Origin of the sequence: Methylosinus sp. R-45379 (assembly GCF_001644125.1) — a bacterium.
GTDB lineage: Bacteria > Pseudomonadota > Alphaproteobacteria > Rhizobiales > Beijerinckiaceae > Methylosinus.
Genome location: NZ_LUUM01000262.1, coordinates 1 through 44371 on the forward strand (window position 1 = coordinate 1; position 44371 = coordinate 44371).

Below are 44371 nucleotides of genomic sequence, written 5' to 3' on the forward strand. Positions count from 1 at the left end.
GAGTTCGGAGTCATGGCGCCGACCACTTGGCGCCTCGCCGATCTCTTCGCGAAGCACGCCTTTCTTTTGAACGGACTGGGCTGGGGCGGAATGCCTCGTCATACCGTCCAATCCGATCTCGACGCCGGCCGGCTGGTCGAGCTCGCGATCGAGGACATACCTTCCGGCGGGCTCGCCTTGCCTATGTCCGCCGTCTATCGGGCGTCTGATCCGCCGGGACCGGCGGGCCGCTGGATGATCGAACGTCTCGCGATGTGTCCGAAGCAGATGGGCGGCAAGGACGCGATCGACCCCGTGTGCCGTTGAGCAAATGCGCTCGCTCAAACGTGAAGAAGGCGCCCCGGTGGGACGGCGCAAGCGGTCCCGCAAATGGCATATGCCTCGAAAGTGGCGATGCGCCTGCGGCGAATAGTCTTCCCGCTCGCGCCGTAGCCAGCCGGTCACCGCGCCGGAAAAGCGGAGCCGGGCCGCCTCGGCTCACGAGAGCCGATGCTCAATATTTCGGCGGAGTGCATTATTTATGTAATTGAAATACATAATGCGTCGACTTCAGATGCGCCGGACGCCGGTCGAGATTCCCCGCCACCGGATCGGCGACGATTTGGAGCGAACGCAATGGGCCAAAGAGCCGGCATTTCTATCGAAGGCCCCCGCAGACGCGCTCGACGCGTGACGCCTATGCTCTTTGCGCAGAAACAGAGACAATTCGGCGCGCTCGGCATTTCCGCGCTCGGCGTGAGTCTCGCGGCGCTTTCGATCTCGGCGGTTCGAGCGCAGAACGCGCCGACCGAGCTCCCGACCGTCGATGTCGCCGCGACCGGCGCGCCGACCAGCGCCGCGACCGTCGAAGGCGGCTATCGAGTCAAAAACGCCTATGTCGGGCCGTTCGGCGACAGGGCCCTGGTCGATACACCGCTTTCGATCACCGTCGTTCCGCTCGATCTCATGAAGAACCAGCAATTGCTCAGCCTGCGCGAAGCCTTTCGGCTCATTCCCTCGGTGCAGGGCGAAAATATCCGTCCGCAGACGCGCGGGATGCAGGCGGGAGTGGTGCAGAACACGCGCGTCGACGGGCTGAATATCGCGGCGACGACCGATTATCCGCTGGAGCAATTCGAGCGCATCGAAGTGCTGAACGGCTTGTCGAGCGCGATCTATGGTCCGTCCAATCCGGCAGGCACATTCAACTACATCCTCAAGCGGCCGACAGAGGCGCCGTTGCGCGAATTCAATTTTTCCTATCTGTCGCAAAGCGCCTGGCTCGGCCACGCCGATCTCGGCGGCTTTCTCGACCCCGAACGCCGATTCGGCTACAGACTGAATCTGCTAGAGCAGAATGGCGATACGTATGTCGACGGCAGCCAGTCGAAGCGCCAACTGGCGAGTCTCGCCTTCGACATTCATGCGACGCCGAGCACCGTGCTCGAAACCAATGCGAGCTTCTACAATTTCGTGACGAAAAACCTGCCGGGCACATTCACGCTCGGCCGCAACGCCACGATTTTTCCGGCTGCGCCCGATCCTTCCCGGCAGGGCTATGGGCAGACCTTTGGGGGCGACGACAATCAGACGGCGATCTTCAGCGGCAGGCTGCGTCATGATTTCGATCAGGACTGGCGTCTGACATTGGGCCTCTTGCGCCAATCCAACGATCGCGCCTCGACTGTTCCGACCAATACGCTGACCGACAATTTTGGAAATTATACGACGACGGCCGCGACGACCACATTTTCCTTGGACACGGTACTCAGCAATCAGGCCGCCCTGAACGGGCGCTTCTTCACTGGACCTGTCTCTCATGATGTCGTCTTCGCCAATAATGGCTTCATCTGGGACCGCTATCGCCCCTATGTGCTGGGCGCCGTCACGCTCGGCAGCGCCAATCTCGCCAATCCGGCGCTGTTTGCCGCCCGTTCTTTTCCCGATTTCAAGAATCGCTTTCTTTCGGTCGAAACATTTCAGCAATCGCTCACCGTCGGCGACGTCATTGGCTTCGGCGAACATTGGGGCGCGCAATTCGCTCTTTCACAGAGCTGGATCAACGCGCGAAACCTGAACAGCGCCGGCGTGACGACCAGCGCTTATGACACGAGCGGCGTGAGTCCGACGGCGAGCCTGTTGTTCAAGCCGATGCGCAATCAGACCGCCTATCTGACCTATTCGGAAAACCTGCAGCAGGGCGACACGGCGCCGAACGGCGTCGCCAACGCCGGGGCCGTTCTCGCTCCCTTCCGCGCCAAGCAATGGGAGCTCGGCTATAAGATCGATCTCGACCGGATCGATCTGCGAGCGGCTCTGTTTCAGATCGAGCGACCCTACGCCTACACGGTCAACAATGTCTATGGCGTCAACGGCAAGCAGATCAATCGCGGCGTCGAGCTGACCGCCTCGGGAAAGGCGACCGACGACCTCACCATTTTCGCCGGTCTCTCCTTGCTCGATCCGAGGCTCTACGACACCGGCTCGGCGCTGACGAACAACAAGCAGATCCTCGGCCTGTCCCATGTCGTATTCAACATTCTCATGGATTATCAGATCCCGTTCGCGCCCGGCCTCGCCGCGAACGCCAACATCAATTTCGCCAGCGACAGGCCCGGCAATTACGCGAACACGACCTTCGTCGACGGCTACACCGTCGCCGACCTCGGTCTACGTTACAGCGCGCGTCTGCTGGATCGCGCTGTGACATGGCGCCTCAACGTCTACAATGTCGCCAATGCGCATTATTGGGCCAATGTCACGCCGACCGGCCAGAACGGCTACAACAGTACGGACTTCGGCTCGGGCACACTCGGCGCGCCACGCACGCTGCGTCTTTCCATGCAGATGGAGCTCTGATCATGTCGATCTCACGAGTCCGGCGCATCGTCGCATTGTCACTCTTTCTTTCTCCGTTCCCGCCATGCGTGGCGGAGGAGGCTCCTGGCGGGCCTCCGCTTCACATTCATGCGGCGGGCAGCCTCGGCGGCGCCCTGCGCGCGATTGTCGCGCGCTACCAACAGGAGACGGGCGAGACGATCACCATGGTTTTCGGCCCTTCGGGCCTGCTGCGCGAGGGCATAGAAAAGGGGAATGAGGCCGGTCTCTTCCTTTCCGCGGATCGGCAGCATCCCGAGCGGCTCGCTGCCGAGGGAAAGGCTGCGCCGCCGGTCATTTTCGTCCGCAACACGCTCTGCGCCACGGCGCGCGCCGATCATGCGCTGACGACCGACCGGCTTCTCGACCACATGCTTGATCCCGCGACAAAGATCGGCACGTCGACTCCCAAAGCCGATCCCGGCGGCGATTACGCCATGGCTCTGTTCGCCAGGGCCGAGAAGGCGCATAAGGGCGCAGAGCAAATCCTGCGAGCGAAAGCGAGAGCCCTCGTGGGTGGAGCCCCGCCGGAGCCATCGGCAATGCAGCCGAATGCGCGAGCCGGACAAAGCGCCCCCGCGCCGACAAAGAAGTTTCTGCTCGATGGAACGGTCGATCTCTTCATCGGCTATTGCAGCCGGCGGGAGACGCATCCCGATCCAGATCTCGTCAGCGTGCCGGCGCCGGAGGCGCTCGCCATGCGCGCCGATTACGCCCTGGCGCTATTGCGCGACAAAGCGCCCGAGCAGCAGGCCGCGGCGGCCCGTTTTGCTCTGTATCTAATGACGCCGCGCGCGCAGGCGATCTTCGCCGATTACAATTTCATCCCCATCGCCGCGCCCTCGGAGCCTTGAAATTGACGGGCTCTCGAAACTGGAAACGACAGCTTCCGGTTCAAGGACAGCTCGGCGAAGGCGGACAAACCTGCAAAGGAGAAGACCAAAACCTGACGACCGACTGACTCGCAAGCCATCTTCAACCCGGGTCATGTATGGATGACCCCGTTCACGCAAGTGGTCTTTGATCGGCGCCGGCGTACGATCGGGTGCGGTCATGTATCAGGCCTTTACTTGCGGCCGGATGCAGACCGCTGGCCGGTATGGAGAAGCGCGGACCTAGTGCAGATCAGTTCTGCGAGCTTTGAAGCTCGATGACTCGCATGCTTTTCCAGGCCCGCCCTGACCGATCGCTTTGCCCTTACCGTTCACTGACCTCCTCGCACGCCGACGTGCCCGGACCGGATCGTTGCCGATCAGGCCGGAACGGGGTCTGCTTGTCTGTAATCCTCTTTCCTGGTCAGCATGGCCCAGACCGCCTGCGCCTTCTTGTTGGCCAACGCGATCGCCACCAGTTTGCGTGGCTTGCGCGCCTGTCATTCGGCGCGCCACGTTGACCCCCAATCGGCGTGGAGGCCACAAGAATATATAGGAACAGGCAACGGCTTGGTCTTGTGCCCCCTTGCCGATTGGGGGTCAAGGCGTCGAGCCGATTCACACATCACGGCGTAGCGGCGCAGCGCTTCCAGCCGAGCATCGGCGAGGCCGTTGGCGCGCTTGCCACCGAAGAGCCAGCCCAGCACGACACGGACGAACGCCGCCCTTCCGGCCGAAGCGGGAAGGACGGCGCCGCGTCTGCAATGCGCCGATTGTGTTGAAAAACTCTGGCGTTGCCGGGCGCCGGGGCTCGTGATTCACTTCCTCTGCTGATTTGCGGAGGATGTGGCGATGATGGGGACTCAGGCAGCAACCGCCCGGTTTTTCTACGATTTCTGCCTCGATGACCATGTGCCGAAGGACCATCAGTTACGCGGAATCGACCGGCATCTCGATCTCGACGGCATTCGCACCGCGCTGAAGCCGTTTTACAGCAGCACCGGTCGTCCTTCGGTGGATCCGGAGCTGATGATCCGCATGCTTCTTGTCGGCTACTGCCTGGGCATTCGTTCGGAACGCCGCCTGTGCGAGGAAGTGCATCTCAATCTCGCCTATCGCTGGTTCTGCCGCCTCGGGCTGGACGGCAAGGTCCCGGACCATTCGACTTTCTCCAAGAACCGGCACGGTCGCTTTCGCGAGAGCGACATTTTGCGCCAGCTCTTCGAATCTATCGTCGAGCGTTGCATGACCGAAGGCCTTGTCAGCGCCGGCGGCTTCGCCGTCGATGCAAGTCTGATCGCTGCCGACGCCAACAAGCAACGCTCCGTTCCGAGCAGCGAATGGGACCCCGCCGAAATCAAAGATGACGCGTGCCGCGCGGCGCGCGAATATCTTGCGACGCTCGATGACGCCGCATTCGGCGCTGCTTCGCCCGTGACGCCGAAGTTCATCGCGCGATCGGACCCCGCGGCGCAATGGACCGGCGCGCATAAGGGCCACGCCTTCTTCGCGTACGCGACCAATTATTTGATCGATACGGATCACGGAGTAATCGTGGACGTCGAAGCGACGCGCGCCATCCGACAGGCCGAGGTCGGCGCTTCGAGAACGATGGTAGAGCGCACGGAGGAGCGCTTCGGGCTGAAGCCGGGTTATCTTGTCGCCGACACTGCATACGGTTCGGCAGACAATCTCGCCTGGCTCGTCAAACACAAGCGGATTACGCCCTACATTCCCGTTTTCGACAAGTCGACGCGAACCGGCGGCACGTTCTCGCGTTCGGACTTCGCGTTCGACGCCGAGGCCGACTGCTATATCTGTCCGGCGGGTAAAAAGCTGGTCCAGTTCCGGCGCACCTACGCGACGCCGCGAACCGGAGTTGCGGCAGACGGCACGCGCCGCTACCGCGCTAGCAAAAAGGATTGCGACGTTTGCGAACTCAAAGCGCAGTGCTGCCCCAACGCCGTGGCGCGGAAGGTTCCACGCGATCTGCACGAAGATTCCTGCGACGTTGCGCGAGCGCTCGTTGGGACACCTGAATATGAAACGGCCTGTCAGAGGCGGAAGAAGGTCGAAATGCTGTTTGCTCATCTCAAGCGCATATTGCGCCTTGGGCGCTTGCGGTTACGCGGGACCGTGCGGCGCCAAAGACGAGTTCCTGCTCGCCGCGACCGCACAGAACTTGAGAAGGCTCGCTCGACTGAGGCCGCCGACCATGCCGATGGCGGCATAAGCCGCCCACGATGGCGGCCCATGCCGCCATCCCGCCGAGGATCGCTTGCCCAAATCTTGAAAAACGCCTCGAACGGAGGTCGCCGATGCCGTGTCGCCGAGTTTTTCAACGAAATCCGCCCAGGCCCGCCGCTCCGGCCGGAACGGCGGGAGTGGGGATTTAGATGCGCACGAGATTGTGCATGGCGAGCGCGCCGAACGGCAGGGAAGCCAGCCGACCACCTACATCCAGCGAGCCGAGATCGATCGCCAGGAAACCGATCGTCTCCAGGATGCCCCGAACCTGTGTCTTGGCGTCGGCATCGTCACCCGAATAGAACAGCACGCGCTGGCCACCGGCGGCTTCCGGCTCGGGCAGGACGTTGACGTCGAGATGGTTGAACGCCTTCACCACGCGCGCGCCGGGAACCAGCTTCGCGACCAGGGCGCTCGAATGGGTATCGCCCAGATCGACGGCCTTGATGCCATAGGCGGCCAGCGGATTGGTGGGATCGCTCGCTTCAGCCGAGCCGGGTTCGAGGAACAGGACCGGGTTGGTGCCGTCGATCACGATGCGGTTGTTCCAGGCGGGCAGGCCGCCGAGCACGTCCTCCAGCGCGACCCAGGGCATCGCCAGCACGACGATGTCGGCGCTTGCCGCCTCGGCCACCGTGCTAGCCGTGATCGTCTCGCCCAGTTCTGCGACCAGCGCCGTGAGCGAATCCGGACCGCGCTTGTTGGCGATGATAGCCGGGATGCCCTTCTTGGCGAGGGCGCGGGCGACGTTGGAACCGAGTGCTCCCGATCCGATGATACCGATAGTCATGTCATGTCTCCTGAGGAAATGGGGCATGCGAAAGGGGACGGCAGCGCCCCATGGGCTGGCCGTAACCGAAAGCTGAAAGTGTAAGGGTCGCGCCAGCTTCTACTGGCAGATCAGCCCCATTTGAGCGGGACTGCGAACTTGCCGAGGCGGGCGACGTCGGCGGCGATGTCGGCGATCGTCACCCCGGCCAGCTCCGCCTCCATGGCGGTGCGGGCGCGGTCGAGCACCGGGCGGATCGCTTCCTGGATATTCCCGCCCACCGCGCAGCCGCCCAGCGGCGGCGTGCGGTGCAGCGTGAACAGCGTGGTATCCTCCACCGCTGCATAGACATCGAGCAGGCGGATCCGGGATGCCGGCTTCGCCAGCAAGGCTCCCCCGCCGGCGCCCAGTTGCGAGGTGGTAAGCTCCGCCTGATGCAACCGGGACAGCAACCCCCGGATGACGACCGCGCTGGTATTGGCCGACGCCGCCAGATCCTCGGATCGCAGCGGCGCGCCGTCGCCCACCGCCATGGCAGCAAGCGCGTGGACGGCAACGACGAAGCGGGAACTGGTTGGCACGCGACCGATCCTTTCGATGGTGTGTAACATTCACAATTACCGTTTTACTGGGCAAGACGGCGTCTTCGGCTTCGGTTCTGCGGAAATCGAAGCGCCGCCGCTCCCTGCCGAAACCCAGATCGCACGCTTGCGGCGGCCGCGGCAGCCTCTATTATTCGATCGAAACCATCGAATTTCCCGATGGTGGGAGTGTGCCGATGATCGACGCCATTTCGCTGGGCCAGTTGCGCACGTTCATCGCGGTGGTGAACGAAGGCAGCTTCTCCTCGGCGGCACGCGCGCTGCGGCGTACCCAGTCCGCGGTCAGCGAATCGATCGCCAATCTTGAAGCGCAATTGTCGGTGGCGCTGTTCGATCGCACCGGCCGCTACCCGCGGTTGACGCCGGAAGGCGCGGCGCTGATCGCCGACGCGCGCGCGGTGGCGACTGCGCTCGACAAGCTGCGCGCTCGCGCCAAGGGCATGGCGGGGGGACTGGAGCCCGAACTGATCGCTGTGATCGACGTGTTCGTGCCGATCGATGTCGTGGCGGATGTGGCCGAGCAATTCGGCGCCGAGTTTCCCTCCACGCCACTGCGGCTTTATGTTGAGGCATTGGGCTCGGCGGTGCAGCCGGTGCTCGAAGGCAGGGCGGGCTTTGCTCTGGTGGGTTCGTTGCCCGTGCTTCCGCCTGATGTCACCGCCGAACGCATCGCCGACGTCAAGCTGCTGATGGTCGCGGCGGCGACCCATCCGCTCAGCCTGCATCGCGGCGTGATCCCGCCGGAGGAACTGGCGCGGCACACGCAACTCGTCCTCACCGATCGATCCAGCCTGTCCGACGGCCAGCAATTCGGGGTGATGGCGCCATCGACATGGCGGCTGGCCGATCTCGCCGCCAAGCACGCGTTCCTGCTGCGCGGTCTCGGTTGGGGCGGGATGCCGGATCACACCGTTAGGCAGGATCTGGAGGAAGGCCGGCTGGTCGAACTGTCGATCCAGAATATTCCGCCTGGCGGCGCCTCGCTGCCCATGTCGGCGATCTATCGCGCGTCGGACCCGCCGGGGCCAGCGGGACGGTGGATGATCGAGCGCCTGAAGCGTTGCACCCAGAACGCCGAATAGTGCGGCGATGCCCCATCGGGTACTCCGATGGCGGCAATCGATTATCAGAGGCTTCTACGATGGCGTTCGCTGCGGCATTTCTTGCGCATCGCTCCCGAGGCGCAATGAAAGGAATGCAGCCATGAACGCACCCGCCGCGATCTCCACGCACCGCCGTGTCCGCTACAAGACGTCGGGCCAGGGCCACCGCCCGATCATCCGCTTGATGAGCCCCGGTGATCTCGGCCAGATGCTGAAGCCGTTCGTGTTCCTCGACCTGTTCTCGCCCGAGGCCGCATCGATCGGCGACATGCCGATCCACCCGCATTCGGGCATCGCCACCGTCACCGTGCTGACCGAAGGCGACCTGCATTTCGACGATCCCGTCGCGGGCTCTGGCTCGATCGGCTATGGCGGTGTCGAATGGATGCGCGCCGGTGGCGGCGTGTGGCACGGCAAGGAAATGTCGAAGGGCAGTTCGCCGCAGATCAAGGGCTTTCAGCTGTGGCTGGCGCTGCCGCCCGAACTGGAAAACGCGGCGGTCGACAGCCAGTATATCGAGGCGCAGGACATGCCGGTGGTCGGCCCGGCAACGGTGATCCTGGGCGAACTTGACGGCGCCGTCAGCCCGGTGCGGGCGCCGGCCGGGATCAACTATCTGCTGGTGACGCTCGCGCCCGGCGAACGCTGGACCTACACGCCCCCGGCCGATCACGACGTGGCGTGGCTGGCGATCAGCCACGGCGCGCTGGTGGGCGACGTGGTCGTCCATACCGGCGAACTGGCGCTGCTCGAGGGTGTAGGGGCGATCCCGCTCCAGGCATCGGCCGAAGGCGCCCGCTTCGTTGTGGCATCCGCTATCGAGCACCCGCACGTTCTGGTGACCGGCTATTATTCGGTCCACACCAACAAGGCGGCGCTGATCCAGGGCGAGGCGCGGATCGCGGCGCTGCGCGAGCGGCTGCCGGCACAGCGCGGCTCCGGCCCGACGCCGGTGTTCCGCGGCTGATCCGCTCGCTTTCATAGATTGCCGGTCGATGGGAGCATCCGCACGCCCGTGTGGATGCTCTTTTCGTTTGTACCCGGGGCAGTTGTTCCGGCCGGGAATAAATGAAACAATGCCGGGCCCATAGCTGATGGGTCGTCTTATCGCGGTTTCCGGGCTCTGCTTCACTCTCGGTGCAAATTAGAATCCTGCAAAGGCAGCATCCGCGCACCAAGGAGTTCGATGCTCGCGCGTCCGTACATGGAGCGCTTGAGCGTTTTCAACCGATTGATCTGCCGTTCTGTCTGTCCGTTGCTCCATGGCCCCACCACGGCATTTTGCACGGCGTCGATGTCTTGTCGCAGAGTCTTCGAAAAACGGCGCATGGCGTAAACGCTGCAAGAAGTTGCGTCCCATATCCACTCGTCCAACTTTTCCAGCGAGCCGCCACGAAATAAGCCGCGAAATCGCATCGCGAACTGGCGCATCACCGCGAAGTCCATCGACTCCGCCGTTAGCGCATCGACAATGCAGATTTGCCGCGGCGTCATTTGTCCCCGCGGCTTGACGCAAAGCGCGGCTGCGGTCAGCGGAGAAATACGGCGACCATTCATTGGATCGATTGCGGGCGCCTTCGCGCACGCGTTGAAGTCTGACGCCGCCGATTTTGACGGTGATGAAACGAAAGGCGCTTCGGCGACGACGTCGAGCGATCCGTCGGGATCTCTCCATGCCGCGAGAAAGCGCGCCAGATTGCTGTAGGAGCCCGCGTATCCCTGTTGCTTGATTTCTTCGAACAGCTGGCGGACGGACCTGCACGCTTCGGCCCAGCGCCGCGCCAGAAATGCCTCGAAACGGGCGGGCGTGCTCGCCGTGGGCGCCATGACGTTGCGCTCCGGTAAAACAAGAAAGCGCGTCCAACGCTCCACTCGCCGGCGCCCAAGCCCCAATTCCCTCGCGATCGCGGTGATTGTCTTGCCAGCCTCGAACAGAACTTTGATTTCTTCGAACCTGGCCTCGCGAGCGGCGCGCGCCGCTCGCTGTGTAGAGCGCCGATGCCTCTCGCCGTCGGAAACGGTGCGAGAGCCATTCTTGGCATTTGGCCCCGTCGAACCATTCGCGTCAACCTCGCTTGCTCTTTTCAGCGGCGGTCCAGGGTGGATCAAATGCCTTTCGACCGCCTCACGGAAATTTTGCAGGAGGTGAAAGCGATCGGCGACCTGCCGTGCTTGCGGGGCTCCTTCGTGCGCGCCCTCGGCATAGAGCCCGGCGCGATCGCGGCTTATGATCTCGATAGTGGGATGTTCCCTGAGCCACGCGGCGGTCGACGCCGCGGAGCGATCAGGAAGAACGTCGACGACCAGTCGCCGCTCGAGATCAACCATCACCGTTCCGTAGTTCGTGCCTTTCTTCCATGCCCAATCGTCGACGCCGACGACTTTGACATGGGCAGGCGCAGCGCCCGCGCGTGCGCTTCGCTTAATCTCTCTCAAAATCGTGGTGTGACCGACCCGCATGCCGAGGCGGCCCATCAGCCTTTCGGATGGCCGTCCGCCGACGCTATGCCCGAATAGGCGAACAACTCCCGCAAGGCGAGTTGTTTGTCGCGCGAACGGGGCTGCGGGCCCTGGAATGCGTTCGGCGAAGATGCGCCGGTCGCAATTTTGATTGCGGCATCGCCAGCGCGTCAAGCGAACTCGAACGTCGATTGGCGTCCCCTGCGCGGGAAGATCGCGGAGCTTTCGATGATAGGAACTATGCCGCGAATTCGATTGCACCCCGCATGCTGGGCATATTGCATGCGCGTCGGCGGTCAGAGAGACCGCCCATTCCGCCTCCAAACGCTCGACTGTCAGAATCTGCAAATTTGGCGCAGGAGCCCAGCGAGTTGATGTTTTCATTCCGAAAGATGCGACATCTCAAGCCAAACCGCAACAATCCGCTAATTTGCACCGAGAGTGAAGCAGAGCCCAGTTAAGAGCAACGTGACAGGCTGGACACCAACCCCGTTACGCCGCTCTCCTCACGCCGTCATCACCCACTTTCCGGCATAGCTCCTCGCACGGCATCGACTGGTTTCCTGATGTTTCGCGGCCACCAAGAATGCGGCCGTGTCGAGAGTCGTATCTAAATGAGGGATCCTCGTCAGGTTGTCTCGAGCGCAGTGCGGAGCTCAACTGGTTCGCGCGACGCAACTGGATTTGATGGCAGGCTTCTTAGCTTCCGCCAGAGGCAACTGCAGCCGGATATGTGTGCCTATCCACGCGCCGTCGAGGATTTCGATGGCGCCGCCGTGCAGGCGCGTAATCTCGAGAGCGAGGCTCAGGCCCAGACCTGCACCGCTCGAGCGCGGGCGTAGTCGATAGAACGGATCGAACACGCGTTCGCGCTCGTCGAGAGGGATTCCAGGTCCCTCGTCGTGGACTTCCACTCCGCCTGTTTCGTCGACCACGACAGTGATGCAGCCCGAGCCGCCGCCGTGCTCAATGGCGTTGCGCAAAAGATTGGCCACGGCGCGCTCGATCTGCTGCGGCCGGACGCAGACCGGCGCTTTGCCGTCGGACGGTTCGAACGAGAACTCATACCCGGCCTCCAGCACCAGCGGCGCGAAATCGGCGGCGAGCATCCTCGCCAGATCGACCAGATCGACCACGTCGCGCGGGCCGGTAGAATGATCGAGCACCTGACGATCGAGCAATTGCTGCGCTAGATGCGACAGCCGCTCGATATCCTTCAGCAGGCGCCGGCTTTCCGGATCCTCGCGCAGCAATTCAGCGCGTGTGCGCAATATGGCGATCGGAGTGCGCAGTTCATGTGCAGCGTCCGTGAGGAAGCGATTGCGCTTCTCATAGCCTTCGCCGAGGCGGGCGAGCGCACGGTTGAATGCCTGCACCAGCGACGCGATCTCCTGCGGCACGTCCTCGGTCCGCAGTTGCACGGCACGATTGTCGATGTCGATGGCGCCGGCTTCCTCGGCGGTGGCGACAAGCCCGGCGAGCGAACGGCGCACGACCGCCGGCGTTGTCAGCAGCGTCGTGAAACCCATGACAGTGACGATCGGTAGCAGCGCGACGAGCGTGACGATGACCAGGATCGGCCCGACGCGCAGCCAGTTGGTGCTGCCATCAGCGTTACGGGCGAGATCGATATGCAGGTCGACATTGATCTCGACGCCCGTATTTTCGTCACGTGAGGCGATAGTAGACGCCAGCACGCCTACTCGCCCCGCGGGCGAATCCAGATTGGCGTAGGACGCGGCAGGGTGCGGGCATTCCGGCTCGAAGGTCAAGGTTGCACGATCGACTTGTCTGAGCAGCTCGTCGCCGCCGCTAACATAGGCGGCAGGGACATTGCCTCGCCTGAGCTCCTGGCTCTTTTCGTCTCGCACCACGAACCAAAGGCCGGGGAAGCTTTTGCGGAAGCTCTCGAGCTCAAACGTGTCGCGCAAAATGAGCCGACCATCGCCGTCTCGGCCCAAGGCGCCCGCCACCAGCTGCGTAGCCACCTCGTTATCGACAGCAAGACGCGGCTGCGCGATGAAAAACACCAGAGTGAGCAGGCCGAGGAAGACGAGCAGCGTGGCTGCCTGCAGCAGGATGAGCCTGCGCACCAGCACCCATTGCAACGAATATGGATTGGACTTTTTCATGAGGTGGCGCGCAGGAGATAGCCGAGATTGCGGATCGCCCTGATCTCGACGCCGGCGCGGGCCTCGTCGAGCTTGCGGCGAAGCCGTGAAAGATGAGAATCCAGCGCATTGGAGCCGATCTCGTCATCCATGGCGTAGACCGATTCCTCCAGCGTCGCGCGTAGCACCGCCCTGCCTGGGCGGCGAACCAGCGCCTCCAAGGCCAGTTGCTCGCGGCGAAGCAGTTCCAGTGGTTTGTCGCCGACCAGCGCCTCGCGGTGGTGAAAATCATAGGTGAGGCGGCCTATCACGATCGTCTCGGAACGCAGGTTTGCTGGCCGGCGCTTCAAGGCGCGGAGCCGCGCCATCAGCTCCTCGACGGCGAAGGGTTTGGTCAAATAGTCATCTGCGCCGCCATCGAGGCCAGCGACACGGTCGTCCAGGCCGCCGAGCGCCGTCAGCATCAAGATCGGCGCATCGACATGGCTGGCCCTCAGCTTTGGGATCAAATCGAGCCCCTCGCCGTCGGGCAGGCGGCGGTCGAGAACGAGCGCGTCATAGAGACCGAAGGCGGCGGCCGCCTCGGCGTCGGCGATCGTCGCCACATGGTCGACGATGATATGGCGGCGACCCAGCGCCGATTTCAGCACGGAAGCCATCTCCGGCTCGTCTTCGAGCAGCAGAATGCGCATTGTATCCCTCACGTCTCGTCACGCGCAGGCGCCGCCCGTAGCGGATATCCGAGGCTGCCTTGCGGCGATTTTCCGACAGGCTCGAACGCCTCACTCACATTCGAGCCTCGGCTTGCGAAAGCTCGTCACATACCAATCCTTGCCCCCGCCGCGTGCGTAAAATGTGTAGAAACATTCCCGCTCCTGGACATAACCCGGTGTCACCGTTTCTTCGTAGCGCGCGCCGCGCCAAGTATTCTTGATCTCACCGCTGGTCGAGCCGGCCACTACATCGGTTGAAACCTTGCGCCATTGATATGCGCGCTCGTCACGGCCGAGTTCGAGCACGGTGGAGGGTGGGCCGTAATCGATGATGACATCTTCGACCGGCCTGCCGACATAATTCTTCATGATGTCGGAAGCGCAGCCGACAAGAAGGGTTGTCGAGGCGAGCGCGGCGGCCGCGTATGCAGCGCGAATGGTATCGGAAGACATGGCGGATCCCGTTTAGCGTCACTGCCCGGCTGCTGGCGGTTGGCAGCGCGTTGGCGTGTTATTCGGCGAGCAGATTGCGGCCTTGCTCAGACGAGGCGATGTCGCCTGTCGCTATGCGACAGAAGTGTGCGTCCCCAGCCCCTTTGCAGGCGGGCGCAGACAAGGCAAAAAGCGGGGATGGCGGAACAGAAAAGATTGCGCATGACGATCCTCGAGCGAACGGGAGAAAAATAATGTCTGCATTAAAAATCTATCTGACAAGAGATTTTATTATGCAATCGACGCTGTCGCTGCAATGTTCATGCAATCTAGCAAGCATAGACTTCATTTAGCGGTCAGACCGCACATGCCTGGAAGGTCAGTTACGCATACCTACTCTCATCTTCTCCACCGAGAACAGCAGATGACATGTAAACACCGCTTCACCGCCCTGGTCCTGATTTTCTGCACGACGGCCGCCGACGCCGCTGATTTGCCGCGCAGCTACTTCGTCCCTCCCCCGCCTGTTTTCGTTCCCCCGCCGCCTGTCTTTCTGTTCGAAGGCTTCTATGTCGGCGCACAGATCGGCTATGCGCGGACTGCGACCCGCCTGCGGAATGTGTTTGTCCCGACCGGAGCGACGCTCACGTCGAGGACCATTCACGGCGACAGTTTAATCGGTGGCCTACACGCAGGCTATGATTGGCACAGCGGTCCGCTTGTGTTCGGCCTCATCGGGGATATCAATTTCGCGAACGCCCGCAGCTCGGCGGAGACGGTCTTCGGCGACAGCGTCGTGGACAGGGTCGGCCTACAGGGGTCGATGCGTGGCCGCGTCGGCTATGCCTTCGATCGCATTCTCTTCTATGCAACAGGCGGATTGTTCCTCGCGGATGTCTCGAGACATTACTACTCGGGCGCCTTTGCGGCTCATCGCAACGATATTGTCGTCGGCCCTACGCTGGGCCTCGGCGTTGAATATGCGTTAGACGACCGATGGCGCGCCAAGATCGAATATCGCGTCGATGGTCTACCGACGCAACGCGAATATTTCACGCCGATTTCACCCGGCGTGAAGTTGAGGCGCGAGTCCGGCGAGGGAGAAATCAAGCTCGGCTTGAGCTATCGCTTCGGCAATTGATCTGTAAAGCACGCATGTGAAAGCATGCGCCTCGAGGGCATGTCGGGCTCCTCCATTCGGGTCATGGCGCATCGGGGCATGAAGTCGTTCCGCTTTTTCATTGAAACGGCGGACGACTCGGCTTCTGTTTCGATACGTTTCCGACACAAAAACCGCGTCCACGTCGGCTGGCGCCGCTCTACATGCACGTCGAAGTGGATGCGAAGAAACGCTCGGCGTCTGGACTCGTGTGGCATGGGCGAGCAGGGCTGTTCAACGCTCTATACTTTGTCTGATGAATTGATGTTATTTTTCGCTTTTCATGCCTGGAAGTGTCTGAATCTATGGGGAGCAACCCGAATCAGAGGTTGCCCCATGACGACGATCGATCTCGCATCCTGCCTTGCCGCCATCCCGGATCGGCGGCGCGCCGATATTTTTCGCCGCTACGGCGCTGTGTTTCGCGCGGCGCAAGGCGCCCGGCTGTCGCTCGACCAACGCCGCGCGATGGCGGCCATCGAGACGTGCCGGACGGCGGCGCTCGGTGGGCATGTCGAGCGGTGCGAGGACTGCGGCGAGGTTCGCGTCTCGTACAACAGTTGTCGCAAAGGCATTGCCCCAAATGCCAAGGGCTCGCGCGCGCGCAGTGGCTCGTCGATCGTCGCGCCGAGCTCCTGCCGGTTCCCTATTTCCACGTCGTCTTCACCGTGCCGGCGCCGATCGCTGCGATCGCTCTTCAGAACAAGGCGCTCGTCTACGATATTCTGTTCAAGGCGGCGTCCGAGACGATCCGCGTCATCGGCGCCGATCCGAGACATCTCGGCGCCGAGACCGGCATGATCGCCATCCTGCACACTTGGGGGCAGACTCTCACGCATCATCCGCATGTCCTTTGCATCGTGCCGGGCGGCGGCCTCGGGCCGGATGGAGGCTGGGTCGCTTGCCGGCCCGGCTTCTTTCTGCCCGTGCATGTTCTGTCCCGGCTTTATCGTCGCTTGTTTCTCGAGCGCCTGACAGCAGCATCCGACGCCGGCGATCTGACGTTCTTCGGCGATCTCGCGGCGCTGCGAGAGCCGGCTGCGTTCGCGCGATATCTCGCCCCGTCGTACGACATCGAATGGGTCGTCTACGCCAAGCGCCCGTTCGGCGGCGCGCGACAGGTCCTTGAGTATCTCGGCCGCTACACGCATCGTGTCGCTATCGCCAATGGACGGCTGCTGGCGTGCGACGACGGCGCCGTGCGCTTTCGGTGGAAAGATTATCGCGCCAGCAACAAGTCCAAGGCAATGACCCTCGACGCCGGCGAGTTCATGCGCCGCTTCCTCATGCACGTCCTGCCCAAGGGCTTTCGGCGCATTCGTCATTTCGGCTTTCTCGCCAACGCTCGCCGCGCACAGAAGCTCGCGAAAATCCGCGCCGCTCTCGATATTGCCGAACCGCCGCTGGGCGCCGAGCCCGCCGATTATCGCGAGCGCTACGCCACGCTCACCGGCAAGCGCATCGACATCTGCCCCTGCTGCGGCGGCCGCATGGTTGATCTCGGCCCTCTGCCGCGTCCTTCGAAGCCGCGCCACTCGACGCAAAGATGCGACACCTCATGAGGCCGATGGATCACCGCTCGTCCGTATCCGCGAACTTCGACGGACGCATTCCCGCGCCGAACGGGAGCGATCGCCGCGGCGCGCGTTTCGATGCCGCCATCCAGAGATCGCGAGCGCTCGCGTCACCGCAAATCGCGCGTAACTCCGGCGTTATCGACTGTCGTTCCTCTTTCGGCAGCTCGTTGCTCGATCCTCGCGGCGCCTCAAACCTCCGATGGCGCCGTCCAAATCCGGCCCGGCGCATCAGCCTGACGGGCGACTACCTCTGGACCGAGCCGGATATCTCAGGCGACGGCTTCCGACCCCTCAACCTCATCGACGAAGCAGCATAATCGCGGGTGTTCACGCTCTGTCCAAGTTACCGTACAAAAAATCACAAACCTTGAGCTGACCTCCTTTTCGGCGAGGTCGACGAGTTCGTTCGGTGTTCCGCAGCCTTTCAGGGCGCGCATCAGCACACCGAAATTGCGCATCGCGGCGCGGCCGACGCCGAAATTCAGCCACGCGCGAGTGGCGCAGACAGCGTCGCGCGACGCTCCGTTGTCGTACCAGCGCAAATAGTCTGAACCGCGGTTCATGCACACGCCGACACACGAACTCGTGCGGGCCCACGCCGTTCTCCTTACGCGCCGTCGCGTAGCTGATCGCCAACCGGCGGGGACGTTGATGGAAACGACGGCCTTCCATTTCGCGCCGATCGTCGAGCGCATGAGCGCGCTGATGAAGCGGTCTGGCCGCCTGTTCATGGCGAGACTTGGGCGCCGGCGCTCGATCCCGGCCGCGGCCGGACGAAGACGGGCTATCTCTGGGCCGTTCTGCGCGACGACCGCGGGCACGGCGGCGCCCGGCGAAGAGATGATTCTTACGCCCGAGGTGCAATCACCCGTTCATTCTGTCCGTGTTGGAGACGAAGTCGCGGTTCATTCGCGGCGGGACCCTTCGGCGCGGAATCGACGCCAGACCACGTGAAGCGCCGACCTTCGCAATCGTCTCAGTCGCCGATCCAACGGCGCAGCAGGCGCCGCCGGTCGCCGGCAAGCTCTCCGCGACCATGCAACATACGCCTGTTGTCGATGATCAACACGCTTCCCGGGCGTAACGCGATGGCGACGCCGTGTTCCCCGGGAAAGTCGCCGAGCGCCGCGAGCACACGGCAGGCAGCCGGCGAAAGCGACTCCTCGACAATCAGCCAGGGCGCATAATTGACGCGCCAGCCGCCATGTCGATCGCCCGAAAGAAGCGGCAGACTCCCGGCTCCATGCGCGCCCTCGATCGCCGGAAACCGCACCGCGACGCGATTTAAGGCGTTGATTTCCGCCGGCGTCGCGCCGTCGAAAACATGCGTCGTGTCCTTGAGAAGCATTTCGCCGCCAATATCCTGCTGCACGAGGCATAGCCAAACGACGTAGCGGGCGAAGGGCGAGTCGGTATGATAGGCAAGAGGTGCCTCCCGTTTGAAATAACTCGTCGCTCCCGCCTCGACTCGAATTTCGCATTCGTGGATGATCGGCCCGAGCTTGTTGCAGATGTCGTCGTAATCCGCGTCGTCCACGCGATCGGGCGCGAAGAAATAACCGTGGTCGCGGATCTTTTCCCGGATCGCGTCGAGGGACGCCAGCGAAGCGGCCGCCGGAATCATCGCCGATGCTCCGCGGCGAGCGCCTTTGGAGTCGCGCCGATGGCGCCGACGGGGAGACAGCAAATGCGCGCCAGAACATTTTCGAGGACGCGCGACGGGTCCTCGTCCTCGCTCGGCGAGCGCCAGGCGATATACCCGTCCGGTCGCGCCAATAATGCGCCGTCCGCGCCGAGCCCGACCTTATCGAGAAATGTTGCGGACGGGTCGTCGACATCGACGTCCAGGCGGAAACAGTCGAGCGGCGCGCCTCCCTCCGCCGAGCGTCGCGCGGCCTCTATCCACGCGCCGCCGCGCGGACCCGCGAACAGCACGAAGTCACGCCCAATGAGATCATGTGTGGAGACGCTCAGGCCGTTTCGGCGCAGCTCGACATGCGGCAGGCGCGTACCGGGCGAGCCCGACGGCTGCAGCGGGTGTTCCGTCGCCGCGCCGTCGTCCGTCGCATCGGAGACGATGGCGGCGGAGCGATAGCGATAGCCGAGCGCGGCGCTCAGATAGTCCGTTTCATGCGCGCGTACTCTGATCTCGTCCCGATCAGGTTGCAGGCGTTCCACATAATTGGCGAGCTGGCGGGACAGGGCGATATGGGCGACGGGAAGGCGCTCCGCTTGATAGGTGTCGAGAAGCGCCGGCCCTGCGTCGCCCTTCAGCACATAGGCGAGCTTCCAGGCGATATCGGCGGCGTCCTGAAGCGCGGTCTGACCGCCGAGCCCGCCGACGGGTGGCATGAGGTGGGCGGCGTCTCCGGCGAGAAAGACGCGACCCTGCGCCATGCGCGACGCGATTAGCGCCGATTTTCGCCAAAACAGAATATCGATCACTTTCACGTCGATGTCTCCGGCGCCCAGAGCGGCCCTGACGAGCGCCGCGCAGCGCGCCGCATCGAATTCGTCGGGCGACTCCGCCGCGGGATCGAAAGCGATGTTGAGCTGCCCACGATTGGGATCGTCGCAGCTGACGAAGACTCCCGTGAACGCCGCATTGCGCAGATAGCAAAGCACGAAACCGGCGCCGGGAAGAATCGTCGCCAGATCGGCTTCGAACAGAATAGACACGGAGTGCGAGATGACGCCGGGACCCCGCATCTCGATCCCGAGTTGCTCCCGCGTCGCGCCATTCGCGCCGTCCGCCGCGATCATATAGTCGGCGCGCACCTCGATGTCGTCCTCGGCGGCCACGTCATGGAGACGCGCGGTGACGCCGTCCCGATCCTGAACGAATTGCGTGAGCATCGTCGAAAACCGCACATCGGCGCCGAGCGCTCTCGCATGCTCGAGAAAAATGGGCTCGACCCGATCCTGCCCCGCCGTGCAGACCTGCGCCGGCGAAACATTGGGGCCGTCGAAATCGCTTTTGGCGATGAGCGTTCGGATTTTTGGTCCCGTGACCGTTGCCGCGATATAAGCGAGAACGTCGTTCGCCGCCGCGCGGGACGCGCCGAAGAGATCTTTTTCCAGGCCCGGAACGACGCGCAGCAGTTCCATGCTGCGCCGATTGACGCCATGCGCCTTGGGATGGCGGGAGGCGGCCTCGTGGCGCTCCGCCACGAGACAGGAGATTCCGCGCCACGCCAACAGCATTGCCGCCGTCAGCCCCGCGTAGCCGCCTCCGCGAATGAGAACTTGTGTGCGAATGCGTTCGACGCTCATTGCGTTTTCCTTTTCATCGCCGCGCAGTCAGCCAGCGCGACGTTGCGCGCCGCGGCCGGCGGGCTCAACATTGCAAAGCGGGTTGGGGCGTCGGCTCGCGTCGGTCCGAGAGGCGTCTCCAAAGAACGGCCGCGCAAATCGCTTCCGGCACGATCAAGGCGAGATAAGCGACCGCCGGCTCGTCGAGATGCAATCCGAGCGCGGTCAAGGGCAAGGCGACGAAACAGGCGACAAGGCCGTCGACCGCCGCCGCGTCGGCGAAGCGGCCGTCGGCCTGCAAGGCCCCGCGCATGACGCTCGTCGCAAATCTGATGGGAAGCGACAAAGCGAGCGCGGCGACGAATGTCGACCACCAGCGTCCCTCCTGCTGGTATATGGCCTGTCCGATCCAACCGCTGCTCGACAGCAGGATTGTCCCCGCGGCGATGGCGACGGGAATTCCCTGTCGCCATAAATGAACGATTTGGGACGCAATCTCCGCTCGCGGCCATTCCGAAAGACGCAAGGCGAGAAATCTAGTGAGCGCGGTGAAGGGCGTGAAAAGGAGCAGGACGAGAATTTGCCCGGCGGCGTAAGCGTCCGCGCGCGCCGTTTCGAAACGCCCGATCCATGGCGCTGCAAAAAGCGCGAGCGATGTCAGGACGAGAAGTTGAGGCGACAAAACTCTCGCCGCTTCCCATAGCGATTGCGCGAGAAACGACCGCGCGAAGGCCCAGGAGGGAAGCCGCGGAGCCGCGTCGTGATCCCAGCGCGCCGCCGCAAACGTCACAGTCGCTCCGGCCGTCGCGGCGACGAAGCCCGCGATGAAACATCCCTCGAAGCCGAAACCGAGCGGATAGACGAGCATATAGGCGGCCACCGCCTTGAGGACGATCTCGAAGGATTTCCAGCAAAGCGCGACGCGCCCGCGCTCAGTCGCGAACAGGATGAACAGGCCGACGCCGGAGAGGACGCGGAATGGGATCGCGGCCAGATACCAGCCGAGCGCGGATCGAGCGAGACGGACGGCGTCAGTCGTTCCACCGATCAGGGTCAGCCCCGACGGATAGGTCAAGCAGCCAATCGCACCGGCGCCCCCGCCGACAACAAGCGCCACAACCCATAATTGCGCGACGATTCTCGACCTTCCGCAAGTGTCGTGCTCCTTGGCGACGATGACGGAGGCGACGCCCCCCACCGCCGCGACGAGTACGGCGTCGAGGAGGGCGACGCGCGCGAGCAGGGCATATGCCGCCGGCGCGCCGGCGCCTAATCTTGCGATCATCGCCAAGTCGATCTGAAACGAAACCGGCGCGATGGACAGGGTCGCGAGCAAGGGACAAAATCCTCGCCAGAATCCCCTTCCGTTCATAGCGGGAGGCTCCGCCAGCCGGGGAACTCCGCAATCTCCGATCCGGGAGTGGTGAAAAAGCCGAAAAACGCATCTCCGACGGCGATTGGCTGGTCCAGTTCCACCAATTCGACCTGACGGCCCGCGCTCAGGCTGCGGCATTTCCACCCAACGACAAAAGTCGGCGTGGCCGCGCAGCCGATAGCGAGGCCATGCGCCGCGCCGCGGTCTCTAATCGCCCACCGCGCGGCCGAGGCGCCCATGAGCGAAATCAAAAGTTCGTCGCCGAGGCGGTCGCGGAACACCGATTGCCGCAGCCATCGATACAGCCAGAGATAGTAAGACCAGGTGAAGCGAATGCCCTGCTCGCGCGCCCACTCCATGAAAGGCGCGAAAATCGTCATGCCGTCGGGACCAGACAACTCCAGCAGTTCCGGACAGATATCGAAAGTCGAGTGCCAATAGGCGCGCAGACTGACGTCGATCCGGCCATAGGCGCGAGAATTGGGTGGATAGTCCAATATCCGCGAAGGAGATGTCAGAACGTCGAACAACTCACGATCAGTTCGCGCAAGCGATGGCTCGTTCATCCTGCCGCTCCTCGGTCCCGCTGGTGAAAATTTCGCGCAAGCGCCGCAAATCGGCGATGATCGAGTCGTATTCGATATTGCCGTCGCGCTCGTAAGTGATCGTCGCGTCCGGCTTGTCGAAAATATGCCGGCGTCCGCGAAGGAAGGCGAGCGTATCTTCTGCCAACTCTTCCGCATGCGAGTCGTGAACAATATGCGGCGGGTTGACCGCGCGGCTGTAGCCGGCGACGTGAAAGTGATTTGTGGACGCGATCACCTTGTCCCAGGCTTCGAGAGGCGCGCCGCAATTGAGATTGGCGCAGACCGAGTTCGATGCGTCGAAAAGCGCGCCTGCTCCCGTGTCCTGCATCAGCCGCTCGAAAAAGCGCGGCGCTTCCCATCCTCCTTCCAAGATCGATGGATAATTCTCGATGAAAATGCGTTGGCCGAGCATTTCCTGCCAAAGATCGACGCGCACGCGCACGCGATCATAATCCCGCGCGTAATCCAGCTCTCCCAAATGAAAGAGATTCACTCCGTGATGAGTGAAGCTCGTGCCATGGTCGGAAACATAAAGCGGCTTCATGTCGCGAATGAACGGACGAAGGCGTGTCGCGAAATCCTTGAGCGCGTCGAGATCCTCGTCGATGAACTCCGAAAACATGATATGAAACCCTGTCGGGCAATCGAACGCTCGCGCCAGCTCCGCCGGCGGGACGCAAAGAAAATTATCGATCAGCAATTCGCAATAATCGATGTGTCCTTCGGCGATCATGCGCCGAACCATTTCTGTCGTCTCCGTGAGTGTGAAATTGAATCCGATCCGCATCGCATTCACCTGTGCCAGCGCATGAAGAATGGAATGTATCGTGCGCCGCCCGAAGGGAGGGCGGCGCACGACAGCTGCGATGCTTAGCCCCAGCAAGCAGTGCCGCAGTCGGCGCCGCTGCGGCCGTTGACGACGAGAGTGGTGCGCTTCACGATGTTGATAGCCATGATAGTCTCCTTGGACGATCAGTCGATGTCGCCGCATCTGGTCATTGGAGCGGCGGGTCGGTCGCCTGCGCGAGCCTTCCGAGATACTGAGACGGTTCTGCATGAAAAAACCCGACACGGAATTCGAATTGTTTGTTTCTGGCGCGCGCCTCGATGCGGTCGTCGTCGACTTGCGTCCGAGCCGACCGAGTAAAAATTCGCGCGCCTTGACCAGATTGCGTTCGACGGCTCTCGTGGAGACGTCGCAGCGCGTCGCGACTTCCGATTGAAATCGTCGATGTGGTAAAGCAGGAAAATTCTTCGACAGATCGGCGGAAGCTCGGCAAGACATGCGAACAACAAGCGCAGCTCATTTGCGCTTTCGATCGCGGTGTCCGCATCCGACGCATGGGCGTCCGACATGAGAAAGAAATCGATTGCTTCGTCGTAGCCGGATTGAATCCGGACCTTCTGCTGGTCGCTACGACAGGATTCGGCCAGTCGAAAGACTACGAGCGTTCCGCCGAGGCGGGCATCGATTGCATCTCGTGAAGCCTATCGATCTCGATTCTCTCAGGCAGATCATACGGAAATCACCGCTCCGCTGATGAGGGTTCCGTCGCAAATTCTTGTTTATGGATGCGACGAGCGTGTGAGAATGACATGGCTTACGCGGCGAGGGCATAGAACTGCTGTGCTGGACGAAATTTGCCCCTGGCCCGCGACTGTCCCTTTCGGATCAAATGCATGAGCTCGATCCCCGAGAGCGTCGCAGCAGCCGATCGAAATGATTTCAAAACCCAACATCGGCCGCGTCACTCGCTTCACCGCTCGATGGTCCTGTTCGACAATATTATTGAGATATCTGATGCGGCGGATTTCGATGTCAGCTTCATGCTCCGCTTTGTAGCGTTCGATCGCTGCCGTGTTGGCGCCGCTCCTGTCGATCGTGATCTTCTGCGGCTCGCCTCGCTGGCGATTCGCCTTGCGCAAAAAGCGCAACGCTGCTTTGCAGTCCCTCTTGGCCGTCAGCAGAAAATCCACCGTTGCGCCTGCCTTGTCGACAGCCGGATACATCGAGTCGCCAGCTCGAACCGACCGCGCGCTCGCCAGCACGAAACCGCCCCTCCAAAAAAGGGGCATATTCGACGACCCAATGGTTGAGCGTCGAATGGTCGACATCGACGCCGCGCTCTTCCATCACTTCCTCGAGTTGGCGGTAGCTCATCGGATACGCCACATACCAGCGGACGCCCCACAAGACCACGTCGCGTTCAAAATGGCTTCCCTTGACATCGATCATCGCACACGTCCGCCAGCTCCACCGCGACCGATCATAGCCCCAACCGACCCGCGACAAAAAGATCGCGGCGGAACCCGCGCGCGGGCATGGTTCCTAGAGGCGGCCGCCGCGACCCGCGGCGGCCGGACGATCAATATTCGACGCGCAGCGAGCCGATGACGGAGCGCGGCGCGCCGGGCGAGCCGGCGAAGCGGCCGGGGAATTGCGACGTGCCGTAGTAATAGGTGGAATTGGTGAGATTGTCGGCGTTGATCTGCGCCGTCACGAAGCTCCCCCCGAGCTGGAAGCGATAGGAGGCCATCGCGTTCAGATTCGTATAGGCGGGCGCGAGATAGGTGTTGGCGGGATCGACGAAGGCGTTGCCGACGCGCGACACGCCGATCGCCCCGCTCAAGCCGCGCAAATAGCCGTCCGCCTCATATTTCACCCAGACATTGCCCATATTGTCAGGCACGGCCGGCAGGCGCTTGCCGGCGATGGGCGCCTGCGTCGTCACATCGAAGGGGTCCGTCGCCGAAGGCGTCGAGCCTCTCGTCACATGCGTCGACATATGGGAGAAATTGGCGATGACGCTCCAATTGTCGTCGATGCGTCCGCTCACGTCGAGCTCGACGCCTTCGCTGCGTGCATCGAGCAGATCGAACACATAATTGCGCAGCGCCGTCGGAGCGCTCGGCGTCGCCTGCGCGATATTATGCTTATCGATGACGTAATAGGCCGCCGTGGCGATGAGGCGCTTGTCGAAGAGCTCCGCCTTCATGCCGCCTTCCCACTGGATCGCGCGCTGTGGGCCGAGCGGCGTGTTGTTGCGCGTCACGCCATTGTTGACGCCGAAGGACTCCGTGTAATTGCCATAGAAGGCGAGCCAGGGCAGCGCTTGGACCGAGAGGCCGACGCGCGGGCTGAAGGCGTGATCGGCGACGCGCACGGCGAGATAATTGGCGCGCATCAGCGCATTATTCAGCAGAGCCGAGGTCGAGGATTGGCCCGAGCTCACGGCGCTGGCGAAATCATAGCGGCCGCCGAGCAGAAGATGGACGCGATCGTCGAAGAAGGAGATCATGTCCTGCGCATAGAGACCCTGCCACTCCTGCGCGCGGATGAAGGCCGTGCCATTGGCTGGCGTGATGAAGCGCGAGATTCCGAGGCCGCTATAGGGCGCGATGCTCGCATTGTAATAATTGGGCGCATAGATGTTGAGCGATTGCGCCTGGTTCGACTGATAAATGTCGCCGACCTGCGAATAGCTCATATGATCCGTGCCGATGAGCACGGAATGATGCAGGAATCCCGTGTCGAACCTGCCCTTCACATCGAGATTGCCGGTGATGGTGCGATAGGTGACCGGACCCCAATTGAGCGAGACATTGGATTGTCCGACCGGCCCTGAGCTCGGGCACCAGGCCGCAGGCGTGTTGTTGAGCTGGCCCGGCTGATTGACGCAGACGAGGAAGAAGCTCGTCTGAATGGCGCGACTGTTGGAATAGAGAAAGCGATTGGTGACGCTCCAATCCTGGTCGAGATCATAGGTCCAATCGAAGGCGACCTGCCGACGCATGTCGTGGCTGGGATTGTCGACGGTGATGCTGGGATCGCCGAGATAGCGGCTGATCGGAATCGGCGCGGCGTTGTAGCCGATGGCGGGAATATTCGGGTTGTTGTCGACGCCCTTCACATCCGTATATTCGGCGTCGACATTGAGCTTGAAATGCTCGCTCGGATGATAGGTGACGGTCGCCGAGCCGAACCAGCGATCATCGGTCACATAATCGATGAAAGACGGATTGTGATTGAATTCCGCGGTCACGCGATAGAGCCAGACTTTGTCCGGCGTGATCGGACCAGTGGCGTCGATCGTCGTGCGCGCGCCGCCGAAGGAGCTTCCCTGCTGCTGGACGGAATAATAGGGCGTCTCCAGCGGGCGCTTGATGATCGTGTCGACGAGGCCGCCGGGCTCGACGCGGCCGTAGAGCATGGCGACAGGACCTTTCACCACCTCGATCGATTGTACATTGGCGGTGCTCGGGCATTTTTGCGCGGGAAGCAGCAGGCCGTTGCGATAAGATTGCGAGAGCTGGAGATTGCCGGTCGGAAAGCCGCGGATGATGAGATTCTGGAACAATGTGCAGCCGGTCGGCATCAACGATGTGCTGCTCACCGTGCCGACGACGGCGTCATTGATGGAGATGGCCTGGCGGTCGTCCATCGTCTGGCGCGTCACCACTTGCACGGCGATCGGCGTGTCGAGGATTGGCGCGTCGAGCTTGGCGGAGGCGGCGCTGGCGGCGGCGTAGCCGGTCACGCGGTCGCCCGATCGCGCGCTGCGCGGATCATCGGCGCCGGCCGGGCGGCGCGCGGTTGCGCCGATGTCGATCGTCGGCAGCAGCTCCTGCGCCTGCGCGTGAGCCAGAAAAGCGAGGGATAGCGCCGTGCTGGCGAGGGCGCGCCGCGCCGCGCGTGAAACAATATGCATTGTGATGGTCTCCGGCCGCGTCTTCGAGGGACGCGCTTGAAGCAGACAGATCATGCGGCCCGACGGCTGCGCTCGATCGGCGGAGAGACGGGCGGCGGGCCGCGGGCCGAGGCGGAGCAGGCGCAGGCCGAAGGCGCGCGAGGCCCTCCGTCTTCGGCGCGGGCGGCGCAGCCGGAGGCGCGCGGCTCGGGAAATGGCGCGCGACTGGTGAGAATGGCGAGCAGATCGGCCTGCTTGTCCGCGCGGTCGACCGAACAGATCAGGCAGCAATCGGCCGGGTGCGGCCGCCCCGGCGTCGTGCGGCCCTGTGGCCGGCATTCGCCTGAGGCCGCGCCGACGCGGCCCATCCCGACCGCATGCGCGGCTGCGGCTTCGCGGCCGAGGCCCATAGCCAAGCCCTGCATAACGAGCAGAAGCGCGAAAACCCGAACCAGACGCCGCAAAATTGCATCCTCACGCCAGATGAGGACAATTCCTCTAACAAAATTCGCATAACGGTAGCGTAACGACAGCCCCGGCGATGGCCGGGCGGCGCGAATTCGCTGCGACCTGTTGCAAAGATACGACACCGGCGGCTAGGCTGTCGTTCGGCGGCGGGGCGGAAAAGAATAGATGCGGATTTTGATCGTCGAGGACCAGCCGGAGCTGGCGATGCTCGTCGCCGGGCGGCTCACCAAATCGGGTTATGTCGCCGACAGCGTCGCGACGCTGGCGGAGGCGGTGGAGGCGGTCGCGCAATTCGATTATCCGGTCGTCCTGCTCGACCGCCGCTTGCCCGACGGCGACGGCGTGTCGATTCTGAAGCAGCTGCGCGCGACCAAGCCGCGCTCGCGCGTGCTGCTGGTGACGGCGGCGCGCTCGATCGACGACAGGATCAACGGGCTCGACGCCGGCGCCGACGACTATCTCACCAAGCCCTTCGACGTCGACGAGCTGCTGGCGCGCATAAGAGCCGTGCTGCGACGTCCACAGGGCGCCGCTCTGCCGCCGGTCGCGCTCGGCGAATTGTCCTTCGATCTCGACCAGCGCGAGGCCTTCGTGCGCGGGAGCCCCCTGGTCCTCGCCAAGCGCGAATTGCTGCTGCTCGAGGCGCTGATGCGGCGCGCCGGACGAGCGGTCAAGCACAGCACCTTGCTCGACGAAATCTATGGGCTCGACGACAATGTGCAGCTCGACGCGCTCAAAATGTCGGTCTCGCGCCTGCGCCAGCGGCTGAAGGAATGCGAGGCCGGCGTCGAGATCCATACGCTGCGCGGCATCGGCTATCTCATCGAGATATCGCGCGCGTGAGGCTGCTTCGCTCGCTCTCCTCCCGGCTCGTCTTCAATTGGGTCGTCTTCTCGCTCATCGCCTTCTTCACCGTTCCGGCGACCGTGCTCTTGCCGCTGGCGGCGTTCGGCGTCGACGATGTCGGCTATGTGCGGCTCGAGGGCCATACGGTGAAGCGCGCGCGCGTCATCGTCATGCACGCCGTCCGCAAGACGCCGGAGGGCCGGCTTCGCATAGAGCCGACGCCGGAGCTGCGAGACTATTTGGCGCGCAATCCGCGCTTCCGTTTCGCGGCTTTCGACGCGCAGACAGGCGAGGCCTTCGCCGGCTCGTCGCAGCAGCTCGTCGATTATTTCAGCAGCCAGCTCGGCAAGCTCGAAATGCTCGGTGCGACCTTCCACATATTAGGCGACGCCGACCCCGACTCGCGCGGCTCCGCCCGAATGGTGCGCACGCCCCTCGGCCGTTTCGGCACCGTCGTCTATGGCGCGCAATTCCATTGGGACGATATGCTGTTCTGGCTCTACAACTATCCCACCACGGCAAATGTCCTCGCCTATATTCCACTCTGCGCGGTGCTGTCGCTGGTCGCGCTCGTCGTCGTGCGCAGGAGCCTGACGCCTCTGCGCGTCAGCGCGGCCAAGCTCGCCGAGATCGACCTCGACTCGCTCGATCGCCGCGTGCCCACGGCCGACATGCCCTCCGAGGTCCTTCCCTTCGTCGAGGCGCTGAATGGCGCGCTCGAGCGCGTCGACGCTGGCGTCGCCCGCCAGCGTCGCTTCATCGCCAATTCGGCGCATGAGCTGCGCACGCCCATCACCATTTTGCGCACGCGGCTCGATCAGCTCGACGACACGCCGATCAAACGAGAGCTAGAGCGCGATTCGCTGCGCATTCAGACGATCCTCGAGCAGCTCATGGTGCTGGCGCAAGTCGAGGAGCGCGCCAAGACTTGCGCAGCGCCGCAGCTCGATCTCGGCGAGGCCGTGCTGACCGTCACCGCCGATTACACGCCGATCGCGCTCCGCGCCGGCCGCCGCCTCGCTTTCGAGCCGCCGCCGACGCTGGTCGTCGCGCGCGCCTATGAATGGGCGCTGGAGAGCGTCGTCGGCAATCTCATCGCCAACGCCGTGCGTGCCGAGCCTTTGGGCGGCGCCGTCGTCGTGCGCGTGACCGCCGACGCCGTGGTCGAGGTGGAAGATCATGGCGAAGGCGTGGAGCCCGCCCATCGCGACGCGATTTTCGAGGCCTTCTGGCGCAAGAGCGAGGCGACGCCCGGCGCCGGCCTCGGCCTCGCCATAGCGCGTGAATTGATGGAGAAGCTCTCCGGCCGAATATGGGTGGAGGAGACGCCGGGCGGCGGCGCGACCTTCAAGCTCGCTTTTCAGAAGAACGACTGAGATCGCCGCCGGCGGTCTCAGGTTGAACACGGCCGTGCGACGTGAGAGTTGTCGATTGGCGCTTCAATCCGGGACTCGGGATGAATGTTACGATTTGCGGCACGCCATATGAGACTTTTGCGTGCTGAGTCTCGATTGAAAGGGTAGGCGGCGCATGAATTCCTTGGGTGAAGCGGGCATCGCCCTCGAAAATGCCTCTGTCGATCGACCGGTCGACGAGTTCGATTTCGAGTGCCCGGAATGTCCGCGCCAGTCTCGATTGAACTGTCTGGGCGGGCACTTCGGTCTCAGCTATCTTGTTGAGATCATTTAATGGGCAAGTCCCGGATTGAAATGCAAATTGACAACACTCGCGATTTCTCGGGTCGACCCCATCAAGTCCGATAAGGTTGGTTTATCGGACATAATCCCACAGCCCCGGATTTCCGGGCGATCGAGGCGGTTTCCGCGCTCGGGAGTGCTCCGCGGCGTCGGATTTTTGGCATCCGAGTGTGCCCGCGGGACGGCCCTTGGACAGGAGAGAGATCTTCGAGCGCTTCCGATGACACGACATCCATGGCCCCAGCCCCGTCCGGCCGACGCCGCTCTGCCTGCGCCGAGCGGTGAGCGCGGGGCGCCGATCGGCCGCGACAGAACGCGTCGTCGCCGTCGCTGCGGGAGATCTTCGGCGTCCCGCCATCTCGGATTTGCCAGGATCTCGCACGTGATGCGTCGGAATTCGCCCGCCCCGCCGTCGCTATACACGTGCGCCGAGCGAAGTCCCGCCGGAAGACCTCGCAACGGCGCGGGGGGCTCGAAGCGCCTCGACAGGGTCGGTAACCAGATCGAGAACCGCGTCCGCCGCGTTGAGCGTCGGGATGCGCAATCGGAGCGGTGAGCACCCGAGCGAATCGGGGGAGCCGATGACGTTCCGGGCGTCGCCACCCGCTGGCGCTGCGCAGCGCCAGAATCGGCCGCGCAATCCCCAGAATGTCGAGCTGCGCCCAGAGTGTCGCCAGGGCCGGGTCGCGCCGCGAGCGGCTCTCCTGTGCGCCGTTCACGATCGCGCTGATCCGATCCTGAAACAAAAGCGGCGCGTCGACGAGAGCGCCCCCCTCCTCCCGCGGCCGTCGGTGGTGCGCGTGGCTCGAGAACCAGGCCGACGGATGGCCAGGGTAGCGTCGCGACAGTGTCAAGCGCCGCAAACGCGCCGGAACGACGTCGCCGGCCCGCGCCCAAGACGTGAGGCGCTCTCGCGTCGCGCAGCGTCGTCGATCGGATCGCGCGCATCGCCCTCCGAGACGAGGAGGTTGATCAAACCGGCCGCATCGAGCCCAAAGGCGAGCAGCCCGCTCAAATCTGATTTAACTCGTGACCATTTGCGGTCGATACGAGTTCGCGCATCTCAATTCGCCTTATCGCCGCTCGTGAAGCGCGAGCGACAGGCGCCTCGGCGACACCGGGGCCGAGAGGACCCGCCACTGGTGTCGCGTTGCCTTTAACTCCGCGAATCCTGCGTTAGGAGGGTCTTCCTCACTTTCCGTGCTCATACTGTCGCGCGAGCCTGCCGAAAGGTATTGAAAGAATGGACAAATGTTAGCCGCTCGAGCGATCTTGTTACTCCCGATTTTTCAAGCGGCGCGCATTTCAATATCCCATGTGTTTTCCGAGTGTTACGAATTCGAAGCGGCTATCAGCAACACGGAAAGTGAGGAAGACCCCCTTCAGACGCGACTTCTCTCTGAAATCGGCGAACAATCCCTTGTCAGAGCAATAAATCAATCATATGATTGATTTATGCCAAGCCATGACCAAAAGCAGTCCTATATTCGCAAAGACGAACGCCGGACGATGATCGCTGAAGCCGCAAGGGCGCTGATCCTGGAAAACGGGTATGCTGCGTTACGGACCCGAGACGTCGCGGCGCGTGTCGGCATCAACATTTCCACCTTGCATTTTCATGTACCAAACAAGGCCGCATTGGTTGTGCTGGTCGCTGAAACCACGCGAGATGACTTTCTTCGCAAATTGCCGCCGCCCCCCGATGCGGAGAGGCCTGCCGGTGCGCAGCTTCGTGCTGAAGCGCAGGCATATCACGACAGTCTTCGCGACAGTCCTGAGTTGGCGGCTTGCTTGGCTCAACTCAGACAGGTCGGTCGATCCGAGCCAGAAGTTGCGGCAATGATCGATTCCTTCACACAGGAATGGTGCCGCCGTTACGCGGAGATCATTACGATAGGGCAGCAGCAAGGTGCGTTCCGCTCCGATCTGACAGCGCTACCCGCCGCGCTGGTCATCACCGGTGCATTGACGGCCTTTGGCGCTCGTGGACCTCACGACTTGGAAATGTTCTGGCCCGTTTTCGACGAGCTGGAGCGAGGATTTTTGGCTTGATCAAGAGCAAAGGGAAAGCAACAGTGAAATTTTCCAGTCTGGCTGAAAGGCAAATTCTAAAGGCTCAAATCGAAGGTCAATTCGATAACCTAAAGGGGGCAGGAAAACCCCTAGATCTGAGCGGTGGTAGCAGTGTGGACGCCATCGGCTTCCGCATCATGTCTGAAGCTGGAGCCTTACCCCGTGAAATCGAATTGCGTAAAGCCGTCGAAGAGCAGACCCGCGTATTGCGCGCTGCTCCAGACGAAGAAGCGCGTAGACGTGAAATGAAAAAGCTTGCGGACTTTCAGTTGCGGCTCGACATAGAGCAAGAAGCCAGACGGCGCTTCTATGGCGGTTAACGGCTCTCAATGCAGTCCCCGACCTAATCGAAAAAGAAAGTCTTTCAAACTGGGGGGCTGAAAGATGAGGTATAAGCTGCCTGGTCAAAAAAGAAGAGGCCGCAAAAGCATCATAAGTTTGGCGAAATACTGAAGACAGCGAAGGATAATATTTCTGCGGTCGGCCTTACGACAACAGCCAACCGATCCATACGAAATATTCGCGACAAGTGGTTACCCAGGGGGCCAAGCGCGCATGTGCGGACGGACAATCCTGCGTTATCGACGGCGATGTGATCTCCTCGGCGAATTTCAGCCGGATGGTCATCGATTACTGAACGGGTCGCGGTCAATCAACTCTCCGCGGCCGCCACATGCTGCTTCACGACGACGAAGCTGTCGGGCGTCACCGACACGGAATCGATCCCGCATTCGACCAGGAATTCGGCGAAATCGGGATGGTCGCTCGGCGCTTGCCCGCACAGCCCGACCTTGGCTCCCGCGTCGCGCGCGGCGTCGATGACGGTGCGGATCATCCATTTCACCGCCTCGTCCCTCTCGTCGAACAGATCGGAGAGCTCCGCCGAGTCTCGGTCGACGCCGAGAGTGAGCTGCGTGAGATCATTGCTGCCGATCGAGAAACCATCGAAGCGCTCCGCAAAGGCGCGGGCGAGAATGACATTCGAGGGAATCTCGCACATGACATAGACCTGAAGCCCGTGCTCGCCGCGTTTCAACCCATTGGCCGCCATGACCTCGAGCACGCGATCCGCCTCTTTGACCGCCCGGCAGAAGGGGATCATCACGATGACATTGGTGAATCCCATTTCGTCGCGAAGACGGCGTATGGCGCGGCATTCGAGCGCGAACCCTTCTTGATAGCGCGGAGAGTAATAACGCGACGCGCCGCGGAAGCCGATCATCGGATTTTCTTCCCTCGGCTCGAATTGGGCGCCGCCGACCAGAGAGGCATATTCATTGGTCTTGAAATCGCTCATGCGCACGATGACCGGCCGCGGATGAACGGAGGCGGCGATGCGGCCGAGCGCCCGCGCGAGCCCTTCGACGAAATAATCGCTCTTGTTCTCGTAACCGACCGTCGCCTCGGCGATGATCTTTTTGGCCGCCTCATCCTTCAGCGAATCATAATGGACCAGCGCCATCGGATGGATCTTGATGTGATTGTTGATGACGAACTCCATCCGCGCGAGGCCCACTCCGTCGGAAGGCAGACGCCACCAGCGAAAGGCCGCGGCTGGATCGGCGAGATTGAGCATGACCTCGACGCGCGTCGCCGGAACGGCGGCGAGATCGAGCTCCTCGATCTCGATCTCGGCGACGCCATCATAGACGAATCCCGTGTCGCCTTCGGCGCAGGACAAGGTGACGATCTGCTCGTCGTGGAGCAGTCGCGTCGCATCCGGCGCGCCGACGATCGCCGGCAATCCGAGCTCGCGGCTGACGATAGCCGCATGCGAGGTGCGTCCGCCATGCTCGGTCACGATCGCCGTGGCCCGCTTCATGATGGGCGCCCAATCCGGATCGGTCGTGCGCGTGACCAATACGGCGCCATCGACGAAACGACCAATGTCGCGAACATCCTCGATGACGCAGACCTTGCCGGTCGCCACCGCGTCGCCGATCGCCAATCCCGTGCAGATCCTGCGGCCTTTCTTGCCTATGCGATAAGACTTCAGCGCGCTCGCCTCGCGTCGCGATTGAACCGTCTCCGGACGCGCCTGGACGATGAAGAGCTCGCCGGTCTCGCCATCCTTGGCCCATTCCATATCCATTGGCCGGCCATAATGGTCCTCGATCAGACAGGCCCAGCGAGACAGAGTCAGAATGTCCTCGTCTGCGAGCACGAAGGAGGCGCGCTCGGCCTTGGACGTCGGGACATTGCGCGTCGGCTGCTCGCCGCCCTGTGCATAGATCATCTTCACCAGCTTGCCGCCGCGCTTCTTCTCGATGATCGGCGACAGCGCCGCATTGGAGAGGAACGGCTTGAACACGACATATTCGTCCGGGTCCACCGCGCCCTGCACGACATTCTCGCCGAGGCCCCAAGAGGCGTTGATGAGCGCGACCTTGTCGAAGCCCGTCTCCGTGTCCAGCGAGAACATCACGCCCGCGCCGCCTGTGTCGGACCGGACCATGATCTGCACGCCGACCGACAGCGCGACTTTCATATGGTCGAAACCCTGCGCCTTGCGATAGCTTATCGCGCGATCCGTGAAGAGCGATGCGTAGCAGCGCCGACAGGCGTCGAGCAACGCCCGCTCGCCGCGAATGTTCAGATAGGTCTCCTGCTGTCCTGCGAAGCTCGCATTCGGCAGGTCTTCGGCGGTTGCGCTCGACCTCACCGCGACATCGGGCGCGTCCCTGCCGATGCGCCGACCCAGCTCGCGATAGGCCTCGACGATGGCGCTCGCCATTTCGCTCGACCATTCGCCGCGTAGAATGGCGTTACGAATTGTTCGACCGGCGTCGGCGAGCGCGATGTGGCCGGATTCGAGGTCGTCGAGCGTCGTGGCGATGACATTCCGCGCGCCATTGCTGTCGATGAAGCGCCAATAGGCTTGCGCTGTCGTCGCAAATCCAGAGGGCGTCCTAACGCCTTTTTCTGTGAGTCGGGAAATCATCTCTCCGAGCGAGGCGTTCTTTCCGCCGACGCTCGGAACATCGTCGCGCGTCACTTCCTCGAACCAGACGATTTGCCGCGCCGCGTCGATCATGCGACTCCCCTCGCTTCGAATCTCGAAGTCCGCTCTTCTTGTCGTCGGACCACGACGTCCGCGACGACCATTTATGGCTCATTCTAGCGAGTGCGAGCAGAGCGACCGAATGTCACTTCCTTCCACCGATCTCGTCGATGTGGAACAGTAGATCGGCGGGATCGTCATAGACGCGAAACGCGCCAGACTGCCGCAGCTCGTCGGATCCGTAGCCCCCACTCGAAAGGCCGACGCCCAGCGCCCGGCATCGGGTCGCGGCGAGCATGTCCCATATGCTGTCGCCGACGACGAACGCCGTCGTTATGGGCGCGTTCAGCCGTTCGGCTGCAGCGAGAAAGAGGTCTGGGTCGGGCTTGGCGTGCGCGACCTGGTCGCGGGTGACGACCGGCGTGCGGGCGGGATCGACGCCGAGCGCGGCGAGATTGACGCGCGCCGTCTCCATGCGACCGCTCGTCGCGATCGCCCAGGGGACGCCGGCGTCGGTGAGCCATGCGAGGAGCTCCCGCGCGCCCGGGAGCGGGCGCACGCCGTCGGCGATCTCGAGATAAGCGGAGGCGTGGGCGGCGCTCAAACGGCGCACGCGCTCGGCGTCGATTTCCATGCCCGTCTCGCGCAGCAGCTGGTTGACGAACAAGCCCCCGCTCATGCCGACCTTGCGATGAATGCGCCAGACCGACAAATCGATGTGCTCCGCGTCGAGCGCCTTTTTCCAGGCGAGGACGTGCTGATAGACGCTGTCGACCAGCGTGCCGTCGAGGTCGAATAGGAAGGCCGGGTCGATGCGCATCGGGAGTTCACTCCATCTTCTTCGGAAAGCCGATCGTCTGCGACAAAAGCACCTGATGGTCGTGGCCGAGCCCCAGCGCCTGCGCGATCGCCTCGCGATCGATCCAGGCGCGGATCACAGTGGCGAGGCCCGCGCTCGCCGCGAACAAATACACATTCTGCGAGATCGCGCCGGCCGCGAACGAGGCGAAGCTCTCGCGCTGAGCGACCGGCACGAGCGCCATTCTCGTATGGTCGGCGACGAACACCAGATCGAGCGGCGCTTCGTCGACGAAATCCTGATAGCCGGTCACGCGCCTCATGTCGCTCGCTGCGACCAACCCCAGGGCGTGCGCCGCGGCGACGTAGAGATAAGCGCCAGAGGGCAGCGCGACATAGACGTCGATTTCCTGAGCGTCCAAAGCGGAGGGCGCGGTCCGTCCGCCTTCGGCTCGATTCACCCCGTCCGCGGCCCACAGCAGGTCGGACAGGAGCTGCAAGGGCAGCTCGTCCGGCGCGAATTCTCGGGACGAACGCCGCTCGGCGATCGCCTCCATCAATGGCATGCCGCCTTCCTTATGCGGAGGGGGAAGCGCGATCTGCGCCGCAGCGGCGTCTCGCGCAGGTTTCGGACGCAGCCGCCCCATCATGCCGAGCGCGAGCTTGGTCAGCGTGCTCATTGCGACGGCCTCCTCGTGAGACCATGCAATATCGTGGGGGAATGTAGATTTTCGAGGGCGGAGAAGAAATTTGCACATTCGGCGGAGGAGAGCTCCTTCAGCATTGAGCCGATCCTGTTCCATAGGGCGTCGACGGTTCGCTCGGGGGCTTTCCGGAGCAGAGCTTTGAGCTTGGAGAATGCCTTCTCGATCCGATTGAAGTCGGGACTGTAGCGCGAACGAGCTCGAGCGCCGTTCTCTTGCTTTTTCGTCGTTTTGTGAAGCTGGGGCGATATGTAGCGTGATAAAGTCCACGCTCCGCCAGTCGCCGAGGCTTCGGTGCGCCGAGTCGGGGGAAGCCGGAAGCGTGGAGCGTGCGATTTCGCCGCCAGCGGCGTCGAGCGAGGCAAGTCGATGACCCGAATACTCGCCGCAGCCTTGTCGAGCGCGCTCCTTCTCGCGAGCGCTTCGGCCGAGACATTGAAGGACACTCTTCCGCATATTTCCGTGACGGGAGAAGCCTCGGAGGAGGCGCTTCCCGATCGAGCGATCCTCCACCTGGACATTGTCGCGGATCGGCTCACCGCGACCGAGGCCGTGACCGAGAATGAGCGGAAGACGCGCTCCTTATCGGACGGCCTCGTTCGGCAAGGCGTGCCGATCGACGACATTCGCGTCGTCGGCGTGACGCTCCAGTCGGTCGCGACGGAGGAAGCCGCGCCGCGCGGCGCGCATGGAAAGCACGTCTCCAGGGGCTTTCGGGCGCGAAGCGAGTTGAGCGTGACGGTGAATTCGCTCGATGAGGCCGCGTCTTTGCTGTCTCGGGCGATCGACGCCGGCTCGAACGACCTTCGCGGCGTGGAATTCGTCGTCAGCGACGAAAGGACGCGCCTCGAACGACTGCGGATCGCTGCGGTGAAAGATGCGGAACAGCGGGCGAGAAACTATGTCGAGGCCGTGGGCGCCAAGCTCGGCCGTATCATCGAAATCGATCACCAGGAGGCGGTTTCGGCCACAGAGGCGAACGGCCGAACGGAGCCCTTGGCTTCCGCGAGCGGAGTGGCGTTTCTGCGTCTTCGGCCCGGCGTGCGACGGCTCACCGCCAGGGTCTCGGCGACTTGGGCGCTTTCGCGCTAGAATGTCCAGGATTTCGAACCAATCGGCGAGATGCTCGATCGGCGTGCAAATGAACGAGGCGGCTTCTTCTCACGCGAGCGCGGCGCGTCACGGCACGGTCTCGGCCGTTCGCGGCGCCGTGATCGACGTGCGCTTCGAGAAGGGCGAATTGCCGGCGATCGAGGACGCCTTGCTCGTCGAGGCCGACGGCGGACGTGAAATCTACGCCGAGGTGCAGGCTCATCTCGACCGGAACAGCGTCCAGGCCATCGCTCTGCAATCGACGGTCGGCCTGTCGCGCGGACGCCGGGTGAGAGCGACCGGCGGGCCGATCGAGATTCCGGTCGGCGACGCGACGCTCGGACGGCTGATCGATGTGACGGGAGCGATCGGCGACAATGGACCGCCGCTGCCGGCGGACGCGCCGCGCCGGCCGATCCATCGCGCGCCCCCGCCGCTGGCCCAGAGGCCGAGCGGCGGTGAGATTTTCGCGACGGGGATCAAGATCATCGACCTGCTGACGCCCATCGCTCAGGGCGGCAAGGCCGCCATGTTCGGCGGGGCGGGCGTCGGCAAGACCGTGCTCGTGATGGAGCTCATTCACGCGATGGTGACGGGCTATCGGGGCGTATCGGTGTTCGCCGGCGTCGGCGAGCGCTCGCGCGAGGGCCATGAGCTTCTGCGAGACATGGGCCGCTCCGGCGTGCTCGAGCGTACGGTTCTGGTCTATGGCCAGATGAACGAGCCCCCCGGCGCGCGCTGGCGGGCGCCGCTCGCCGCTCTCACCATCGCGGAATATTTCCGCGACGAGCAGCGCCAGAACGTGCTGCTGCTGATGGACAATATCTTCCGCTTCGTCCAGGCCGGGGCCGAAGTGTCGGGCCTCCTGGGTCGATTGCCGTCGCGCGTCGGCTATCAGCCGACGCTGGCGAGCGAAGTGGCGGCCCTGCACGAGCGGATCGCCTCGGTCGGCGGGGTCGGCGTGACGGCGATCGAGGCGGTCTATGTTCCCGCGGATGATTTCACCGATCCTGCGGTGACGACGATCGCCACCCACATCGACAGCATGATCGTACTCTCTCGACAAATGGCGGCCGAGGGCATGTATCCGGCGATCGATCCGATCGCTTCCTCCTCCGTGCTGCTCGATCCGCTGGTCGTCGGCGAGGCGCACGCCGAAGTCGCGACCGAGGTCCGCCGGGTGATCGAGCATTATCTCGAGCTGCAGGACGTCATCGCCTTGCTCGGCGTCGAGGAGCTCGCAGCCGAGGACCGCAAGATCGTCGGGCGCGCGCGGCGCCTCCAGCGCTTCCTGACCCAGCCTTTCACCGTCACCGAGGCCTTCACCGGAGCGCTTGGCCGCTCGGTTCCCCTCGCCGACACGCTCGCCGGCTGCGGCGCTATTCTCTCCGGCGCCTGCGACGATTGGCGAGAGAGCTCCTTCTATATGGTCGGGTCCATCGACGAGGCGGAGCAGAAGGAGAAAGCTGCCGCGCGCATGGACGCCGAGGCGGCGGGAGGCCGGCCGTGAGCAGAGCATTGCGGCTCGCCATCACCACGCCGAACGCCGTGCTGCTCGACGAAGCCGGCGTGCGATCCGTCCGCGCCGAGGACGAGAGCGGCGGTTTCGGCTTGCTGCCGGGCCACGCCGATCTGCTGACGGTGCTGCCGCCTTCGGTCCTGCGCTGGCGATCCGCCGACGGCGCCGAGCGCTATTGCGCGATCCGGGGGGGCGTGCTGACCGTCAGGGGCGGAGAGAGCGTGTCGGTCGCCTGCCGGGAGGGACTTCTCGGTCGCGATCTGCGCAAGCTCGACGCCGAGGTGCGCGCCGCGCGCGCGGCCGAGAAGGACGCGGCGGCGCGCGCGCGCGTCGAGGAGACGCGGCTGCACGTCAGCGCCGTGCGTCGCCTCGTCCGCTATCTGCGTCCGTCCGGCGCCTCGGAATTGTTCGGCGATGGAAAGGACGCGCCATGAGCGAGGCCGGCCCCGAACGGGAGCGCGATTCGATGGCGGAGGCCTCGCAACTGGCCGCCGAGCGGCGCGAGATGCAGCGCAGGAACGCCGAGCCCTCGCTCGGACGCCGACTGGGGCAGGTCGGCGTTCTCGGCTGGACCATCGTCCTGCCGGCGCTCGCGGGGCTGTTCCTCGGACGTTGGCTGGACAAGATGTACGACATGGGCGTCTTCTTCTCCGCGCCTCTCGTCATGATCGGCGCCGGAGCCGGCCTCTGGCTCGCCTGGAAATGGATGTCGCGCCAATGACCGTTTCCGCCGCCCCGCTCGCTCTTCAGCTCGTCCTCGGCGCGGGCGCGGGATTCGCCGCGGGCCTCGCTTACTTCCGGGCCCTGCGTTGGAATGTCGCCCTCTTCGAGCAGGGGGTGACGCCGAAGGCCATTCTCTTGCTCATAGCGCGCTTCGTTGCGCTCGCCGCGGCGCTCGCAGCCCTCGCGAAGATCGGCGCCCTCGCTCTGCTCTCCGGCGCGCTGGGACTGCTCGCGGCGCGCCGCGCCGTCCTGCGTCGTCTGAGGGGCCTCGAATGAAATCCTCGCCGCTCGCGCTCGAGCCCGGCTTCCAGCTCGGACCCGTGCCCGTCAGTAAGCCCGTCATCGTCACTTGGGCGCTGATGGCGGCGCTCGCTCTCGCGAGCCTTCTCGTAACTCGGCGGCTCTCGTTGCGGCCGGGGACCGGACAATCCGCGCTCGAGCTTATCGTCGAGACGCTCGACCAGCAGATAAGAGACACGATCGGCGTGGACCCAGCCCCCTATCGCGCCTTGCTCGGAACGATCTTCCTCTTCGTGCTCGTCGCCAATTGGTCGTCGCTCGTCCCCGGCGTGGAGCCGCCGACGGCGCGGCTCGAAACCGATGCGGCGCTGGCTCTGATCGTCTTCTTCGCGACCATCTATCACGGCCTGCGCACGCGCGGCCCGCTCGGCTATCTCGCGACATTCGCCGAGCCGAGCATTATCATGATCCCGCTCAATCTCGTCGAGCAGATCACGCGGACCTTCTCGCTGGTCGTCCGCTTGTTCGGGAACATCATGAGCGGCGTGTTCGTCATCGGCGTCGTGCTGTCGCTCGCGGGTCTGCTCGTGCCGATTCCGCTGATGGCGCTCGATTTGCTGACCGGCGCGGTTCAGGCCTACATTTTTGCGACGCTCGCCATGGTGTTCATCGGCTCGGCGGTCGATGGACACGGCTCGCGGGCGCGCGGCTAGACGAGAGCGAGGAAGAATGGACGACATTCAATATATCAGCGTGATCGCCGCCGCCGTCGCCGTGTCCTTCGGAGCGATCGGTCCCGCCCTCGCGGAAGGCAAGGCCGTTGCGGCCGCCATGGAGGCGATCGCGCGTCAGCCGGAGGCCGCTGGCGTCCTGTCGCGCACTCTGTTCGTCGGCCTCGCGATGATCGAGACCATGGCGATCTACTGTCTCGTGATCGCGCTTCTGCTTCTCTTTGCCAATCCTTTCGTCAAATAGGGCGTTCGCAGGCATGCAGATCGACTGGTGGACGCTCGGTTTGCAGACCGTCAACGCCCTCGTGTTGATCTGGCTGCTCTCCCGCTTCCTTTTCCGCCCCATCGCATCGATCCTCGCCGAGCGCGAGGCGATGGCCCGGCGGCTCCTGGACGACGCCGCCGCCGCCAAAGCCTCGGCCCTGACTCTGGAAGAACGCGCGCGCGCCGCCGTCGACGCGATGGCGGCCGATCGCGCGGCGACGATCCACGCCGCCACGACGGAGGCGAAGGACGCGCGAGACCGGCTGCTCGAGGTCGCCAGGGCCGACGCCGATCGCATGCGAGCGGACATGCGGACCGAGATCGAGCGCGCGGAACGATCGGCCCGTCGCGCCGAAGCCGAGCGCGCGAGCCTGCTCGCCGTCGACATTGCACGGCGTCTGCTCGAACGCTTGCCTGCATCATCCCGCGTCGCCGGCTTCATCGACGGTCTCGCGGACGCGGTCGCGGCTCTGCCGGAATCCGCGCGCGCCGATTTCGCCGCGCGCGGCGAGCCCATACTGACCGCGCCGCGTCCGCTCACCGCCGAGGAGGACGCGCTGTGTCGCGGCAGGCTCGAAAGCGCCTTCGGCCACCCGCTGAAATTCGAGCTTCGCGTCGATCCGACATTGCTCGCCGGCCTCGAATTGGAGAACGCCCACACCGGCATTCGCAACAGCCTGCGCGCCGATCTCGAGCAAATTTCCGCGACCTTGCTGACGGAGCCGGAAAATGAGCGATGAGCCGGCCGTCGCCGAATGGCTCGCGCGCGGCCGCGAGGCGGTTGCGAGGATCGATCTCGGGCCCAAGGTCGAGACGGTCGGCCGCATCGAGAGCTATGCGGACGGAATCGCCTTCGTCTCCGGCCTGCCGCAGGTCGCGCTCGACGAGCTGCTGCGTTTCGAGACCGGCCAGCTCGGATTCGCGCGCGTGCTCGAAGCGGATCGGGTCGGCGTGGTGCTGCTCGATCCGGGCGACGAGATCGAAGCCGGCGCGCGCGTCTTCGCGACCGGCGAGGTCGCGCGCACGCCGGTCGGGGAGGGGCTGCTCGGGCGCGTCGTCGATCCGCTGGGCCGGCCACTCGACGGCGGCGAGCCGATCGCCGCCGCCGCCTTTCATCCCGTCGAGCGCGACGCGCCGAGCATCATCGCGCGCGATCTCGTGACCGAGCCCGTCGAGACCGGCCTATTGGTCGTCGACTCCATGTTCGCCCTGGGGCGTGGTCAGCGCGAGCTCGTCATCGGCGATCACGCCACCGGCAAGACCTCGATCGCCATCGACGCCATCATCAACCAGCGCCGCTCGGACATCGTCTGCGTCTATGTCGCCGTCGGCCAGCGGACGACCTCGGTCGAGCGCGCGATCGAGGCGGTGAGGAGCGGAGGAGCCGCCGATCGCACGATCTTCGTCGTCGCGCCCGCCGCTTCGCCGCCTGGCCTGCAATGGATCGCGCCTTTCGCGGGCTTCGCCATGGCGGAGTTCTTCCGTGATCGCGGCGGCCATGCGCTCGTGGTCATCGACGATTTGAGCAAGCATGCGGTCACGCATCGCGAGCTCGCCCTGCTGACCCGGGAGCCTCCCGGACGCGAAGCCTATCCCGGCGATATCTTCTACGTCCATGCGCGACTCTTGGAGCGCGCCGCGAAATTGTCGAAGGCGTTCGGCGGCGGCTCGCTCACGGCGCTGCCGATCGCCGAGACCGATTCCGGCAATCTCTCGGCCTATATTCCCACCAATCTGATCTCCATCACCGATGGACAGATCGTGCTCGACCGCCGCTTGTTCGCCGCGAACCATCGTCCGGCCGTCGATGTCGGCCTCTCGGTCAGCCGAGTCGGCGGCCGCGCGCAGCCGGACGCCTTGCGCGACGTCTCGGGACGATTGCGTCTGCAATACACGCAGTTTCTGGAGCTCGAGATGTTCTCGCGCTTCGGCGGCATGTCGAACGCCCGCATCGAGCGGGAGCTGACGCGGGGCGAGCGCATTCGCGGCCTGCTGACGCAGCCGCGCTTTTCGCCGCTGCGCCTCGCCGATCAGGTCGCTCTGCTCGCGGCGCTCGACGCCGGCGTTCTCGATTCCCTTCCGGCGCGAGCCATTCCTGCGCTGACCGCGAGGCTTCCCGCGCATCTCGACTCGGTCGCCGCGCCGAGCGTCGCGGCGATCTCCCGTCACGCCCCGCTCGACGACGCCATGCGCGCGGATCTCGTGGCGCGGGTGCGCGATCTTTCGACAGAGCTCGCGGCGCGTCCCTCATGAGCGAGCGCTCCGCCGACATCAAGGTCCACATCGTCGCGACCCGGCAGCTCGAGAGCGTCATCACGGCGATGCGCGGCGTCGCCGCCATCCGAACGCGCGAAGCCCAATCGCGTCTTTCCGGCGTGCGCGCCTATGCGGGGACGTTGGGCGACGCCATCTGCGCGGCGCTGGCGCTGAGCGAGGAAGCGCCGCCTTCGCGGCTCGTCTCGGAGCGCCGGCCGGCCGGCGGCCATATCGTCCTGGCGTTCTGCTCGGAGCGCGGCTTCGTCGGCGCATTCAACGAGCGCATCCTCGACGCGGCGGCGCGGTTCGCTGACGGCGTCGAGCGGCCTGCTCTGTTCATCATCGGCGAGCGCGGCGCGACGCTCGCGCAAGAGCGCGGATCACGGGCCGATTGGACTCTGCCAATGGCGTCGCGCGTCGATGACGCGCCGTCGCTCGCCGACCGCATCGCGCAAGAGCTTTATGGACGCCTGGGGGAGGGGCTCGCCGATCGCGTGACGCTCATCCACGGCGCGCCGGGCGCCGCCGGAATCGAGATCGTCGCGCGCTCGCTCGTGCCGCTCGACCTCGCCCGCTTTCCGCCGGCGTCCGCCGCGGTTCCGCCCCTCGTCACATTGCCGCCGCGCGCGCTCGTCGAGGGCCTCGCGCAAGAATATGTCTTCGCCGAATTATGCGAGGCGGCGGTGCTGTCCTTCGCGGCGGAGAACGAGGCGCGAATGCGCGCGATGATCGAAGCCCGCGACAATGCGCACAAGACGCTCGAGCGACTGGAGGCGCGGCATCGGCAAACACGTCAGGAGGAGATCACTGAAGAGATCATCGAGCTCGCGAGGCCCGCGCCCCGCGGGGCGCAGGCTCGTCGAGGCGACGACTAAAGGGGTGTCGATTTCCGTCGAGATTTGACCCAGGATTTCCGTTGAGAACTGACCCGGGTTGAAGATGGCTTGCGGGTCAGTCGGTCGTCAAGTTTTGGTCTTCTCCTTTGCTGGCTTGTCCGCCTTCGCCGAGCTGTCCTTGAACCGGAAGCTGTCGTTCCCGGTTTCGAGGATATGGCAGCGGTGAGTGAGGCGATCGAGCAGAGCCGTCGTCATCTTGGCGTCCCCGAAGACGGCGGCCCATTCGCCGAAGCTGAGATTCGTCGTGATGATGACGCTGG

The 44371-nt window shown here is 63.7% G+C and carries 40 protein-coding genes and 6 pseudogenes; 23 read left to right on the forward strand and 23 right to left on the reverse strand.

The features are described 5' to 3' along the window. The 3 genes from A1351_RS15275 to A1351_RS15285 all read left to right on the forward strand — a co-directional run. Positions 1-306, forward strand: a 306-nt coding sequence (locus A1351_RS15275; protein ID WP_245291660.1) for a LysR substrate-binding domain-containing protein, incomplete at its 5' end; no start/stop codon positions are given. A 372-nt stretch (positions 307-678) separates the two neighbouring features. After that, on the forward strand, positions 679-2838 hold the full coding sequence (locus tag A1351_RS15280; protein ID WP_064033394.1) for a TonB-dependent siderophore receptor: 2160 nt from the start codon (positions 679-681) through the stop codon (positions 2836-2838). A gap of 2 nt (positions 2839-2840) precedes the next feature. After that, positions 2841-3710 carry a substrate-binding domain-containing protein gene (locus A1351_RS15285; RefSeq protein ID WP_024881635.1) on the forward strand — a complete coding sequence of 290 codons (870 nt, stop codon included), beginning with the start codon at positions 2841-2843 and terminating at the stop codon, positions 3708-3710. A 398-nt stretch (positions 3711-4108) separates the two neighbouring features. On the opposite strand, the pseudogene A1351_RS25425 reads toward A1351_RS15285, so the two are convergent. Next, a pseudogene (locus tag A1351_RS25425) lies at positions 4109-4225 on the reverse strand (IS110 family transposase); the annotation flags it as partial. Between the two features lie 355 nt (positions 4226-4580). On the opposite strand from A1351_RS25425, the pseudogene A1351_RS24040 reads away from it, so the two are divergent. Next, positions 4581-5961 (forward strand): annotated as a pseudogene (locus A1351_RS24040) (transposase). A 159-nt stretch (positions 5962-6120) separates the two neighbouring features. Here the strand turns inward: A1351_RS24040 and A1351_RS15295 are convergent. Both A1351_RS15295 and A1351_RS15300 read right to left on the reverse strand, forming a co-directional pair. Beyond that, complete coding sequence (locus tag A1351_RS15295; protein ID WP_064033396.1) at positions 6121-6765, reverse strand: NADPH-dependent F420 reductase; 645 nt, start codon at positions 6763-6765, stop codon at positions 6121-6123. Between the two features lie 110 nt (positions 6766-6875). Beyond that, positions 6876-7355: an Rrf2 family transcriptional regulator gene (locus A1351_RS15300; RefSeq protein WP_245267455.1), complete on the reverse strand. Its 480-nt coding sequence runs from the start codon at positions 7353-7355 to the stop codon at positions 6876-6878. Positions 7356-7522: 167 nt separating this feature from the next. Here A1351_RS15300 and A1351_RS15305 point away from each other — a divergent pair, with 167 nt between their 5' ends. Both A1351_RS15305 and A1351_RS15310 read left to right on the forward strand, forming a co-directional pair. Further along, positions 7523-8428: a LysR family transcriptional regulator gene (locus A1351_RS15305; RefSeq protein ID WP_024881631.1), complete on the forward strand. Its 906-nt coding sequence runs from the start codon at positions 7523-7525 to the stop codon at positions 8426-8428. A gap of 121 nt (positions 8429-8549) precedes the next feature. Continuing rightward, a complete protein-coding gene (locus A1351_RS15310) occupies positions 8550-9416 on the forward strand; it encodes a pirin family protein (protein ID WP_026598319.1) in 867 nt (288 codons plus the stop codon). A gap of 161 nt (positions 9417-9577) precedes the next feature. On the opposite strand, the gene A1351_RS15315 is transcribed toward A1351_RS15310, so the two are convergent. The 4 genes from A1351_RS15315 to A1351_RS15330 all read right to left on the reverse strand — a co-directional run bounded on the left by A1351_RS15315 (position 9578) and on the right by A1351_RS15330 (position 14186). Beyond that, positions 9578-11293 carry an ISL3 family transposase gene (locus A1351_RS15315; RefSeq protein ID WP_256388645.1) on the reverse strand — a complete coding sequence of 572 codons (1716 nt, stop codon included), beginning with the start codon at positions 11291-11293 and terminating at the stop codon, positions 9578-9580. Between the two features lie 272 nt (positions 11294-11565). Beyond that, positions 11566-13041, reverse strand: a complete 1476-nt coding sequence (locus tag A1351_RS15320; RefSeq protein WP_026598321.1) for a HAMP domain-containing sensor histidine kinase — start codon at positions 13039-13041, stop codon at positions 11566-11568. Further along, positions 13038-13712 carry a response regulator transcription factor gene (locus tag A1351_RS15325; RefSeq protein ID WP_024881627.1) on the reverse strand — a complete coding sequence of 225 codons (675 nt, stop codon included), beginning with the start codon at positions 13710-13712 and terminating at the stop codon, positions 13038-13040. The genes A1351_RS15320 and A1351_RS15325 overlap by 4 nt, the downstream gene beginning before the upstream one ends. 90 nt (positions 13713-13802) lie before the next feature. Continuing rightward, positions 13803-14186 (reverse strand): hypothetical protein, encoded by a 384-nt coding sequence (locus tag A1351_RS15330; RefSeq protein ID WP_024881626.1) that lies wholly within the window; start codon positions 14184-14186, stop codon positions 13803-13805. Positions 14187-14481: 295 nt separating this feature from the next. On the opposite strand from A1351_RS15330, the gene A1351_RS15335 reads away from it, so the two are divergent. After that, entirely contained in the window at positions 14482-15306 is an 825-nt protein-coding gene (locus tag A1351_RS15335; RefSeq protein WP_083967348.1) for an outer membrane protein, read from the forward strand. Between the two features lie 354 nt (positions 15307-15660). Further along, positions 15661-16886, forward strand: a pseudogene (locus tag A1351_RS15340) (IS91 family transposase). Between the two features lie 284 nt (positions 16887-17170). Here the strand turns inward: A1351_RS15340 and A1351_RS26205 are convergent. Continuing rightward, the gene (locus tag A1351_RS26205; RefSeq protein ID WP_157096323.1) at positions 17171-17464 is read right to left on the reverse strand and encodes a hypothetical protein; all 294 of its coding nucleotides are present in this window, start codon (positions 17462-17464) and stop codon (positions 17171-17173) included. 145 nt (positions 17465-17609) lie between these two features. Here A1351_RS26205 and A1351_RS26210 point away from each other — a divergent pair. Further along, positions 17610-17728 (forward strand): annotated as a pseudogene (locus tag A1351_RS26210) (transposase); the annotation flags it as partial. Positions 17729-17877: 149 nt separating this feature from the next. Here A1351_RS26210 and A1351_RS15355 read toward each other — a convergent pair. The 9 genes and pseudogenes from A1351_RS15355 to A1351_RS25435 all read right to left on the reverse strand — a co-directional run bounded on the left by A1351_RS15355 (position 17878) and on the right by A1351_RS25435 (position 27267). Next, on the reverse strand, positions 17878-18525 hold the full coding sequence (locus A1351_RS15355) for a TauD/TfdA family dioxygenase (RefSeq protein WP_064033397.1): 648 nt from the start codon (positions 18523-18525) through the stop codon (positions 17878-17880). Continuing rightward, a complete protein-coding gene (mbnF, locus tag A1351_RS15360; protein ID WP_024881621.1) occupies positions 18522-20174 on the reverse strand; it encodes a methanobactin biosynthesis FAD monooxygenase MbnF in 1653 nt (550 codons plus the stop codon). Before mbnF ends, A1351_RS15355 begins: the two co-directional genes overlap by 4 nt. Positions 20175-20238: 64 nt before the next feature. After that, complete coding sequence (gene mbnM, locus A1351_RS15365) at positions 20239-21525, reverse strand: hypothetical protein (protein WP_024881620.1); 1287 nt, start codon at positions 21523-21525, stop codon at positions 20239-20241. Further along, positions 21522-22094 (reverse strand): methanobactin biosynthesis protein MbnC, encoded by a 573-nt coding sequence (gene mbnC / locus A1351_RS15370; RefSeq protein WP_083967349.1) that lies wholly within the window; start codon positions 22092-22094, stop codon positions 21522-21524. The genes mbnM and mbnC overlap by 4 nt, the downstream gene beginning before the upstream one ends. Beyond that, on the reverse strand, positions 22066-22902 hold the full coding sequence (gene mbnB, locus A1351_RS15375; protein ID WP_064033402.1) for a methanobactin biosynthesis protein MbnB: 837 nt from the start codon (positions 22900-22902) through the stop codon (positions 22066-22068). Before mbnB ends, mbnC begins: the two co-directional genes overlap by 29 nt. 83 nt (positions 22903-22985) lie before the next feature. Next, positions 22986-23069, reverse strand: coding sequence for a methanobactin (gene mbnA / locus A1351_RS26215; protein WP_083967350.1), 84 nt, complete (start codon positions 23067-23069; stop codon positions 22986-22988). 647 nt (positions 23070-23716) lie between these two features. Further along, positions 23717-24351 (reverse strand): annotated as a pseudogene (locus tag A1351_RS15385) (IS6 family transposase). 130 nt (positions 24352-24481) lie between these two features. Then, positions 24482-26824: a TonB-dependent siderophore receptor gene (locus A1351_RS15390; RefSeq protein ID WP_064033403.1), complete on the reverse strand. Its 2343-nt coding sequence runs from the start codon at positions 26822-26824 to the stop codon at positions 24482-24484. 50 nt (positions 26825-26874) lie between these two features. Beyond that, positions 26875-27267 carry a hypothetical protein gene (locus tag A1351_RS25435; protein WP_166671906.1) on the reverse strand — a complete coding sequence of 131 codons (393 nt, stop codon included), beginning with the start codon at positions 27265-27267 and terminating at the stop codon, positions 26875-26877. A gap of 169 nt (positions 27268-27436) precedes the next feature. On the opposite strand from A1351_RS25435, the gene A1351_RS15400 reads away from it, so the two are divergent. Both A1351_RS15400 and A1351_RS15405 read left to right on the forward strand, forming a co-directional pair. Continuing rightward, positions 27437-28114 (forward strand): response regulator transcription factor, encoded by a 678-nt coding sequence (locus tag A1351_RS15400; RefSeq protein WP_024881818.1) that lies wholly within the window; start codon positions 27437-27439, stop codon positions 28112-28114. Then, positions 28111-29493, forward strand: a complete 1383-nt coding sequence (locus A1351_RS15405; protein ID WP_024881817.1) for a HAMP domain-containing sensor histidine kinase — start codon at positions 28111-28113, stop codon at positions 29491-29493. Before A1351_RS15400 ends, A1351_RS15405 begins: the two co-directional genes overlap by 4 nt. A gap of 1171 nt (positions 29494-30664) precedes the next feature. Here the strand turns inward: A1351_RS15405 and A1351_RS24820 are convergent. After that, entirely contained in the window at positions 30665-30829 is a 165-nt protein-coding gene (locus A1351_RS24820; protein WP_157096324.1) for a hypothetical protein, read from the reverse strand. A 494-nt stretch (positions 30830-31323) separates the two neighbouring features. Between A1351_RS24820 and A1351_RS15410 the strand changes: the two genes are divergently transcribed. Both A1351_RS15410 and A1351_RS24050 read left to right on the forward strand, forming a co-directional pair. Beyond that, a complete protein-coding gene (locus A1351_RS15410; protein WP_024881816.1) occupies positions 31324-31866 on the forward strand; it encodes a TetR/AcrR family transcriptional regulator in 543 nt (180 codons plus the stop codon). Further along, complete coding sequence (locus A1351_RS24050) at positions 31863-32207, forward strand: DUF1992 domain-containing protein (RefSeq protein ID WP_198022825.1); 345 nt, start codon at positions 31863-31865, stop codon at positions 32205-32207. The genes A1351_RS15410 and A1351_RS24050 overlap by 4 nt, the downstream gene beginning before the upstream one ends. A 332-nt stretch (positions 32208-32539) precedes the next feature. Here A1351_RS24050 and ppsA read toward each other — a convergent pair whose 3' ends face one another. The 4 genes and pseudogenes from ppsA to A1351_RS25865 all read right to left on the reverse strand — a co-directional run. After that, positions 32540-34921: a phosphoenolpyruvate synthase gene (ppsA, locus tag A1351_RS15415; RefSeq protein ID WP_024881815.1), complete on the reverse strand. Its 2382-nt coding sequence runs from the start codon at positions 34919-34921 to the stop codon at positions 32540-32542. Between the two features lie 112 nt (positions 34922-35033). Then, a complete protein-coding gene (locus A1351_RS15420; protein WP_024881814.1) occupies positions 35034-35708 on the reverse strand; it encodes an HAD family phosphatase in 675 nt (224 codons plus the stop codon). Between the two features lie 7 nt (positions 35709-35715). Continuing rightward, entirely contained in the window at positions 35716-36366 is a 651-nt protein-coding gene (locus tag A1351_RS15425; RefSeq protein WP_024881813.1) for a SagB/ThcOx family dehydrogenase, read from the reverse strand. Beyond that, a pseudogene (locus A1351_RS25865) lies at positions 36363-36578 on the reverse strand (hypothetical protein); the annotation flags it as partial. The gene A1351_RS15425 and the pseudogene A1351_RS25865, both read right to left, overlap by 4 nt. Before the next feature lie 181 nt (positions 36579-36759). Between A1351_RS25865 and A1351_RS15430 the strand changes: the two are divergent. Genes A1351_RS15430 through A1351_RS15475 form a run of 10 tightly spaced genes read left to right on the forward strand, consistent with a single transcriptional unit; the run spans position 36760 to position 44090 of the window. Further along, a complete protein-coding gene (locus A1351_RS15430; RefSeq protein ID WP_064033399.1) occupies positions 36760-37482 on the forward strand; it encodes an SIMPL domain-containing protein in 723 nt (240 codons plus the stop codon). A gap of 49 nt (positions 37483-37531) precedes the next feature. Next, positions 37532-38992 carry a F0F1 ATP synthase subunit beta gene (gene atpD, locus A1351_RS15435; protein ID WP_024881811.1) on the forward strand — a complete coding sequence of 487 codons (1461 nt, stop codon included), beginning with the start codon at positions 37532-37534 and terminating at the stop codon, positions 38990-38992. Then, the gene (locus A1351_RS15440) at positions 38989-39435 is read left to right on the forward strand and encodes a F0F1 ATP synthase subunit epsilon (protein WP_024881810.1); all 447 of its coding nucleotides are present in this window, start codon (positions 38989-38991) and stop codon (positions 39433-39435) included. The genes atpD and A1351_RS15440 overlap by 4 nt, the downstream gene beginning before the upstream one ends. Next, positions 39432-39722, forward strand: a complete 291-nt coding sequence (locus A1351_RS15445) for an AtpZ/AtpI family protein (protein ID WP_064033400.1) — start codon at positions 39432-39434, stop codon at positions 39720-39722. The genes A1351_RS15440 and A1351_RS15445 overlap by 4 nt, the downstream gene beginning before the upstream one ends. Further along, on the forward strand, positions 39719-40000 hold the full coding sequence (locus tag A1351_RS15450) for an ATP synthase subunit I (RefSeq protein ID WP_083967352.1): 282 nt from the start codon (positions 39719-39721) through the stop codon (positions 39998-40000). Before A1351_RS15445 ends, A1351_RS15450 begins: the two co-directional genes overlap by 4 nt. After that, positions 39997-40677, forward strand: a complete 681-nt coding sequence (locus tag A1351_RS15455; protein WP_024881807.1) for a F0F1 ATP synthase subunit A — start codon at positions 39997-39999, stop codon at positions 40675-40677. The genes A1351_RS15450 and A1351_RS15455 overlap by 4 nt, the downstream gene beginning before the upstream one ends. A gap of 16 nt (positions 40678-40693) precedes the next feature. Further along, a complete protein-coding gene (locus A1351_RS15460; RefSeq protein WP_003611173.1) occupies positions 40694-40939 on the forward strand; it encodes a F0F1 ATP synthase subunit C in 246 nt (81 codons plus the stop codon). Between the two features lie 13 nt (positions 40940-40952). Continuing rightward, positions 40953-41699 carry a F0F1 ATP synthase subunit delta gene (locus A1351_RS15465; protein WP_024881806.1) on the forward strand — a complete coding sequence of 249 codons (747 nt, stop codon included), beginning with the start codon at positions 40953-40955 and terminating at the stop codon, positions 41697-41699. Beyond that, positions 41689-43212 carry a F0F1 ATP synthase subunit alpha gene (locus A1351_RS15470; RefSeq protein ID WP_024881805.1) on the forward strand — a complete coding sequence of 508 codons (1524 nt, stop codon included), beginning with the start codon at positions 41689-41691 and terminating at the stop codon, positions 43210-43212. Before A1351_RS15465 ends, A1351_RS15470 begins: the two co-directional genes overlap by 11 nt. Next, entirely contained in the window at positions 43209-44090 is an 882-nt protein-coding gene (locus tag A1351_RS15475; RefSeq protein WP_026598338.1) for a F0F1 ATP synthase subunit gamma, read from the forward strand. Before A1351_RS15470 ends, A1351_RS15475 begins: the two co-directional genes overlap by 4 nt. Before the next feature lie 87 nt (positions 44091-44177). Here A1351_RS15475 and A1351_RS15480 read toward each other — a convergent pair. Then, on the reverse strand, positions 44178-44371 hold a 194-nt coding region (locus A1351_RS15480; RefSeq protein ID WP_198162191.1), incomplete at its 5' end, for an ATP-binding protein.

What these genes read in the sequence shown, in the direction of transcription:
- A1351_RS15280 (WP_064033394.1), top strand. Translation starts at nt 679, where the DNA reads ATGCTCTTTGCGCAGAAACAGAGACAATTCGGCGCGCTCGGCATTTCC.
- A1351_RS15285 (WP_024881635.1), top strand. Translation starts at nt 2,841, where the DNA reads ATGTCGATCTCACGAGTCCGGCGCATCGTCGCATTGTCACTCTTTCTT.
- A1351_RS15295 (WP_064033396.1), bottom strand. Translation starts at nt 6,765, where the DNA reads ATGACTATCGGTATCATCGGATCGGGAGCACTCGGTTCCAACGTCGCC.
- A1351_RS15300 (WP_245267455.1), bottom strand. Translation starts at nt 7,355, where the DNA reads ATGTTACACACCATCGAAAGGATCGGTCGCGTGCCAACCAGTTCCCGC.
- A1351_RS15305 (WP_024881631.1), top strand. Translation starts at nt 7,523, where the DNA reads ATGATCGACGCCATTTCGCTGGGCCAGTTGCGCACGTTCATCGCGGTG.
- A1351_RS15310 (WP_026598319.1), top strand. Translation starts at nt 8,550, where the DNA reads ATGAACGCACCCGCCGCGATCTCCACGCACCGCCGTGTCCGCTACAAG.
- A1351_RS15315 (WP_256388645.1), bottom strand. Translation starts at nt 11,293, where the DNA reads ATGAAAACATCAACTCGCTGGGCTCCTGCGCCAAATTTGCAGATTCTG.
- A1351_RS15320 (WP_026598321.1), bottom strand. Translation starts at nt 13,041, where the DNA reads ATGAAAAAGTCCAATCCATATTCGTTGCAATGGGTGCTGGTGCGCAGG.
- A1351_RS15325 (WP_024881627.1), bottom strand. Translation starts at nt 13,712, where the DNA reads ATGCGCATTCTGCTGCTCGAAGACGAGCCGGAGATGGCTTCCGTGCTG.
- A1351_RS15330 (WP_024881626.1), bottom strand. Translation starts at nt 14,186, where the DNA reads ATGTCTTCCGATACCATTCGCGCTGCATACGCGGCCGCCGCGCTCGCC.
- A1351_RS15335 (WP_083967348.1), top strand. Translation starts at nt 14,482, where the DNA reads ATGTTCATGCAATCTAGCAAGCATAGACTTCATTTAGCGGTCAGACCG.
- A1351_RS26205 (WP_157096323.1), bottom strand. Translation starts at nt 17,464, where the DNA reads ATGAACCGCGGTTCAGACTATTTGCGCTGGTACGACAACGGAGCGTCG.
- A1351_RS15355 (WP_064033397.1), bottom strand. Translation starts at nt 18,525, where the DNA reads ATGATTCCGGCGGCCGCTTCGCTGGCGTCCCTCGACGCGATCCGGGAA.
- mbnF (WP_024881621.1), bottom strand. Translation starts at nt 20,174, where the DNA reads ATGAGCGTCGAACGCATTCGCACACAAGTTCTCATTCGCGGAGGCGGC.
- mbnM (WP_024881620.1), bottom strand. Translation starts at nt 21,525, where the DNA reads ATGAACGGAAGGGGATTCTGGCGAGGATTTTGTCCCTTGCTCGCGACC.
- mbnC (WP_083967349.1), bottom strand. Translation starts at nt 22,094, where the DNA reads ATGAACGAGCCATCGCTTGCGCGAACTGATCGTGAGTTGTTCGACGTT.
- mbnB (WP_064033402.1), bottom strand. Translation starts at nt 22,902, where the DNA reads ATGCGGATCGGATTCAATTTCACACTCACGGAGACGACAGAAATGGTT.
- mbnA (WP_083967350.1), bottom strand. Translation starts at nt 23,069, where the DNA reads ATGGCTATCAACATCGTGAAGCGCACCACTCTCGTCGTCAACGGCCGC.
- A1351_RS15390 (WP_064033403.1), bottom strand. Translation starts at nt 26,824, where the DNA reads ATGCATATTGTTTCACGCGCGGCGCGGCGCGCCCTCGCCAGCACGGCG.
- A1351_RS15400 (WP_024881818.1), top strand. Translation starts at nt 27,437, where the DNA reads ATGCGGATTTTGATCGTCGAGGACCAGCCGGAGCTGGCGATGCTCGTC.
- A1351_RS15410 (WP_024881816.1), top strand. Translation starts at nt 31,324, where the DNA reads ATGATCGCTGAAGCCGCAAGGGCGCTGATCCTGGAAAACGGGTATGCT.
- ppsA (WP_024881815.1), bottom strand. Translation starts at nt 34,921, where the DNA reads ATGATCGACGCGGCGCGGCAAATCGTCTGGTTCGAGGAAGTGACGCGC.
- A1351_RS15420 (WP_024881814.1), bottom strand. Translation starts at nt 35,708, where the DNA reads ATGCGCATCGACCCGGCCTTCCTATTCGACCTCGACGGCACGCTGGTC.
- A1351_RS15425 (WP_024881813.1), bottom strand. Translation starts at nt 36,366, where the DNA reads ATGAGCACGCTGACCAAGCTCGCGCTCGGCATGATGGGGCGGCTGCGT.
- A1351_RS15430 (WP_064033399.1), top strand. Translation starts at nt 36,760, where the DNA reads ATGACCCGAATACTCGCCGCAGCCTTGTCGAGCGCGCTCCTTCTCGCG.
- atpD (WP_024881811.1), top strand. Translation starts at nt 37,532, where the DNA reads ATGAACGAGGCGGCTTCTTCTCACGCGAGCGCGGCGCGTCACGGCACG.
- A1351_RS15445 (WP_064033400.1), top strand. Translation starts at nt 39,432, where the DNA reads ATGAGCGAGGCCGGCCCCGAACGGGAGCGCGATTCGATGGCGGAGGCC.
- A1351_RS15450 (WP_083967352.1), top strand. Translation starts at nt 39,719, where the DNA reads ATGACCGTTTCCGCCGCCCCGCTCGCTCTTCAGCTCGTCCTCGGCGCG.
- A1351_RS15455 (WP_024881807.1), top strand. Translation starts at nt 39,997, where the DNA reads ATGAAATCCTCGCCGCTCGCGCTCGAGCCCGGCTTCCAGCTCGGACCC.
- A1351_RS15460 (WP_003611173.1), top strand. Translation starts at nt 40,694, where the DNA reads ATGGACGACATTCAATATATCAGCGTGATCGCCGCCGCCGTCGCCGTG.
- A1351_RS15465 (WP_024881806.1), top strand. Translation starts at nt 40,953, where the DNA reads ATGCAGATCGACTGGTGGACGCTCGGTTTGCAGACCGTCAACGCCCTC.
- A1351_RS15470 (WP_024881805.1), top strand. Translation starts at nt 41,689, where the DNA reads ATGAGCGATGAGCCGGCCGTCGCCGAATGGCTCGCGCGCGGCCGCGAG.
- A1351_RS15475 (WP_026598338.1), top strand. Translation starts at nt 43,209, where the DNA reads ATGAGCGAGCGCTCCGCCGACATCAAGGTCCACATCGTCGCGACCCGG.